The following is a 57,671-nucleotide window of genomic DNA, read 5'->3' as shown; positions in this document are numbered from 1 at the left end:
CTGCCGGAACCACCAGTGCGCGAGCCCGATGCCGGGCAGGGTGCCGAGCATCCCGGCGAGCGGCGCGACGACCAGCGCCTCGGCGGAGACCGCGCGGCGGATCTGCCGCGGGGTGGCGCCGACGGCGCGCAGGAGCGCGAACTCCCGGGCCCGCTGCGAGACGGACAGCGCCACGGTCCCGGCCGCGGTGAAGACCGCGACGATGGCGGCGACGCCGCCGAAGGGGCCGCCGATGCCGAAGAGCGTGTCCTTGCCGTAGGCCAGGCCCGGGTCCTCGACGGCACCGCGGTCGTCGCCGACGTGCACCTGCGCGTCCGACCCGGCGAGGGCCTTCTTCACGGAGCCGGCGAGGGAGCCGGCGTCGGTGCCGTCCTCGGCCAGTACGGCGACGGCGTCCGCCTTGCCGGGGTGCCCGGCGAGCACGGGTGCCTGGCTGTCGGCGAACCAGGCGAGGGAGCCCGGCTCCCGGGCGGTGTCCCCGGCGCCGGCTTCGGCGAGCCCGGCGACGCGGAAGTCCTGCTTCCCGGCGGCGGTCTCCAGCGCGACGGTGTCGCCGACGCCGGCGTGCGCGGCGCGGGCCGCGGCGGCGTCGAGCACCACTTCGCCGGTACGGGGCGCGCCGCCGGCCGTCAGTTCCGTACCGGTGAAGGCGTGCGAGCCCCAGCCGTGCGCGGTGAGCGGGCCGTCCCCGGTCCGTACCGGGAAGGTGAAGTCCGCGACCGCCTCCGCGACGCCCGGCGCCCCGGCGGCCTTCGCCGCCAGTCCGGCGTCGAGGCGTGCGGTGTCCGGCAGCGGGACGGCCTCCTTCTCCAGGTCCTCGCCGCTGCCGGTGACGACGTACTCGTACTGGTCGGCCGCCGCGACGACCGGCGCCTTCTCGTACCGCTCGGCGGGCACCGAGGCGCGCAGGCCGGTTTCGAGCAGGATCCCGCAGGCCGTGACGATCAGCGCCGACATCATCAGCACCACGAAGGTCCCGGCGAACGACGCGGGCTTGAAGCGGACGGCGGCGCGGGCGAGTCCGTTGGGGCGCATCATGCCGGCACCCCCGCCAGGGTCTCGTCCCGCACGGGGCCGGCGGCGGTACGGGCGCCGAGGCCCGCCATCCGCCCGGCGATCTGCGCCGCGGAGCCGCCCGCGAGCCGGTCGGCGAAGGCGCCGTCCGCGAGGAACAGCACCTGGTCCGCCCAGGCGGCGGCGGCCGGGTCGTGGGTGACCATCACGACGGTGGCACCGAGGCTGTCGACGGCGTGCCGCAGCAGGCCGAGTACCTCGGCGGCGGTGGCGCAACATCCGCTCCGAGGCGGCTCCGTGCACGAACCATGCTGCGGATCGCGCCGCTGGCAGTGGCACAGCGGACAGGTGGTCAGGTGGCCTTCGGGCCGGCAGCGGGCCGGCGAACGGTCTCTGCCTCCGCCCGGCCCGCGGAGGCAGACGAGGAATCAGCAAGAATCCCCTGGTAGAAACGATCCTTCGCAGGGAGTGGAGAGTGGGGCGGGTGGGACTCGAACCCACGGCCGACGGATTATGAGTCCGTTGCTCTAACCGGCTGAGCTACCGCCCCGTACGGCGCGTCACGTACAGATGTGCGCGCCGTCTGCCGCAGCATAGCCGCTCATACGATCTGTCGCCCGGAGACCCCGTCGCCGGGGTGGGGCCGGGCCGCTGCGCATGTCCGGAAGGACGCGGGTGGACCGCGTCCGGTTCCGGGGGGCGGCGGTGGGCCGACAGGGTCGTACGGGCAGAAAGGAGCGAAGGCCCCGTTCAGGGCCTTCGCGTACCTGCTCCCCCGACTGGACTCGAACCAGTAACCTGCCGGTTAACAGCCGGCTGCTCTGCCGATTGAGCTACGGAGGACTGCTCCGCACGGAGGCCCTTCCGGCTCCCGGGGGGCGCTCCCGTGCTGCTCGCCATACATTAGCGCATGGCTGGGTCCGCTCCGAAATCGGTATTCACCCCTCCCCTCCTCCGGGTACCCGTACCGGTGACAGCAGGGTGGAACAGCCCAGTCGAGGAAGTCCGAGGGAAGGTGGAGACCATGCGGTACCGGGTGAGCTTCGTTGCGGGGATCGCCGTCGGGTACGTCCTGGGCAGTCGGGCCGGACGCGAGCGCTACGAGCAGTTGCGGAAGGCGGCGCAGCAGTTCAGCGAGTCCCCCGCGGTGCGCAACGCCGCCGAGGCCGCCGCGCTGACCAGCCGGGACGCCGTGACCAAGGCGGCGAGCACGCTCTCCACGAAGTTCGCGGACGTGGTGCCGGAGAACGTCGCCTCGCGCGTGCACTTCCTCGGGAACGGGCACGCGAACGGCAGCCGCGGCCGGCGCGAGGAGTCCGACGACTGGGGTACGACGAACACCTGACCCCGGGCCCGCCCGCCGGGCGCGCACCGGTCCGAGCCGGTGCCGCGCCCGGCGGGCCGGATCCCGTCCGTCCCGCCGGCCGAATCCCCGCCGGTGCCCGAGCGGCCCCCCGGATAGGGCATCATCTGCGGCATGGGGATAGTCGCCGGTCTGGACAGCTCGCCTGAAGGCACCAACATCGTCGTCTGCGACGCCGACACCGGCGCGGTACTCAAGCAGGGCTACGCACCGCACCCGGTGTCCGATTCCGTGGACGAGGCGGCGGCTGCGTACGAGGCCGACCCGCAGACGTGGCTCCTCTCGCTCGGCGAGGCCGCGGACGGCGGCGTGCTGGAGGGCGTGCAGGCCATCGGCGTCGCCGCCCAGCAGCACGCGGTCATCCCGCTGGACGCCGCGGGCGCGCCCGTACGCCACGCGCTCACCGGCAACGACAAGCGGGCCCAGGGCGCCGCCGCCGACCTCGCCGGCGAGCTGGGCGGCCGGGCGGCGTGGGCGGAGGCCGTCGGCGCCGTGCCGGACGCGAAGCTGCCCGTCACCAAGCTTCGCCGGTTCGCCGCCACCGAGCCCGACCACGCCAAGCGCACCGCGCAGCTCATGACCCCGCACGACTGGCTGGTCTGGCAGTTGCTCGGCAAGCCCGCCCGCCGCACCACCGACCGCGGCTCCGCCTCCACCACCGGCTACTGGTCCGCGCACGCCGGCGAGTGGCGCCGCGACCTTGTCGAGCTGGCGCTCGGCCACGAGGCCGGGCTGCCGGAAGTGCTCGGCCCCGCCGAGGCCGCCGGGCGCACCCCCGAGGGGCTGCTGATCTCCGCCGGCACCGGCGAGACCATGGCCGCCGTCTTCGGCCTCGGCCTCGGCACCGGCGACGCGGTCGTCACCCTCGGCGCCTCCGGTGCGGTCTACGCCGTCCACGACGCGGCGCTGCCCGACGCCGACGGCACCCTCACCGCGCTCGCCGACGCCACCGGCATGCACCTGCCGGTCGTCCACACCCTCAACGCCGTCCGCGCCCTGCGCGGCGCCGCCGAGCTGCTGGGTCTGGCGCCGACCGACCTGGAGCGGCTCTCCGAGCTGGCGCTGACCTCCACGCCCGGCGCCCACGGGCTCGTACTCCTGCCGTACCTCGACGGCGAGCGGACCCCGAGCCTGCCGCAGACCGCAGGATCCCTGCACGGCCTGCGCCGCGAGAGCATGCGCCCCGAGCACCTGGCGCGCGCGGCCTTCGAGGGCATGCTGTGCGGCCTCGCGGACGCGCTGGAGGTGCTGCGCGCCAGGGGCGTGGCCGTGCGCCGGGTCTTCCTCCTCGGCGCCGCGGCGGGCCTCCCGGCGGTGCAGGCGCTGGCGCCGGCGATCTTCCAGGCGCAGGTCGTGGTCCCGGCGTCCGCGGACTACGCGGCCCTCGGCGCGGCCCGGCAGGCGGCGTGGGCGCTGGGGGTGGCGGAGGGCCGGCTCGGCGCGGACGCGCCTCCGGTGTGGGAGACGGGGCCGCACGAGACGTTCGAGGCGGCCGAGGACCTGGCCCTGGGCCAGGCGGTACGGCAGCAGTACGCGGCGGTACGGGAGTCGGTGCACCCCGGTGCGCTGGGGCTTGCCGCCGGCACGGCGGGGGCGGCGGCGGCCGGGGACACGGCCGGTGAGGCGCCGGGGGCCGGGCAGCCCGGACCGGAGGAGCAGGGGCAGCGCGAGGGGCAGGAAGTGGCCCAGAGCTGAGCCGGGTTGCCTGCGCCCACGCGGACGTACGGCCAGGACGCGTGCCGTACGGGGCCGGGCGGGCTCCTACGGCGCAGGACGCCCCGGCGGCTCCCCCGCGCGGGCGCGTGCCGGGTCAGGCCGGGTCGCCGCACAGGAATGTCAGGGGCGTCTCGTCCGGGGCGCCCGGGGTGAAGCCGACGGTGGGGCTCGGGGTCCAGGTGCCGGCCTCGTAGCGGACCGTGCGGAGCGCCAGCGCGTGGTCGCCGCCCTCGCGGGCGACGAACACCTCGTTGTACCCGTTGCGCTCGTCCGACTCGCGGCTGCCCAGCGCCGGGGCGCCCGCGATGCGGGTGGTCCAGGGGCGGGCGGTGCCCAGCAGGCGTTCCGCCGCGGTGAAGCCCAGGTGGGTGTGGCCGTGCAGCACCAGGGACGTGGCCGCCTCCGCCATGGTCCACTTCGCCTGGCCCGCGTTGACCACCCCCGAGTACGGGGCGATCTCCACCGCCGGCACCGGCGACAGCGGGTGGTGCAGGGCCGCCAGGCTGACGTAGCCCGGTTCGCGCGTCAGCCGGTCGAGTACGCCCCGGGCGATGACGCCGGGGTCGTGGCGCTCGAATTCCAGCACGATCCGGCGTACGGCGTCCTCGTCCGCCGCGTCCGCCGCCGCCACGTACGTCTCGCGGAACCGCTCCAGCCGCGTGCGGTCCCGGTCGTGCGCCGGCTCGCCGCCGGACTCGGCGGTGCCGAGGAGCGCCACCCGCAGTCCGGCGTCCGGATAGGTGACGTAGACCCGGCGGGCCGCGGTGTCGGGCTCGTGCAGGTCGGGGTGCGGGTAGCCGGCGAAGACCCGGGCGAACCAGCGGTGCCGCGCCTGCGGGTCCTCGTCCAGGCACAGCTCCCAGGACACGTCGTGGTTGCCGCCGGTGAGGAGCACCCGCGGGTCGCCGGGGCGCAGGTCGGCGTGGCCGGCGAGCAGCTCCTCCAGCGCGCGCAGCCAGGCGAGGGCCGTCTCGCCGTCGGCGTCGACGGGGCGGTTGACGAGGTCGCCGGTGGCGATGATCAGGTGCGGCGCCCGGCCCTGGTCGGCGAGCTGGCGCACGTGGTCCAGGTACGCGTCCAGCGGCGAGCCCGCGCCCGCCAGTTCGGCGAGCCGCTGCCCGGCCTGCGAGGTGTCCTTGGCGTCGACGTTGGCGCGCAGTCCGCCGCCGTGGTGGAGGTCGGTGACGTGGTGGATGCGCAGCACGTCGGGCAGGTGGCGGACGAGCACGGGGTCGTCGGCGGGCGGCGTGTGCGCGGCCCGTACGGCGATCTCCACGCCCGCGTCGTGCCACCGCCGCGCCCGCAGCGCCGCGCGGTGCTCGGGGGCGAGGCCGTCGTGGAACCACTGCGGCACGTACTGGTGCCGGCCGCACGCCTCCTCGTACGCGGCCGTCGCCAGCCGCGCCGCGTCGGCGCGCAGCGCGGGGTGCTCCTCGGCGGTCTGCAGGGCGAGTTCGAGCAGGAACGGGGTCTGCAGCCACGCCGGTTCCGCCGCCCGCAGCAGCTCGACGACCGCGGGCGCCCACTCCGGGACGCGGGCGGCCATGCGCGCGCACTCGCCCTCCGCGAGCCGCGGCGGGCGCAGCACGTCCTTGGGGGCGTCGGCGCCGAGGTGCGGGGCGAGCAGCAACTGCTCGGCGGGGGTGGCGAAGACGACGGGCACGGCGCCCGCGTCCCGTACCTGCTCAAGCCCCGCGGCCAGCGCCGCGGGGTCGACGCCGCCCAGGGCGGGGCGGGCGGGCGCACCCGGTGCGGCCGGGGTGTTCCGCGTACGGGCCCGGGCGCCCGTCTCCGCGCCTCGCGCCACCGCCGGTTCGTCGACGAGCACCACGCACCCCGGCGCCACCCGCGGCGCCTGCTTGCCGCCCGTCAGGCACCCGAGCCCGCTGCGCCGCACCGCCTCAGCGGTCGAGCGCAGGTCGACCCGGTGCGACGGCCGCTCCGCCCGGGCCCGTTCGACGGCGTGCGCCAGCCACGTCTTGCCCGCCCGCCGGGGCAGCTCCACCAGCCACGCGGCGGAGTTGGGCAGTTGGCCCTCGACCAGGGGCCGCGCCCAGCCGGGCACGTGGTCGCCGGGGAACCGGACGTCCAGCTCGGGCTCGTAGGCCCGGCTCGGCCGGAAGCGGCTCATGTGGCTTGCTCCTCATCGGTTCTGGGGCCCTCGGCCCGCGGCTCGTCTCCCGGCGGCTCGCGCCGTCCCCCGCCCCGTAACGACTCGTCCCGCAACGACACCTGGCTCAGCGCGATCCAGTCGAAGAACGGCCGGTCCGCCAGCCACACGTCGCCCGGCCGCAGCAGCCCCACGTCGCGCAGCTCCATCCGCTGCGCCGGCGCCGGCTCCGGCGGCGGCGCGCCGGGCGTGTGCAGCAGCGCGGCGCGGCCCGCGGGGCCGATCTCCGCCCAGCGGGACTGGAACTGCTCGCTGCGCCCGATCAACAGCTCCTGCCGGCACAGCTCTTCGAGCGCGGGACCGCTCGTCAGCGGCCGGCGGTCGTCCGCCTGCACGGCCCGTACGACCGCGTCGCCCATCACCTGGAGGTAGAACGGCCAGGTGCCGACCAGCGCGAGGATCCGCGCGCCCGCACGGTCGGGGGCGATGTCGACGCCGAGGTTCGCGGCGGTGCCGGTGAGGAACGCCAGCGCGTGCGGCTCGCCGAGGGGGCCGAGGATGCGCTTGTCGACGTCGTTGCCGAAGCTGGAGCCGGGGGCGGTGAGAGCGGAGCGGACGACGCTCTGCCAGTCCTTCTCGGTGCCGGTGTAGACGAGCCACGCGCCGGCCTGGCCGAGGTCGCGCAGCCAGGAGACGGCCGCGGGGTGGTACTCGGCGAGCCGGCCGACCTCGTCGAGCAGGAACGCCTCCCGGTCGGCGCGCGCCGCGCGGTCGGCGGCCCGGGTGAGCAGCGCCTCCGCCGGGCTGGTGGCGCCGCGTACGGCGGGGTCGAGGAGGGCGGCGAGCTGGTCGGGGCTGTCGACGGGGCTGGCGCGGTGCGGGACGGTGAGCTTGCGGACCTGTCCTGCGCCGTCCGCGACGAGACGCCGCTCCAGCTCGCCGAGCACCCACGTCTTGCCCGCCCGGCGCGGGCCGAGCAGCGCGACGGAGGTGCCGGTGGCGTACCGGTCGCGCAGCCAGTACAGCTCCGCGTCGCGGCCCACCGGGCGGCCCGTACCGCCGCCGACGTGGAACCGGTCGGCGGCCAGGTCCAGCGCGTCGACCCGGAACGGCCGCCGCGTGGACGGCACTCCGGCGTCCCGCTGCCGCGCCGCGGCGCCGATCCTGGCCAGCGCCTCGGCCTGGCCGCGGGCGGTCTCTGCGCCCCCGGGCAGGAGCGCGATCTGCACGACGGTACGGTCCCTGCCCTCGGCGTACAGCGCGCGCCCCGGCGGCATGCGGCCGGGCACGAAGCTGGGGCGGATGCCCGCCTCCAGGTAGTCCGTCTCGTCGGCCTGCCGCAGCACGAGCACGTCCGCCGCCGCCGCCCTGATCCGGCCGTGGAGCACCTGCGGCCCGCCCACGACGACCGGGCAGACCCCCACCCGCGGCCCCTCCCGGCAGAGCCGCAGGAAGTCCCCGACGGGCCTGCCGTAGTCGACGTCTTCCATCGCGTCGACGAAGCCCTCCCAGCCGTCCACGAACACCAGCAGGTACGGCAGCCGCCGGTGCGCCGCCACCGCCTGCCGCTGCGCGGCGGCGTCGGCGAACGCCTCGGTGGCCAGCTCCGACTGCCGGATCCGCACGGTGGTGGTGAGCCGGTCGAGCAGCCGGGTCAGCCGGTCGCGTTCGTTGCGGGACACGACGGCGCCGCAGTGCGGCAGTTCGGTGAGCGCCTGGAGGGCGCCGGTGCCGCAGTCGATGCCGTAGATGTGCACGTCGGCGCTGCTGTGCTGGCGGGCGACGGAGCCGGCGACGGTGCGCAGGAGCTGCGAGCGCCCGCTGCGCGGGCCGCCCGCGGCGAGCAGCGGCAGCTTGTCGGCGAGGTCGAGCACGGCGACGGTACGGAACTGGTCCTCCGGCACGTCCGCGAGGCCGATCGGGACGGGCACGAGGTCGCGGCCGCGCTCGGGCAGGTCCGTCTCGGCCAGCGGCGCGTCGAGCTGGATCACGTCGGCGAGCGGGGGCGGCAGGAAGGCGGGCGGCCGGGGGATGCCGAGGACGGTGGCGGCGACGTCGAGTTGGTAGACCAGGCGGGTGAGGTCCGTCCTGCCGGTGGGCTCGGCCTCCACCCGCAGCGAGCCGCTGTCCTCCGGGTCGCCGAGCGCGTCCCGTACCCGCACCTCCGACCAGTGCTCGGGGTTGGGCGCGAGGCGGAGGCCGACGCGCGCCGTGCGCAGGCGCACGAGGGTCTCCGCCCCGGTGCGTACGTACGCGGCCCCGGGCTCCGACCTGCTGAGCCAGGCGGCGTCCGGCTCGTCGATCACGTCCGTGCTGTCGCTCTCGTCCACGAGGCGCAGCGCGATCCGCAGATTGGTGCTGGCCCGGATGGCGCGGGTCACCACGCCGCCCGGCCGCTGGGTGGCGAGCACGAGGTGCACGCCGAGGGAGCGGCCGCGCGGGGCGATGTCCAGGAGTCCGCTGATGAAGTCGGGGAACTCCCGGGTGAGTGAGGCGATCTCGTCCACGACGAGCACCATCCGCGGCAGCGGCTCCACGGCCCGCACGTCGCCGGCGCGGAACAGGTCGGCGTAGGCGCCGATGTCGCGCACCCCGGTCCGGAACAACAGTTCCTCGCGCCTGCGCAGTTCGGCGTCGAGTCCGGTGAGCGTGCGTTCGACGAGGTACGCGTCGAAGTCGACGATGACGTCGACGGTGTGCGGCAGCCGGGCGCATTCGGCGAACGCGCTGCCCCCCTTGTAGTCCACCAGCACGAAGGACACGGCGTCGGGCGGATGGCTGGCGGCCATGGAGGCGATCCAGGTACGCAGGAACTCCGTCTTGCCGGAGCCGGTGGTGCCCGCGACGAGAGCGTGCGGGCCGTCGCGTACGAGGTCGATGGCGACGGGAACGCCCCGGGACTCGCCGATCGGGGCGGACAGCCCGTGGGAGGGGCGTGCCCAGCGCCGACGCGGTGCCTCGGTGTCGCGCGCCGGCAGGTCGAGCAGGTCGAGCAGCCGGGGGCTGTCCAGCTCCGCGAAGGCGGCCGGGTCGCGCAGCGGTGCAAGAATGCGGGCGATGCGTTCGGTGTCGGCGGGCCGGGCCCGGTGCGCGCGGAAGCCGTCGTGGACGGGGCGGCGCTCCCGCGGCAGCTTGGACGGGTCGTCCAGCTCGACCACCTCGCCGCACTCGGGGGGCAGGAGCCGCGGCTCGGACGCCAGGCAGATCGCGTACACCCCGTACCCGGGCCCGTTCTGGAGCAGTTCCGCGACCCCGGGCAGCGGGCGCAGCCTGCGGGCATCGTCGAGGACGAGCACGGCCGCGGCCGGCCGGGGGCTCCCCTGCGGGGCCGAGCCGCGGCCGAGCAGGTCGGCGATGTGCCGGGCGGACGCGCCGGCGTCGTAGGCGATGCGGGGCCCCGCGGAGGTGTGGGGGAGCAGGCGGAGGAAGTGCCAGACGGAACGGTCGCGGTCGGCGGCCAGAACGCGTACGTCGACGTCGGCGGGGCTGTGCATGGCCAGGATCTGGGCGACGAGCCATGCGCCGGCTTCGCTCGCCGCGTACCGCCCGGCCAGACCCAGGACCCCGGCGGCGGGCAGGTCCGACGCGATCGGCACGTGCAGGATCTGGTGGGGGTTGAGGTGGTAGCCCAACTCGAGGCGAAGGAACTCCGCGCTGCCCGGAGCACGGTGCCACAGCTCGGACGAGTTCGTCAGCAGCCGGTTCGGTTCCACGATCCGCGGGGTGTCGCCCGGCCCGATACCCGCCCGGTGCCAGATGCCCGCCACGAGCCGCCACCAGCCCCGGCGTAAGGGCTCGTCGGGGTACGCGCCGCCGCGGCGGCCGGAGACGAGCAGCGTGCCGCCTTCGCGCGGTTTCGCAAGGCCCCTCTTGAGCAGGGTGCGGTGGATGGCCTCGGGCGTCAGTTGGCTCAGTGCCGGTGCCGCGGGCGGTTCGCCGAGCCAGAGCCGGGTGCCCGGGCGTACGGGGACGTCCGCGAGGGTGGCGTCGGGGGGCAGTAATGCGGCGTCGGCGAGGAACAGCGGCTCCGGGCCCGGGGGCTGGCGGCACCAGTGGCCGAGCGCCTGCGCCACCGCCGACACCCGCGCGCTGTCCGGCGCCCCCAGCACCACGTCCCGCTCCGTACCGCCCGGCAGGACGACCGTCACCATCCGCTCCGTCGTCACCCCCGCCTCACGCCCCCGCGCCGGGCGGCGGTGCCGCGTTGTCCTGCAACTGCTGTGCGGTCGCGCGGAATTCGCTCAGCCACTCCGCCGTCTCCGACTCCACCTGCCGTCGTACGGCCTCCACCAGCGACGTCAGCAGCGCGAGCCGGCGTTCCAGCGCCGCCGGGTCGAGCGGGCCGCCCGCGGCTGGCGCGGTGCCGTCGGCTGCGCGGAGCTGTTCCGCCGCCCAGGCCATCCGGAAGTCGTTCAGCTCCGCGCGCAACGCCTGCGCCGCGGTGATGTCACGCATCCAGCCGGACGACAGCCCGAAGAAGTGGTCGAACCCCTTGCACCCCGCGGCCAGCGCCAGCAGCACGTATCCCCAGCCCTGCGGCGGGCCGCCGGAGATGACGCTCGCCAGCGGGATCAGCGTGCCGGCGACGGCGAGGAGGATCGTCAGCGCGCTGATGGCGCGGGAGCCGCGGCGCTTGAGGCGCTTGTCGTTCAGGTACCACTCGATGGCGTCCTCGGCCTCGTGCTCGGCCCAGGTGCGCAGTTCCCGCAGGATCTCGGCCTGCCCGCCCGCCTGCTCCAGCGCTACGCCGGGGAAGGGGCGGCTCCGCAGGTCGCGGCGTCTCCCCCGGCCGCCCCCGGCATCCGGCCTCCCCGTCTCCCGACCCGGCATCAACTGCCTCCGCCCTCGCCCCAGTCCGGCTCACCGAGGCTATCGGCAACCGGCGGCCCGGGGCGCGGCGGAGGGGAGGAACCCGCCACTCGAAGGGGGTGCACCCGGGGCGTGCGGCACGGGCGTTCCCCCGCTCCGTACGCCCCGGGTGCACCCCCGGTCCGTACCGCTCAGACCCCCTCGGCCGACCACCACACCGTCGTGTCCGCCGGCAGCTCCACCTCGCCGCCGCCCGCGCCGACCGGCTCCCCGCCCGTCGCCTCCGCGCTCGCCAGCAGCAGCCGCCCCGCCGGGACCGTGATCCGCACCGCCGCGCCCGTGGTGTTCGCCGCGCAGACGAACGCCGCGCCTCCCGACTCCCGCCGGAACAGCAGCACTCCGTCCGGTGCCGGCAGCCACTCCACGGCGTCCCCCGCGCCCAGCGCCGCGTGCGCCCGGCGTACCGCCAGCGCCGTGCGGTACAGCTCCAGCGTCGAGCCCGGCGTGCCCGTCTGCGCCTCGACGCTCAGCTCGCCCCACCCGGCCGGCTGCGGCAGCCAACTGCCGCCGTCCCCGAAGCCGTACGAACTCCCCGCCACCGTCCACGGGATCGGCACCCGGCAGCCGTCGCGGAACCCGTCCTGCCCCGCCCCGCGCGCGAACGCCGGGTCCTGGCGCACCTCGTCGGGCAGGTCGGTGACGTCCGGCAGGCCCAGCTCCTCGCCCTGGTAGAGGTACGCGGAGCCGGGCAGCGCGAGCATCAGCAGCGTCGCGGCGCGGGCGCGGCGCAGGCCGTGGACGGGGTCGCCGGCGGAGCGCAACTGGGTGCCCAGGCCCGCCGGGTTGGCGAAGCGGGTGGTGTGCCGGGTGACGTCGTGGTTGGACAGCACCCAGGTCGCGGGCGCGCCGACGGGGCGCATGGCGGCCAGCGAGGCGTCGATGACGGGGCGCAGCTCGGCCGCGTCCCAGTAGGTGCCGAGGTACTGGAAGTTGAACGCCTGGTGCAGCTCGTCGGGGCGGACGTAGTGGGCCGTGCGCTCCACGGTCGGCGTCCACGCCTCGGCCACCGCGATGCGCCGGCCGGGGTACTCCTCCAGGACGCGCCGCCAGCTCCGGTAGATGTCGTGCACGCCGTCCTGGTCGAAGAACGGCATGGCGGCGTTGCCGAGCAGCCCGAGCTGGCCGGATCCGCCGATGTCGGGCAGCCCGGCGGCCTTGACCAGGCCGTGGGCGACGTCGACGCGGAAGCCGTCGACGCCCATGTCGAGCCAGAAGCGCAGGATGGAGCGGAACTCGTCGGCGACCGCCGGGTGCTCCCAGTCGAAGTCCGGCTGCTCGGGGGCGAAGAGGTGCAGGTACCACTCGCCGTCCGGGACGCGGGTCCAGGCGGGTCCGCCGAAGATGGACTCCCAGTCGTTGGGCGGCAGTTCGCCGTTCGCGCCCTTTCCCGGGCGGAAGTGGTAGCGGGCGCGCAGCGGGGATCCGGGGCCCTCGCGCAGGGCGCGGCGGAACCACTCGTGGCGGTCGGAGGAGTGGTTGGGTACGACGTCCACGATGATCCGCAGCCCCAGCTCGTGGGCGTCGCGGATGAGGGCGTCGGCGTCGTGGAGGGTGCCGTAGACGGGGTCGATGGCGCGGTAGTCGGCGACGTCGTAGCCGCCGTCCGCCTGCGGGGAGGCGTAGAACGGGCTGAGCCACACCGCGTCGACGCCGAGCTTCGCGAGGTACGGCAGCCGGGCGCGGATGCCGGGCAGGTCGCCGGTGCCGTCGCCGTCGCCGTCGGCGAAGCTGCGCGGGTAGACCTGGTAGATCACGGCGTCGCGCCACCAGTCGAGGGCGTCGGCGGAGTCGGCGGCCGTACGGGCGGCAAGGTGCTGGGTCATGTCATCCCCGGGTCGTCGGTGGGCGGGCGGCGCGGGGGCCGCGTCCAGTGGCTTGCGGGAGGAGGGGCGGAGCGCCTACGACTTGGCGGCGCCGGCCGTCAGGCCGGTCACCAGGTGGCGCTGGACGAGGTAGAAGAACGCCGCCGCCGGGAGCCCGATGAGCACGCCGGTGGCGGCCATCAGGTTCCACTGCTGGTCGTGTTCGCTGACGAAGGTCGCCAGGCCGATCGGCAGCGTGTACTTGTCGGAGCTGAGCAGGAACACCGACGCGAAGGCGAACTCCGCCCACGCGGTGATGAAGGTGTAGAACGCCGCGACCGCCATGCCCGGCCGGGCGAGCGGCAGCACCAGCCGCCAGAACGTGCCGAAGGGCGTGAGCCCGTCGACCCGGCCCGCCTCGTCGATCTCGTGCGGGATGGTGTCGAAGTAGCCCTTGAGCAGCCAGGCGCAGTACGGCACGGCCTGGGTGAGGTTGACCGCGATCAGCGCCCAGTACGTGTCCAGCAGGTCGAGCCCGGCGAGGATGTTGTACAGCGGCACGATGAGGATCGCGAACGGGAACATCTGCGTGATCAGGAACGTCCACATGAGCTGCCGGTGGCCGGGGAAGCGCATGCGCGAGACGGCGTATGCGGCGCTGGCGGAGACGAAGACGCCGATCACGCACGTGCCGAGGCTGACGATCAGCGAGTTGCCGACCCAGTGCAGGAAGTCGGTGTCGGACAGCACCGTGGTGTAGTTCGACAGGCTGGCCTTCCCGGCTATCTCGCCGGCGTGCAGGAAGTCGGTCTTGTCGGGGCCGAGCGAGATCCACGCGAGCCAGGCGACCGGGAACAGCGCGACGAAGCTCGCCAGGAGCAGCGTGCCGTGCAGCGCGACGGAGGCGGCCGTGCTGCGCTCGCCGCGGCGGCGCGGGCGGGGGGCGGCAGGGCGGCGCGGGCGGGAGGCAGCGGAGCGGGTCGGGCGGGAGGTGGTTGCTTGGCTCATCGGAGGGCCGCCTCCTCGTTGCGGTTCAGCCAGCGGCGGTAGACCGACACCAGCACGACGAGCATGGACAGGATGATCACGCCGTACGCGGCGGAGCCGGCGTAGTCCCGCGGCGTCTGGCCGAAGCCGAGCCGGTACGCCCAGGTGACCAGGATCTCGGTGTCGGGCGCGGTGGAGCCGAACAGCAGGAAGATGACGATGAACTGGTTGAACGTCCAGATGACGCCCAGCATGATCACCGTGCTGCTCACGGCGCGCAGCCCGGGCAGGGTCACGTAGCGGAAGCGCTGCCAGGGCGTGGCGCCGTCCGTCTCGGCCGCCTCGTACAGCTCGTTCGGGATCGACTGCAGCCCGCCGAGCAGCGAGACCATCATGAACGGCACGCCGCACCAGGTGTTGACGACGATCGCCGCCGTCCGCTGCCAGAACGGCTCGCTGAGCCAGGCCGGTTCCGGCATGCCGACGGAGGCGAACACGGAGTTCAGCACGCCTCCGTCGGCGAGGATCATCCGCCAGGAGAAGACGGTGACGAACGTCGGCACCGCCCACGGCAGGATCAGCGCGAGCCGGTAGAGGGTGCGCCCGCGCATCCTGCGGTTGAGCAGCACGGCGAGGCCCAGGCCGATGCCGTAGTGCAGGGCGACGCAGGCGGCGGTCCAGAAGAGCGTCCAGGCGAACTGCTTCCAGAAGGTGTCGGCGGCGCTGCCGGTGAGGATCTCGACGTAGTGGTCGAAGCCGACGAAGGAGAAGCTGTCCGGGATCTTGTTGACCCCGATGGTGCGCCCGACGTTGTCGCTCGTGGCGTCGGTGAGCGACAGGTAGACGCCGCGGCCCAGCGGGTAGGCCACGAGCACGCCGAGGACGGCGGCGACCGGGGCCACCATGGCGTAGGCGTACCAGTGGCGGCTGTACGACTGCTTCAGGCTGCTGATCATTCGGTGCCCTTCAGGACCGCTGCCGCGCTACGAGAAGTCGGGGACCAGCTCGCCGAACTTCTCGGCGGTGGCGTCGAGCCCGTCCTTGACGCCGGTGTCGCCCTTGAGGACGGCGGCGAGGTTCTGCGCGAAGTCGTCGCCGAGCAGCGTGCTGTACTCGGGCAGCGCGGGGCGCGGCTGGGCGGTGTCGGCCAGCACCTGCTGGTAGTCGGCGACGCCGGGGGCGGCCTTGACCTCGTCGGTGTAGGCGGAGGCGCGGGTGGGCAGGGTGCCGTTCTTCACGGCGATCTTCGCCTGGGTGTCGGCGGAGGTCAGCCAGCCGACGAACTCGATCGCGGCTTCCTGGTGGGCCTCGTCGGAGCCGTTGTAGACGGAGAGGTTGTGGCCGCCGGTGGGGGCGCCTGCCTTGCCGGTGGAGCCGGCCGGGACGGGGGCGATGCCGAGGTCGGCCTTGTCCTTGAAGGCGGAACCGGCGTAGACGTTCGTCAGCTCCCACGGACCCTGGATGATCATGGCGACCTTGCCGTTGACGAAGGCGTCCTGCATGTGGGCGTAGGCGTCGGCGGTGACGTCGAGGTCGGCGGTGCCGGGAGCGTCGACGATGTCCTTGGCCTTCTCCACGCCGGTGACGGCCCCGGGCGAGTTGACGGTGATCTTCTGCGCCTCGGCGTCGACCATGTCGGTGCCCTCGCCGAAGAGGAACGGCAGTGTGTAGTACGGGTCCTTGTTGAGCCAGAAGCCGTCGGCGCCGGTCTTGTCCTCGACGTCGGCGGCGACGTCCATGAGCTGGTCCCAGTCGGCGGGCGGCGCGTCGTGGCCGGCCTTCTTCAGCAGGTCCTTGTTCCACATCAGCGCGAGCGTGTCGGTGACGATCGGGGCGCCGTAGGTCGTGCCCTCGTACTGCGCCTGCTTCAGCAGCGACGGCGTGAAGTCGTCCTGCTTCGCCAGCGCCGCGGTGCCGTCGAGCGGGGCGAGGAACTGCGACTTGGCCCAGGAGGCGGTCCAGCCGACCTCGGTGCGGATGACGTCGGGGGCGCCCTTGGTGCCGGCGGCGGTGGTGAACTTGTTCTGCGCCTGGTCGAAGGGGACGTTGACGTACTCGACCTTGATGTCCGGGTGCGCCTTCTCGAACTCCTTGATCAACGCCTTGTACGTCGGCGCCTCGTTGGTGGCGTTGGAGGTGTCCCACCAGGTGATCGTCACCTGCCCGCCGGCGCTCCCGCCGTCGCCGCCGTCCCCGTCGTCACCGCAGGCCGTCGCCACCAGCGCAAGTGAGGCGGCCAGGGCGGTGGCGGCTATGCCACGTCGCATAGTGAACTCTCCTTCAGGCAGGGAACCGCGACCGCACAGCGCGGCGCCGGACGCCGAGGAAGCTAACAGGATTGACATGCGACCGAAAGACCTTGCAAGTAATTTCTGCAAGGAGTTACGGTCTCAGCGAGAACAAGGGAGGCACGACGTGCGCCAGGAACAGTCAGGTCCCGCGACCGCGCGGCTCGCCGACATCGCGGCCCAGGCCGGGGTGAGCGAGGCGACGGTCAGCCGGGTGCTGAACGGCAAGCCGGGCGTGGCGGACACCACCCGGCAGGCCGTGCTGGCCGCGCTCGACGTGCTCGGCTACGAGCGGCCGGTCAAGCTGCGCCGGCGCAGCGCGGGCCTGATCGGGCTGCTCATCCCGGAGCTGGACAACCCGATCTTCCCCGGCTTCGCCCAGGTCATCGGCCAGGCCCTGACCCGGCAGGGCTACACCCCGGTGCTGGCCGCGCAGACGCCCGGCGGCTCGACGGAGGACGAGCTGACCGAGATGCTGGTGGAGCGCGGCGTGGACGGCATCGTCTTCGTCTCCGGGCTGCACGCCGACACCACCGCGGACATGGAGCGCTACACGCGACTGCGCGGCAAGGGCGTGCCGTTCGTGATGATCAACGGCTACTCGGAGAAGTTCCAGGGCACGTTCATCTCCCCCGACGACCGGGACGCGATGCGGCTGTCGGTGACCCACCTGGCCTCCCTGGGCCACCGCCGCATCGGGCTCGCGCTCGGGCCCGGCCGCTTCGTGCCCGTACAGCGGAAGGTCGAGGGGTTCCTCGACTCGATGCGCGACGTGCTGTCCGTACCGGAGGCGGACGCGCGGGCGGACATCGAGCACTCGCTGTACTCCCTGGAGGGCGGGCAGGCCGCGGCGGCGGCGCTGCTGGACCGCGGCTGCACGGCGATCGTGTGCGCGAGCGACATGATGGCGCTGGGCGCGATCCGCGCGGCCCGGCAGCGCGGCCTCGCGGTGCCGCGGCAGGTGTCGGTCGTCGGCTACGACGACTCCCCGCTGATCGCCTTCACCGACCCGCCGCTGACGACGGTCCGCCAGCCGGTGACGGCGATGGGCCAGGCCGCGGTACGGGCCCTGCTGGAGGAGATCGGCGGCACCCCGGCACCGCACGCCGAGTTCGTCTTCCACCCGGAGCTGGTGGTGCGCGGCTCGACGGCCTCGGCGCCCGCGTCGGAGTCGTGACCGCGGGCGCCGGTGCCGGTGCCGGTGCCGGTGGTGTAGTTCCTGGTCCTACGGGTGGAAGGCGACCGCGCCCTTGGCGGGCAGGTCGAGCGCGACCCGGCCGGCCGCGACGGTGACCTTGGTGGCGCAGCCGTCGAGGACGTTGCAGTACGTGCCGTCCGCGACCGCCGTGCCGAACTCCTGACGCACCTGGAACGCGGCCTTCACCCGGTCACCGAAGAAGAAGTCCGGCACCCGGCCGCTGCCGGTAGTACTCGCCGGGCGCGGGAGTGCCACCGGGGAAGACCTCGTGGAAGACGAACGGCCGCGCGCCGTCCGCGGTGTCGTCCAGCCGGCCGGCGATCGCCTCCAGGTCGGCGGCGGGGATGTGCTTGGCGGCGTCCACGCGGAAGCCGGAGACGCCGCGCGCGAGCTGGGAGTTCAGACACCGAATGAGCCATGTGTACCCTCCTGGTCTCGGAGAGCTGACGCGCCACAGCCACATCGGTGTGCGGAATCGAGGATCGCAAGATTTTGCAGAACGATCCGGGATCCGCGTTCCCGGATGACGGCAGAGGGCGCACCAGAGCACGGGCAACCCGTCGGAAAGACGCTTGCAAAGTCTTTCAACACCGCCCCGGCGATGCTCACTTCACCCAGGCTTCCCCCGACCCCGGTCCGGCCGGGCGGGGGTCCTTCGCAGGCCCCACGCGCCCGTCCGGCCGGACCGGTTCCACCCATGCCGAAGCGGGCTCCGGCACTCGACGGCCGGAGCCCGTGGTCGGTGTCGTGTGAACCGTGCGGGTCAGTCCAGGTAGCCGCGGAGCTGGTCGGCGAAGGCGTGGTCGCGCAGCTTGTTGAGGGTCTTGGACTCGATCTGCCGGATCCGCTCGCGGGTGACGCCGAAGATGCGGCCTATCTCCTCCAGCGTCCGCGGCCGGCCGTCGATCAGCCCGTACCGCAACTGCACGACCTTGCGCTCCCGTTCGCCGAGCGTGGACAGCACGGCCTCCAGGTGCTCGCGCAGCAGCAGGAACGCCGCCGACTCCACGGGGGAGGCGGCGTCGCCGTCCTCGATGAGGTCGCCGAGCGCGACGTCCTCCTCCTCGCCGACCGGCGCGTGCAGCGACACGGGCTCCTGCGCCAGCCGCAGCACCTCGCTCACCCGCTCCTCGGGCAGCCCGAGATGGGTGCCGACCTCCTCGGGCGTCGGCTCGTAGCCGCGCTCCTGGAGCATGCGGCGCTGGACGCGCACGACCCGGTTGATCAGCTCGACGACGTGCACCGGGACGCGGATGGTCCGGGCCTGGTCGGCGAGGGCGCGGGACATGGCCTGGCGGATCCACCAGGTCGCGTACGTGGAGAACTTGTAGCCGCGGGCGTAGTCGAACTTCTCCACCGCGCGGATCAGCCCGAGGTTGCCCTCCTGTACCAGGTCGAGCATCGTCAGGCCGCGGCCCACGTACCGCTTGGCGACGGAGACGACGAGCCGCAGGTTCGCCTCGATCAGCCGGCGCTTGGCCATCCGGCCCAGCACGACGAGCTTGTCCAGGTCCAGCGCGAGCGGCGTGATCAGGTCAGGCTCGGCGGCCAGCTTCTCCTCGGCGAAGAGCCCCGCCTCGACGCGGCGCGCGAGCTCCACCTCTTCGGCGGCACTGAGGAGCGGAATCCGGCCGATCTCGCGCAGATACTGCCGGAACAGGTCGGACGTGGGCCCGCCGCGATCGGGCCGCACGGCGGACGCGGGCGGCGGCGGGGCGGGCGCGGCGCCGGGCTCGTCGAGCCCCGCCGGAGCCCCGTTCGGCAGGGTCAGGACGTCGGGCGCGCCCTCACGCCCTGCCCGTACGGAAGTCTTGAGGGTCTGGGTCTGCACGGGGGCGACCTCCAGGGTGGTCACTGCCGGTTCGGGGACGTGGGGCAGCGGAACGGCAGCGGCGAACTCGCCGCCTTCCGTCCCGATCGTGGATAGCGGATCCCTGGCGGCTTGTCGCCCGTTCCGGGCAACCCCGCCACGCTCCGAGGACTCAGGCACCGCCCCCAGTGTGGGGTACGACACACGCCCGGCAGTAGGGTCGTGCGACCACATTTTGTGTCCGGCTCGTGACCGGACGGTTACGCAACGGACGAATGTGCACGCTTGGGGCAGCGCAGCTCCTCGCACAGCGTGACCCTATGGTCACACTGGTGAGGTGACCGCCATGCGTCCGCCGGTCAGACGACGACCGACGGCGACTGACCCGGCGCCTCCCGTCCGCGTCAGAGCGCGGCCGCGCCGCGGGCGCGGAGGGATTCGCGGTACTGCTGGAGTGTCCACAACTCGCGCTGGGCCGACTCGAACCGGTCCGGGGGGCCCTGGGCGCCCAGACGGTGGACCGTGCTGCGGACGTCGTCGATGCGGCGGTCGACCGCGGCCAGGCGGACGCCCGCGAGTTGTTCGCCCGCGTAGATCGCGTCCGGGTCGCGGCGGCTGCGCGGGGGCTCCACCGCCAGCTCCGTGATCAGGGAGCGGACGCCGTCGTCCGGCGCGGCGTCGCGGACCCGGGCCAGGTAGGCGGCGCTGTCGTCGGCGCTGGCGACGCCGCCGGCCGCCTCGATGGCGGCGCGGACCGTCGCGTACGGGGCGGCCGTGAACTCGTCGGCGAGGTAGGCGTCGAAGGCCGGGGCGACCAGCTTGGGGTGCTGGAGCGCCAGCTTCAGCAGCTCGCGCTCGCGGTGCAGCGCCGGGGTCCGCATGTACAGGGCCGGGCCCCCGCCGGTGCCCGTACCGGGGGCAGGGCCGGGCTGTCCCGGGACCGTGCGCCCGGGGCCGCCCGCCTGCGGCGGGCCACCGCCGCGGACCTGCGGCTGACCCTGACCGCCCCGGCCCCGGCCACCCCCGCCCTGTGCCGCGTACCGTGCGAGCTGGCGTACGCGGTCCACCACGAACCGTTCGTCCAGGATCCCCAGCATCCCCGCCAACTGCACCGCGTACTCGTGCCGGATCGCCACGTCCTTGATCCGCGCCACCACCGGCGCCGCCTGCTCCAGCGCCGCGGACCGGCCCTCCGCCGTGTCCAGGTTGTGCTGCGTGACGAACGAGCGGATCGCGAAGCCGAACAGCGGCGAGCGCTCCTCGATGAGCTGCCGCACCGCCTCGTCGCCCTTCGCCAGCCGCAGGTCGCAGGGGTCCATGCCGCCCGGGCTCACCGCGATCGACGTACGGGCCGCGAACTTCTGGTCGTCCTCGAACGCGCGCAGCGCCGCCTTCTGCCCCGCCGCGTCGCCGTCGAAGGTGAACACCACCTCCGAGCGGGAGTTGTCCGTCAGCACCCGGCGCAGGATCTTGACGTGCTCGCCGCCGAACGCCGTGCCGCATGTCGCGATGGCCGTCGTCACCCCGGACAGGTGGCAGGCCATCACGTCGGTGTAGCCCTCGACGACGACCGCCCGGCCCTGCTTGCCGATGTCCCGCTTGGCCAGGTCGATCCCGTACAGCACCTGGGACTTGCGGTAGATCGGGGTCTCCGGCGTGTTCAGGTACTTCGGCCCGTTGTCGTCCTCGCGCAGCCGCCGGGCGCCGAAGCCGACGACCTCGCCCGTGATGTCCCGGATCGGCCACATCAGCCGCCCCCGGAACCGGTCGATGGGCCCCCGGCGGCCGTCCTGGGAGAGGCCGGAGAGCGTCAGCTCCTTGTCGGTGAAGCCCCGGCCGCGCAGGAAGCGGGTGAGGTGGTCCCAGCCCGCCGGCGCGTACCCCACGCCGAAGCGCTCCGCCGCCGCCTGGTCGAAGCCGCGGTCGGCGAGGAACCCGCGGCCGATCTCCGCCTCCGCGGAGCCGAGCTGCTCGGCGTAGTACTGCGCGGCGACCTTGTGCGCCTCCAGCAGCCGGGTGCGCTCGCCCTGCTGGCGGCCGGGGGTGTAGCCGCCCTCCTCGTACCGCAGGGTGATGCCGGCCTGGGCGGCGAGGCGCTCGATGGTCTCGGAGAAGGACAGGTGCTCGACCTTCATCACGAAGTCGACCGTGTCCCCGCCCTCCTGGCAGCCGAAGCAGTGGTACAGGCCCTTGGCCGGACTCACATGAAAGGAAGGGGACTTCTCATCATGAAAGGGGCAGATCCCCTTGAGGTTGCCACCGCCGCCGGGGCGGAGCTGCAGGTACTCGGAGACGACGGCGTCGATCGGAACCGCGTTCCTGACCGTACGCACGTCGTCGTCGTTGATCCTGCCTGCCACGAGTGCAGTCTACGGCCGGGCGCCGACAGCCCGGCGCCCCGCCGCCGCGGGGCTTCGGGAAGCGGCCGCCTCAGGAGGAGGTGCCGTCGTACGCGCTGAGGAAGAAGTCGACGACGGACTCCACGAACCCGCCGTCGAAGGTCCGCTCGGCCACCAGCCGGCGGAACATCAGCGGGCCGGAGAGCTGGTCGACGGCCAGGTCGGTGTCGAGCCCCGCGGGCAGTTCGCCGCGCTCCCTGGCGGTGTCGACGATGGCGCGCAGCCCCTCGGAGGCCGCGGTGTGCAGGGAGGTCTTCAGCTTGCCGTACGCCGGGTCGACGCTGACCCGCTCGATGACGGCCCGCAGCGCGCGCTCCGCGGTGGGATCGTGCAGCCAGCGGCGGACCACGTTCAGCTCGCCCAGCAGGTCGCGCCGCAGCTCGCCGGTGCGGCGGACGTGCGCGATCGTCAGGCCCTCGGTGATGGCGTCGCGGATCATCTCCGCGGGGTCGGGCCAGTGGCGGTACAGAGTGGTGCGGCCGACGCCGCTGCGGGCGGCCACCGACACGTGCGTGACGGCGGCCCAGCCCTGCTCGACGAGCAGGGCGCGCGCGGCGTCGAGGGCGGCGGCCCGGCTGCGTACGGCTCTCGGATCGGGTCCTCGCTCCAGGCCCGAAGATCTCGTGTCGGTTTGAGGCGACAACAGGACTCCATCCCGCGTGTCCCCGAGGGCCGGGGCTGGCTGACGGTCACGTACGGCCTCACTCGGAGGTCTCCGTACACCTTGTCCCGCATTCGGCGGCGTATCGCCGATCGGGATTGCTGAAGGGCCCCGCCGCGGGCCGTCGGACATCAGACGGCGACGGCGTCGAGGGGTGCGAGGGTCGCCGCGAGCCGGCGCTCCGCGGCGCGTGTGAGAGGGATCCCCGACGCCCCGTCGGCCAGGCCCTGTTCGGCCAGCAACCGGCCCGTGCGGGCGGCGACGAGGGCGAAGCGGAAGCCGGCGAACACCTCGTGCCAGGGCAACTGTCCGGCGATCGGCCGGCCCAGCCACTCCTCGTAGCGCTCGATCGTAGCCTGCCTCCCCGGCAGGCCCGCGAGCCGGGGCCGGTCGCCCGCGAGGTGGCGGTCGACGTGGAGGAACCACGCGAGGTCGGCCTCCGGGGGGCCGAGGAAGGCCGTCTCCCAGCCGAGTACGGCCGCGGGGCGGGCGCCGCGGAAGACGATGTTGCCGAGCCGGGCGTCGCCCCAGAGCAGCCGGGGCGGCCCCGCCGGCTGCGGGAGGTTCTCGCGCAGCCAGTCGAGCGCCGCGAGGACGACGCCGGAGCGGTCGGCGGCGAAGTGGTCCAAGTGCCGCTCGTAGAAGTCGAGCTGGCCGCCGAGGCCGCTCGGGGCGCCGGTGGCGTGCTCCAGGAAGGCGACGTTCAGCCGGTCCGCGTCCAGGCCGTGCAGCGTCCGGAGTACGCCGAGGCCCGCCCACCACAGCTCCGCCCGGCCCGCCTCGTCGCGGTCGGCGAGCGCGCCGGCCGAGTGGTACGGGGGCCGCTCCGCGGGCGTCCAGCCGTCGACGCGCTCGGTGACGTAGAACGGCGCCCCGAGCACGGCGGGGTCGGCCTCGTAGCCCAGCACGGCGGGCACCGGCACCGGCGTGGGCGCCAGCGCGCGCAGCACCCGGTACTCGTCGACGAGCCGGGGCTCGGGCAGCACCTGATACCGCGTGGAGGCCACCCGTACGGCGAAGTCCCGGCGCGTACCTGCCCGCTGCCACTCGGCGACGGCCCGCAGGGTCTCGGGACCCAGGCCCCGTCCGCGCGGCGCCTCCACTGCGACCTCGGGGGCCTCGGCCTCCGGCAGCCGGTCGGCGAGCCAGCGCGCGAGGCGGCGGCGGGTGGTCTCGATGTCTCGTTGCGGCGGTTCGGGCACGTGACCTCCTGCGGACGACGGACGTACGCGTCCCCGATGGTCCCTCCCCGGCCTGGTGCCGCGATGGTGAGTGGAGGCAGCCTCCGTCGAGCCACCAGCAAGAGACGATCGAATCCTCACTGCCCCTCTTCACGATCGAAGCCACGGCACGTCCGGCAGAGAAGGGGACGATCCACCATGGCGCACTCCCACCATGTCAGGCACACCTGCACCGTCGCGGCGCCCGCGATCGTCGTGTACGGACTCCTCGCCGACGCGCCGGGCTGGTCCCGGCTGTTCCCCTCCGTCGTGCACGCGGAACCGGACCCGGCGGAGGGCGGCGAGGACGTGCTGCGGCTCTGGACGGCCGCGGACGGCGGGGTCGACGACGTGCGCGTACGCCTCACGCCCGACCCGGACGCGCTGACTCTCGGCTTCCGGTACGACGACCCGCGCTCCCCGGCCGCCGCCCGCAGCGGCACCTGGCGGATCCGCCCGGCGGGCGGCGGCTGCGAGGTGGTGTTCGACCAGGCGTACGCGGCGGCAGGCGACGACCCGGAGCGACTGGCCTGGCTCCGCGCGGCGGCGGAGGCGGCCGCCGAGTCGGGGCTGGAGAGCCTGAAGCAGGGCGCGGAACGCGCCGGCCGCATCGGCGACGTACTGCTCACCTTCGCCGACGAACTGGAGATCGCGGCCGGGCCGGCGGCCGTCCACGACTTCCTCTGGCGCGCCGGCGGCTGGGCGGAGCGGGTACCGCACGTCGCCCGCGCGGCGCTCACCGAGGTCTCGCCGCGGGCGCAGCTCCTGGAGCTGGACACGGTGCTCCCCGACGGGAGCACGCACACCACCGAGTCGGTACGGGTACGCCCCGGCCCCGGGCGCATCGTCTCCAAGCGGCTGCGGCTGCCGGCGCTGCTGGCCGCGCACCTCACCGAGTGGTCGCTGACCGAAACGGCCGGCGGCGTACGGGCCGTGCACCGGCACACCGCCGTGCTGCGGCCGGAGGCGGTGCCGGACTTCCTGGGGGCGGGCGCGACGCTCGCCGAGGCCCGCGCGCACGTCCGCAAGGCGCTGGGGACGACCAGCCGGGAGACGCTGCGCTGCGCGCGGGCGGCCGTGACGGGGGCCAAGGAGGGCCTGTCCGCGGGGCGTTGACGAGGGTCCCCCGCGAAGCGGGCATGCACGGGCGCAGGTACCGGGTCCGCCCGCGGCCCCGGTACCTGCCCCGGGGACTGCCACCCCGGGTGCGTCGCGTGCAGGCAACAACTTGTCCGTGGCCGCCCCCGGAATCGCTCCCTACGCTGACCCGTATGGCGCTCACCCACTCCGAAGCTGCGGCCCCACCTGTGCCGTTCTTCTCCCAGGCACGGAGTTTCACCGAGCTGTGGCCGCAGATCAGCGACCACATCAACGCCGTCTTCGACCGGGGGAAATACTCCCACGGCCGCCAGGTCGGGCAGTTGGAGCGCGCCGTCGCCGAGTACACCGGCGCCCGGCACGCACTCGGCGTGAACAGCGGCACCGACGCCCTCGTCCTGCTGCTCCGGGCCGCCGGCATCGGCCCCGGGGACGAGGTGATCGTGCCCGCGTTCACCTTCTTCGCCACCGCGTCCTCCGTCACGATGGCCGGCGCCCGTCCCGTCTTCGCCGACATCACGGCGGACGGCGACTACGCGCTGGACGCGGAGTCCGCCGAGGCGCTCGTCACCGAGCGCACCCGGGCCGTGATGCCCGTGCACCTCTTCCACCAGCTCGCCGCGATGGACAAGCTCACGGAGCTGGCGCGGCGCCACGACCTCAAGCTGCTGGAGGACAGTGCCGAGGGCATCGGCATGCGCTGGGACGGTGTGCACGCCGGGCTGCTCGGCGCCGGCGGCGTGCTCAGCTTCTTCCCCACCAAGACCCTCGGCGCCCTGGGCGACGCCGGGATGATCCTGACGGATGACGACGACATCGCCCAGCAGGCCGCGATCCTGCGCCACCACGGGCGGATGGGCAAGACGCTGGACCACATCGCCGGCATCTCCAACCTCTCCGGCGTCTCCGGCACCAACAGCAAGATGGACGACGTCCAGGCCGCGGTGCTGCTGGCCAAGCTGACCCGGCTGGACGCCGACATCGCCCGGCGCCGGGAGCTGGCGGCCGCGTACGACGAGCGGCTGCGCGGGCAGGAGGGCATCCACTCCCTGCCCCGGCTGGTGCCCCGTCCGGCGCAGGCGGACCCGGTGTTCTACGTCTACCTCATCGAGGTCGAGAAGCGGGACGAGCTGGTCGAGTTCCTCGCGGCCCGCGGCATCGGCACCGAGACGTACTACCCCCGCCCGCTCCACCTGCAGCCCTGCTACGCCGGGCCCGAGCACCCCGAGGGCTCGCTGCCGGTCGCGGAGCGGACCTGCAAGCGCACGCTGGCCCTGCCCTTCTACCCGGACCTCACCGAGGACCAGGTGGACATCGTCTGCCGGGCCGTCGCCGACTTCTATGCCGGAGGTGCCGACCGGTGACCATCCCGTTCTTCCCCGACGACCTCTTCGAGCAGGACCGGCAGGCGTTCCTCGACCTGCTCTACGAGGTCGGCACGGACGACGAGCAGAAGTTCATCCTCGGCCGGCGCACCGCGGAGCTGGAACGCGCGACCGCCGCCGCGACGGGCGTCGAGCACGCCGTGGCCTGCTCCAGCGGGACCGGCGGGCTCAACCTCGCCGTCCAGGCGGTGGGCGTGGGCCCCGGCGACGAGGTGATCGTCCCGGCGTTCTGCTGCCAGCCGGTGGCCAGTTCGGTGGCGAACCTCGGCGCGACCCCGGTCTTCGCCGACGTCGACCCGCACACCATGGTGATGGACCCGGCGAGCACCGAGGAGCTGATCACCGAGCGCACCCGGGCCCTGATGCCCGCCCACGTCTTCTCGATCATGGCCGACATGCCGGCCATGAACAAGATCGGCCGGGCGCACGGGCTGAAGGTGATCGAGGACGCCGCGGTCGCCCAGGGCGCGGTGCTCGACGGCACCCCGTCCGGCGCCTGGGGCGACCTCGGGGTGTTCTCCTACTTCCAGGTCAAGGCGTTCGGCACGGCCGGCGAGGGCGGCATGGTCGTCACGGACGACGAGGACCTGGCCCGTACGGTACGGATGCTCCGCAACCACGGCCAGGACGGCATCACGCGGTTCCTGCACCACTCCATCGGCCAGAACAGCCGCTTCGACGAGATCCTGGCCGCCTTCCAGTTGCACCGGATCGGCGGCTTCGCGGACCGGCTGGAGCGCCGGGCCCGGATCGCCGACTACTACACGGAGCGCTTCGCCCCGCTCGCCGACCGCGGCCTCGTCGCGCCGCCCGCCGGCCGCAACGGCCGCTGCTACTACGTGTACTCGCTGCTGGTCGAGCGGCGCGAGGACCTGCGCGCCTGGCTCACCGAGAAGCAGATCGGCACCCACATCTACTACCCGGTGCCGCTGCCGCTCCAGCCCGCGTTCGCGAAGTACGCCCCCGAGGGGGCGGACTGGCCGCGGGCCCGGCAGGTCAGCGCGCGCAACCTGGCCATCCCGATCTGGCCCCACCTCACGGACTTCCAGGTGGAGTTCATCGCGGACTCAGTGTGCGAATTCTTCGATTAGGGGGTACGGGCATGGGCGAGAAGGTCGTCGTCATGGGGCAGGGCTACGTGGGCCTGCCGCTGGCCGTCGCCGCCGCGGAGCGCGGGTACGAGGTCGTCGGCTTCGAGGTCGACGAGGACCGGGTCAAGAAGCTCGCGGTGGGCGAGTCGTACGTCGGCGACGTGGACTCGGCGCGGCTGGCGGCGCTGCTGGACAGCGGGGCGTACCGGCCGACGATGGAGCCGGACGACCTCGCGGGCTTCGACCTCGCCGTGATCACCGTGCCCACCCCGATGCGCGACGGCCTGCCCGACCTGTCGTACATCGAGTCCGCCGGCACCACCCTCGCCCGCTGGCTGCGGCCGGGGGCGGCGGTCTCGCTGGAGTCGACCAGCTACCCCGGCACCACGGGCGACGTCCTCGCCCCGCTGCTGGAGCGGCTGTCCGGGCTGGCCGCGGGCACGGACTTCCACCTCGGCTACAGCCCGGAGCGCATCGACCCGGGCAACACCCGGTGGACGTTCACCACCACGCCGAAGGTCGTGGCCGGGGTCGACGAGCGCTCCCGCCGCCGGCTGGCGGACTTCTACGGCTCGATCGTCGACCAGGTCGTGCCCGCCCCCACGATCCGGGTGGCCGAGATGGCGAAGGTGCTGGAGAACACCTTCAGGCACGTCAACATCGCCCTGGTGAACGAGCTGGCCATGCACGCGGAGGCGCTCGGCGTCGACGTGTGGGACGCGCTGGACATCGCCGCCACCAAGCCGTTCGGCTTCATGCGCTTCACCCCGGGCCCCGGGGTCGGCGGCCACTGCCTCCCGGTGGACCCGCTGTATCTGTCGTGGAAGGTCAAGCAGGATCTCAGCAGGCCGTTCCGGATGGTCGCGCTGGCCGACGAGCTGAACACCCAGATGCCCGAGTACGTGGTCCGCCGGGTCACCCGGGGCCTCGGCAGGCGCGGCCAGACGCTCCACGGCGCCCGGGTGCTGATGCTGGGGCTGGCGTACAAGCCCAACACCGGCGACGTACGGGAGTCGCCCGCGGTCCGGCTCGCGGAGCAACTGCTCGCGGAGGGCGCGCAGGTGCGGGTCGCGGACCCGGTGGTCTCGGAGGACCCGGGGGTCGCGGGGCTGGTGCGGGTGGAGCTGTCGGACGAGGAGGTCGAGGCGGCGCACGTGGTGCTGGTCGCCACGGACCACGACGCCTTCGACTACGCGCATCTCGTCGCGACGGCCGGCTATATCTTCGACTGCCGGCACCGGGTGCCGGCCGCGGACCATGTGGAATCCCTCTGAGCCGCGGGGCGAATTTCAGGACATGTATACCGCAGTTCCGAAATACGTCCCGCGGAGTTCATATGGACATGGAAAAGCACCTTCGGCGCGAACGCCGAAGGTGCTTTTCCGGAAGTCGCGGAATCCGGGCTCCGTTATGCGCCCCTGCCGAAAGCGGCGGACGCCAGCGCGTGTTGCTCCACCCGGCCGGGCGGCACGAGGTCTAATTGGCTTACGGGGACGGTTTTCGTCAGATCGGGACCGCGCATGAGATCGTCCAATTCAGGATCGCAGGTCAGCACCGCCTGTTGCAGATTCCGGATCATCGGTGAGGGCTCCAGGCCCAGTTCCTCGCGGAGCGTCGTACGCAGCCGGTGGACGACCTCCAGGGCCTGGCTGCGCCGTCCTGACCGGTACATCGCCAGGATGAGCCGGGCGTGCAGGCTCTCCCGGGTGGGCAGCTTGGTGGTGAGCGAACTCAGCTCGCCGAGCACCTCGCGGTGCCGGCCGAGCCGCAGGTCGGCGTCGATGCGCTGTTCCTGGACGCTCATGCGGTCCTCTTCGAGACCGACCGCGTACGCCCTGACCACCGGCCCGACCTGGACGTCCGCCAGCACCGAACCCTGCCATAACGCCAGTGCCCGGCCCAGCAGTTCGGCCGCCGCGACGTCGTCGGCGTACAGCTTGGACCGGCCGCTGGCGACGAGCGTGGCGAACGTGTTCGTGTCCAGCTCGTCCCCGCGCACCGTGAGCAGATAGCCGCCGTCGCGTGTCTCCAGTATCCGCCGGGCCGCCTCCAGACTGCCCACCCGCGGCACCCGGCGCAGGATGCGCCGCAACTGCAGGATGTAGGACTGGACCGTCGAGAGCGCGGTGTTGGGCGGAGTGTTCTCCCAGAGTTCCTCTATGCATGTACGCGTGGAAACAACCTGGTTGGCGTTGAGCAGGAGCAACGAGAGAAGCTGTCGTTGTTTGGGCGCCGTCGGAGTATAGGAACACCCCTGTTCGTGCATGCGCAGTGGACCGAGTAGGGAAAATTCCATCGCGCTCTCGAACCCTTCCGATAACTCGTGCACGTAAGCGGAGGCTCGATCGATGATCACTCCCCCGTGATATCCCCCTGAGACCTCACGGGAGCGTAACCGAACGCATGGTTCGGCACAAGCAGTTTCACAGGCGGCCGGGTTACCGGGGCCCGCTGACCAGCGGTGGCGGGTCCCGGCAGCAACTCGGCGCCAAGTCGGCCGCAATTGGTTCCCAAGCACCGCGCAAGCGGTACTTCAGCGCGCGGATCTCTCCGGGCGGCCACCGCCGCGCGGCGGCGAATGGAAGGGCACTGCGTGATCACGGCTGCGGGCCGATGAGCACCTTCATGTCCGGCGTCAGGCCGAGTTCCCGGCCGGTGACGGTCGCGTCGACCGCGATGAGGATGTTGTAGTGGTTCGGGAAGTGGCAGGAGTCGAAGCCGAGTACGGAGCCGACCCGCTTGCCGTCGATCACCACCGGGTCGCCGCGGTCGACGACGCCGGCCTCGGAGATCTCCACGAAGCCGAGGAACCCGACCCGGTCGACCCGCGCGCCCGTCGTGGTGTCGTGCTGGTCCGTGGTGACGAGTTCGTGCACCTCGCCGCTGCGGACGCAGCGGCTGCCCCACTCGTCCACGGACATCCCGCGGTCCTCGCGGCGGTGGATGAGGATCTTCACCAGCCGGCCGGAGACCGTCAGCTTGTCGCCGTCCTCCTGCGGGTTCACCGCGCTGCTCCCGTCGTCGTCGGCTCGCCGGCCGTGCTCTCCCTGCGGTAGATCTCCGCCACCAGTTCCAGCGCCGCGAGCCCGCCCTCGGCGCGGTCCTCCCCGGCGCGTACGGCCTGGGCGAAGTCGGTCACGATGCCGCGGTACTCGTGCCACAGCGACTGCTTGAACTCCGGGTAGCCGTCGAGCATGTCGGCGCTGTGCAGCGTGCCGTCGGTGAGCCGGACCGTGACGTCCTTGCGCTCGCCCTCGTACGACCAGTCCAGCTCCACCCGGCCGCGGGCGCCGGAGGAGGCGGCCAGCGACACCTTCGCCTGCCGGTCGGTACCGGCCTCGTCGCGTACCACCTCGGCCGACTCCAGCTCGACCGGGCCGAGGAACTGGCGCACGGTGTCGAAGGCGTTGGGCCCGTTGTCCGCCACACAGCCGCCGCCGCAGCGGTCGGCGTCCAGGTACCAGGCGTCGGCGCCGGCGTGCTCCTCGATCTTCTCCAGGTAGCGCACGACCATCCACTCGATGCCGACCCCCGGCGGGATGGCCTCCAGCAGCGCGAGCGCGTTGCCGTTGTAGCGCCGGTGGAAGGCGGTGAACAGCACGACGTCGCGGTCGCGGGCCGCGCGCACCAGCGCGCGGCCGTCCGACAGCCTGGTGGCCAGCGGCTTCTCCACGCACACCGGCAGCCCGGCGGCGATCAGGTCGCCGCACACCGCCGCGTGCGCGTCGTTGGGCACGTTGACGACGGCCGCGTCCAGGCCGCCGGCCGCGAGCAGGTCCGCGTGGCTCGTGAAGCAGGGGACGCGGTCGCGGTACGGGGCCAGTGCCTCGTCGCGGAGGTCGCACACCGCGGCGAGTTCGACCCCCGGCACCTCCTCCAGCGCGGCGGCGTAGAAGCGGGAGATGACGCCCAGGCCGATCAGCCCGATGCGCAGCGGGCGGGTGGTGTCGTCACCGGTCATTGCGGTCTCCCTCCGGGAGCTTCAGCCCCAGGTCGTCGGCGACGGAGCGCAGTTCGCCGAGGAGCGCGTCCGCCACGGGCACGCCTTCGGCCAGCGCCGCGGCCTTCAGGTCCGCCTCCCGGCAGCCGGGGTAGACGACCTTGTCGGTCCCCGGCAGCGTCGGGCTGCCGGTGAGGGCGGCGAAGAGCCCGGCCGCCTGGCGGGTGAAGTCCTCCTCGGGACGCAGCGTGCCGGGCGCGACGGCCAGGACGAAGAACCCGATGTCGTCGTCGCGGCCGCTCGGGCCGCCGGTGCCGGAGTACGCCTCGGGGTCGGGGCCGAGCCCGGCACCGGGCACCAGCGCGGCCAGCACCTCGACCAGCAGCGCGAGGCCGTAGCCCTTGTAGCCGCCCGTCTCCGGGTGGCCACCGAGGAACAGCGGGAAGCCCTCGCCGCGGTCGAGCGCGTGCGGGTCCGTCACCCAGCGGCCCTCGGTGTCCTGCAACCAGCCCTCGGGTATGGACCGGCCGGCCCGCGCCGCCTCGCGCACCTTGCCGGTGGGGGCGACGGTGGTGCTCATGTCGAGCACGAACGGCGCCTGCCCGGGGCCCGCCGGGGCGGCGGCGGCAAGGGGGTTGGTGCCGAGCATGGCGACCCGGCCGCCCGGCGGGCGGGCGATGCGCTGCCGGCCGCAGTTGGAGGCGATCAGCCCGATCATGCCGTTCTCGACGGCGCGGGCGGCGTGGAAGCCGGCGCAGCCGAGGTGCGTCGCGTCGCGTACGGACACCATGCCGATGCCGTACTGCCCGGCCCGCTCGGCGGCGAGGTCCATGGCCTCCGCGGCGGCCCACAGGCCCAGGCCCTTGCGGGAGTCGAGCAGCACGGTGGCGCCGCGGTCGGCGAGCACCTCGGGCTCGGCGGCGGGCGCGACCCGGCCGGAGGCGAAGAGCGGCAGGTAGAGGCGGGTGAGGTTGGCGAGACCGTGGGAGCGCATGCCCACGAGGTCGCCGTAGACGAGGGCTTCCGCGGCCGTACGCGCCCGGTCCTCGGGCACGCCCTGGGCCTGGAACACCTCGGTGGTGAAGTCGGTGAGCTGGTGGTACGGCAGCAGGGTCATGACGATCCGTTCGTAGCGGAGGCGAAGGCGGCCACCATGGAGGCGATGCCGTCGGCGTAGCGCTCCAGGTCGGAGGCGTCGACGTACTCGTCCGCGGCGTGCGCGCCGTTGGCGTCGAGGTCTCCGGGGCCGTAGACGACCGTGTGCGCGTGCGGCAGGGCGTGGGCCCAGATGGCGTCGCAGGTGCAGGCGGGGGCGTCCGGCGGGGCGTACTCGAGACCGGCCCCGGTCAGCACCTGCTCCGCCCAGGCGTCGCGGCTGTCGAGCGCGGGCAGCCCGCGCTTGAGCCACGCCAGCCGGGTGATCCGGCGGGCGTCCCTTGCGGTGCGGGCAAAGTCCGGCAGCCCGCCGAAGACGGCGGCGAACTCGTCGATGCCCGCGGTCAGTTCGCGCTCCAGCGCCTCCTCCTGCGCCCGGCCGGCCGCGGCGGTGCGGTACGCCAGGTTCAGCAGCAGGGCGCCGGTGCCGTAGACCTTGTTGTGCGCGGCGCCGGTGTGCAGCCCGGCGATGCAGACCCGGCCCTCGGCCACCGCTCCCGGCAGCGTGCGGGCCAGCCGCTGGGCGAGGAAGCCGAGGAGTACGGAGGCGTTGTGGCCGGCCTCGGGGTGGTCGTCGATGGAGTCGGCGCCGGCGACGGCGATCCGGGCGGTGGCCGCCGCGGTGGCGCGGGGCACGAGCAGGCCGCGGGTCGGCTCGCAGAACACGTTGATACGTCCTGTCCAGCCCTGCTCGACCAGCGGCCGGGTACCGAAGACGCCCATGGCGCCGCCCTCTTCGCCTGACACCGCCTGGATGAGCACGCCCACGTCGGTGCCGAGCGCCGGCACCCGGGTGATCGCGGCCCGCAGCCCGGCGAGCAGCGCGACCGCGGGCCCCTTGGCGTCGACGGCGCCGCGGCCGTGGAAGCGGTCGCCGGCCAGGTGCGGCGGCTTGCCGCCGGCGACCGTGTCAAGGTGCACGTTGAACATCAGGGTGCGCGCCCGCGGCAGCGCGCCGCCGAGCCGCAGCACCAGGCTCGGCTGGCTGTCGAGGAACCCGTCGACCCGCCGCGCCATGTCGCGCACCTGCGCGGGCACGTCGGGCCGGTCAAGCCACTCGGGTCCCGGCGCGGCGTGGTACGCCACCTCGAAGCCCAGCTCGGCCGCGGCCCTGGCGTAGCGCATCTGCGCCTCGCGCAGCCGCGGCGGCTCCGCGTCCGGGCCGGTCTCCATCGGCCCGGCGGTCGGTAACCCGACCAGGTCGAGCAGCAGGTCGCGGTCCGCCCGCGACAGCCGTGTCTGCGCCGTGGTCATACGGTCACCTTGCCGATCCGGGCGAGCAGTTCCTCCAGCGCCCGGCCGCAGGCGACGAAGGCCGCGCGGGTCTCGTCGTCGCTCGCGGTCGCGGACTCGTGCGGGCGCACCTTGACGTGCGGCTCGATGGACAGCGCGCCGGTGTAGCCGCGGTCGATCAGGTGCCGCAGGCAGTCCAGGACGCGGCACTCGCCGTGTCCCGGCAGCGTGTAGCGGATCTCGTCGCCCTCGACGACCGCGTCCTTGATCTGGACGTGCTCGATCCAGGGCGTGAGCTGGGGCAGCAGGTCGTAGGCCCGGTAGCCGTACGCGGGCCCGTTGCCGGTGTCGAAGACCAGGCGCAGCGCGGGGCTGTCGACGTACCGCAGGAGCTGGAGCATGCGGTCGGCGCTGGCGCCGGCCCAGCCGGCGCAGTTCTCGTGCAGCAGCACGAGCCCGGCGCGCTCGGCGCGCTCGGCGAGGATCGCCATGCGCCGCAGGACGACGGCGCGCCAGGCGCCGGGACTCAGCCCGTCGTTGGGGTACGACATGACGCGGACGTACCGGGTGCCGAGCGTGGCGCAGCGCCCGGCGAGGATGTCCAGCTCGCGCAGGTCCTCGTCGAAGTCGCCGGTGACGGGGCGGGCCCAGTTGGCGATCCGGGAGTCCACGCAGTGCACGCCGAGCCCGGCGGCGCGCACCGATCCGGCCAGCTCGTCGAAGGCGGCGTCGTCGAGGTCCGCGAGGGCGACGCCGTCGACGGACCGCAGTTCGATCAGCGGCCAGCCCAGTTCGTTCAGGGCGCCGGTCTGGACCGCCGCCGGGGCGCCCGCCTCGTCGCCGATCCCGCAGAGCGGGAGGGTGTCAGCCGGCATCACGTGCCTCCGTCCTGGAGCCGGACATGTGCTTGGCCGCGTCGAGCAGCCGGACGACCTGCATCTGGCGCCGCACCTGCGCATCCAGCACGGCGTCGTCGGGGTCGTCGCCGGCGAGGTGCCGGTAGGTGTCGAGCAGGCAGGCGTCGAGGGCGAGGTCCGGGAACACGGACTCCGCCGGGGGGCCGTCCACGGGGCCCGCGCTCAGGTGCGCGTAGTGGTCCTCGCTGCCGACCGGGTAGTGGCCGACGGCCCGGCCGGACGCGAAGTCCAGCTCGATGCGGCGCTCCCGGAGCGGCGAGGTCAGGTCGCACTCCAGCCGGCTCACCACCCCCGAGTGGTGCCGCAGCGTCAGCTCGGCCCCGCCCATGCCCGGCACCCGCCGGCCGCCGACGTCCACGTCGGTGAGCGCGGCGCCGGTGACGTCGGCGTCGCCGGCCAGCCGCAGCGCGACGCCGACCGCGTGCGGCGGCTCCACGTCGAAGGCCGTCTGGTGCCCGGCGCTGTTGAGGGTGCGGTGGATACGGGGCTTGTGCTGGCGTATCCCGATGTGCCGCAGCGGGCCGAACCGCCCGCTCTCGACGAGGTCCGCGAGCCGGTCGGTGAGCGTGCTGTGCAGCCACGGCGCGACCACGGCCATCCGCAGCCCGTACTTCTCCCGGACCGCCGCCAGTTCGGCCAGCGCCTCGGCGGTCTCCGCGAGCGGCTTCTCCACCAGGACGTTGACGAACCCCAGCTCGCCCAGGGCGGCCAGCACGCCGGCCCGCTCACCGGGCGGGGTGCACACGTGCACCAGGGTCGCCGCCGGGTCGAGCCGCAGCCGGGCCGCGGCCAGCGAGCCGACGGTCTCGATCTCCGGGCCGTCGTCCTGACCGCCGGCCGGCCCCGTGTCGTACCCGAGCGGCGGCGAGGCGGAGAAGAGATCGGGGAAGCGGCGCCGCAGCCGCAGCAGCACCGGCAGATGGAGCTCCCGGCCGGAGCGTCCCAAACCGACGATGAAAGTACGCAACACCGCATTCCTTACGGTCGTCCGTCCGGTACGAAAGCGTGGTACCCCAGCAGGCTACGGCGGGAGGCGGAGCCGGGGCGGTGGCAGATATCTGCCGTCCCGTTCGGCCCGGGGACACGGAATTGCCATGGCCGCCCGGCAATTCCGGCTCCTACGCTCCCAACGCGAAAGCCGGATTATCTCTGGGGGCGCGTGTGTCCAACTCAGAACAGGCCGCCAAGCGTTATGTCTTCGACCCGCTGTGGGACCAGGAGACCGAACGGCTGCTGACCAACGAGGCGATCTGGGATCCCGGAACGAGCGAGCGGCTGGACCGGCTCGGCGTCGCCGCCGGCTGGTCCGTGCTGGAGGTGGGCGCCGGCCACGGCGGCACCGCGGAGCGGCTCGCCGAACTCGTGGGCCCCACCGGCCGGGTCACGGCCGCCGACCTGGAGACGGGCCGGCTGGCGCGGCTGAAGGACAAGGGCATCGAGGTGCTCCAGGCCGACATCACCACCGACGAACTGCCCGCCGGGCAGTTCGACCTGGTGCACTCCCGCATGCTCGTCCAGCACCTGCCCGACCGCCCCGCCGCGGTCCGCAAGATGGTCGCCGCGCTCAAGCCGGGCGGCTGGCTGTTCCTGGAGGACACCGACTCGCTGCCGCTCTTCCGCAGCGTGGTCTCCGAGGACTTCCTCCAGGACATCCGCACGGCCGGCTACGGGCTGATGCGCGAGTCCGGGCACGAGCCCCGCGGCGGCCACTTCGACCTCCAGGCGGCGCTGGAGTGCGGCCTGGAGGACGTGTCCGCGGAGGGCCGGACGGTGATGATGCAGGGCGGCTCGGCGCAGGCGCGGCACTACCAGCTCTGGCTGGAGTTCATGCGCCCGCGGATCACCGGCGCCGGGCTCCTCGACGACGCGCGGATCGACGCCGCGCTGGAGGAGATGGCCGACCCGGCGAACCGCTGGCTGAGCCAGATCCTGATCTCCACGTACGGCCGCCGGCCGCGCTGAGGGGCGGCTACCGTGGCCGTGGCCGAGTGGCCGCGCCCGGAGCCGCCGGGGGCGTGCCGGTGCTGACCGGCCCGTCCCGCTCGCCGCACCCGCCTGACCGGAGCGCCCCTTGACCCCTGACGCGGCACCCGCGGCCAAGCGTCGGCCGGCCCTCACCGTCTCGACGGTGGTGGCCGGCGTCGTCGTGGTGGTGGTCTCGTACACCGGCCCGGTCGCCGTGGTGCTCCAGGCCGCGCGCGCCGGGGACCTCACCGCCGGCCAACTGGAGTCGTGGCTGTGGGCGCTGTCGCTGGGCAGCGGCGTGACGTGCGTGCTGCTGAGCCTGGCGTACCGCGCCCCGGTGCTGACCGCCTGGTCGACGCCGGGTGCGGCCCTGCTGGTCACGGCGCTGGCCACGCACTCCTTCGCCGAGGCGATCGGCGCGTACGTGATCGCCGCGGTGCTCACCGTGCTGCTCGGCCTCAGCCGGCTCTTCGGCGCGCTGATGCGGCTGCTGCCGCCGGAGGTCGCGGCGGCCACGCTCGCCGGCATCCTGCTGGAGTTCGGGCTGCGGCTGTTCCGTACCGCGGACGGCGACCTGGCGCTGGTCGTCCTCATGCTCGGCGCGTATCTCGCCGGGCGCCGCTTCGCCGCCTCCTGGGCGACCGCCTGCGCGCTGCTCACCGGCTGCGCCTGGACCACCGCCACCGGCGGCTTCGGCACCTGGTCGGGCGAGGTGGGCGTGGCCGTGCCGGCGTTCACCGCACCGGAGTTCACCCTGGACGCCGCGGTGGGCATCGCGCTGCCGCTGTTCCTGGTCACCATGGCGTCGCAGAACGCCCCCGGGCTCGCCGTGCTCAACGCCGCGGGCTACCACCCGGACGCGGACCGCCTGGTCACCTCGACCGGCGCCGCCTGGCTGGTGCTGGCGCCGTTCGGGGCGCACGGGCTCAACCTCGCCGCGATCACCGCGGCCATCTGCAGCGGCCCTTCGGCCCATCAGGACCCGGAGCGGCGGTACGGGGCCGGGGTGGCGGCCGGCGTCGGCTACCTCGTCGTCGGGGTCTTCGGCTCGGCGTTCCTCGGCCTCTTCGCGGTCCTCCCGGCCGCGCTGGTGGCGGCCATCGCCGGCATCGCGCTGCTGGGCGCGACCGGCGGCGCGCTGGCCGCGGCGACGCGCGACGCGAGCCGGCTCGACAGCGCGCTCGTCGCGTTCCTCGTCACCGCCTCGGGCCTCGAACTCCTCGGCGTCGGGGCGGCGTTCTGGGGGCTGCTGGCCGGGGTGCTGACGCACCTGGCGCTGCACCGGCGGCCGACGGACTGACCGCGCGCTCTTTCCGCCGGAGGCGGCCGGCGGCGGAATTCGTACGGGAGTGGCCGGGGAGTGGCCGGTGATTTCCGTGTGGCACCGCGCACGTGCCGGCTTCCGGGTGCCGGGCAGCGTACGACCGCGGCCCTTCCGGCGACATGGCAATGGCCCCGGCATTCGGCCCCGCGGGCTAGCAAGAATCAGCCGCTGTCCCGGGCCCGCCCGCGCGTTCAGGATGGCTGGGGCCCGACCAGCGACGCTCCGACCCCGCGCACCGGGGGTGAACTCCCCGGAGAGGGAGATCCTTTGATGAGCGAGAAGTCACTCGTGGTGGGAGTCGTCGGCGCCGGGCCGCGCGGCCTTTCCGTGGTCGAGCGGCTCGCCGCGCACGCCCGGCGGCTCGCCGCAGGGCGCGCGGTGACCGTCCATCTCATCGACCCGCGGCCGCCGGGTGCGGGCCGGGAGTGGCGCACCGGGCAGGACCGCTCGCTGCTGCTGGACACGGTGGCGGGCCGGGTGACGGCGTTCGCCGGCGAGGGCGTGACGCCAGCGGGCGCACCGCAGCGCCGCGGGCCCGGCCTGTACGAGTGGGCGCGGGCGCTGGCCCGTTCCGGAGCCGGCGGCGCGGACGCCGCCGAGGCGCGCCGGCTCGGCCCGGACTCGTACCCGACCCGGGCGCTCGCGGGCAGCTACTTCCGCTGGGTGTTCCGTCAGGTCGCCGTGGCGAGCGCGGAGTCCCTGGCGCTGCGGGTGCACGCGGAGGACGCGGTGGCGCTGGACGACGGTCCCGGCGGCACCCAGGAGATCCTGCTCGCCGGCGGCCGGCGGCTGACCGGCCTCGACGCCGTGGTGCTCGCGCAGGGCCGGGTGCCGGTGCTGCCGACCGCGCAGGAGCGCGGACACGCCGCCTTCGCCGCCGAGTTCGGCCTGGTCTACGTCGCCCCCGCGCACCCCGCGGACGCCGACCTGAGCGCGGTCGCCCCCGGCGAGCCGGTCGTCCTGCGCGGCCTCGGGCTGAACTTCTTCGACTATCTGACGCTGCTGACCACCGGGCGCGGCGGCCGGTTCGACCGCGACCGGGACGGCCGGGTCACCTACCGGCCGTCGGGCCGCGAGCCGCGGATCCTGTGCGGCGCCCGCCGCGCGGTCCCGTACGGGACGGGCGGCGGGCACCGCAACGGCGGCGGGCGGCAGGTGCCGCGGGTGTTCACCGAGGAGCTGACCGCCCGGCTGCGCGCGCAGCGCGACGGACCGCTCGACTTCCGCGAGTCCCTGTGGCCGCTCATCGCGCGGGAGATGGAGTCCGCGTACTACACCGCGCTGCTCCCCGGGCGCGACCGGCCGGAGCGGGCACCGGTGCTCAGCGGCGTCCGCCGGGGCGCCGGGACCCGGGCGGACGCCGCGGGCGGGCCGGTCGAGGCCGCCCTCGACGTGCTGCACGACCTGCGCGACGAGGTCCGTCTCGCGGTCGACCACGCGGGCCTGGGCGGCGAGTCGCGCCGCCGCGACCTCGACGGCTGGTTCGCGCCGCTCGGCACCTACCTCTCCGGCGGCCCGGCGGCGCGGCGGACCGAGGAGCTGATCGCGCTCGTCCGCGCGGGGGTGGCCCGGATCGTGGGCCCCGGGATGCAGGTGGCGGCGGACCGGGAGGCGGGCAAGTTCGCCTGCGAGTCGCCGTCGGTCAGCGGCTCGCGCGAGACCGCCCGGGTGCTCGTCGAGGGCCGGCTGCCCGGCGTCGACCTGCGCCGCACCGCCGACCCGCTGCTGCGCCACCTGCTCGACAGCGGGCAGTGCCGCCCGTACGGGCTGGGCCCCGGCAGGACCGGCTACGTCGCGGGCGGACTCGCCGTCACCGGGCGGCCGTTCCACGTCGTGGACGGCGACGGGGTGCCGCACCCGCAGCGGTTCGCCCTGGGCGTGCCCACGGAGTCCGCGGACGGCGTCACCGCGGCCGCGATCCGTCCCTCGGTCGGCTCGGCGACGCTCACCGACACCGACGCCATCGCCCGTGCCGTCCTGGCCCCGGCGGGACCGCCGCCCCGCGGGCGCGACGACCTCAGGGACCGCCGTGCGGAGGAAGCGCGGCGGGGCTGAGCCGGGTACCGGGCACCACCACCGCACGGGGGTGCCCGGTACCCGGACGGAGACCACCGGCCCCCGCGCCGTCGCGCGGGGGCCGGTGCTCGTCCGAACTCCCCCTGCCCGGCCGGCGGGAAGGGGCGTCGGGCTGTCCTGACGGGTTCGCCGCTTGCGGACGGGGGCGCGGTGCGGGGATTCAGCCCGAGAGCCGGGCAGTGGCGCGGCCCTGCACGATGCGGGCCACATGCACCCGGGACGGGCAGTCGAGCCGTTGCATGACCTGCCGCAGGTGGTTGACCACCGTCCACTCGGACAGCTCCAGGGCGCGGGCGATCTGCCGGTTCGTCATCCCCTCGGCCACCAGCTCTGCCACCTGGAGCTGACGGTGCGTCAGCCGCTCAAGGCCGCCGGCGGGCGCGGCCTCCGCCTCCTCGCGCGCCGCCTCGGCCAGCGCGGCGCGCGCGGCGAGGAGCACCCCCCTGCGGCCGTCGGGGGCCGCGGGCTCCGGCGGCACGTCCTCACCCCGCTGCGGGATCCGGTCGGCGAGCGCACCCAGCCGCCGGTACGCCTCCCCGCCGGCCGGCACCGTCCCGGCGGCCGCGACCAGCACGGCGCGCACGTCCCGTACCGGCGCGGCGTGCGCCAGCAGCAGTTCCACCGCTTCGCCGGCGCCGGCCCTGGCCCGGGCGTGGCCGCGCTGCGCCACGGCCAGCGCGGCCAGCGTCAGCGCCGCCTGCCGCGGCTCGCCCAGCTCCAGCAGCCCGCGCGCCGCCTTCACCAGCGGCTCCTCCGGCTGCCGCCTGCCGATCGCGGCGCGCGCGGCGGCGAGCGTACGCAGCACGCGGGCGGCCGCGACCGTGCCGCCCGGGGCGCGCTTGCCGGCGAGCGCGAACTCCGCCTGCTGGAGGGCGCCCACGGCGTCGCCGCGGCCGAGCAGCAGCTCGGCGCGGAGCGCCGCGGCGCGTGCGGCGGCGTCGAGGGAGCGGCCGAGGCGTTCCACGTACACCTCGGCGCGCGCCCAGTCGCCTTCCGTCAGGGCCCAGCGGGCGGCGGCCTCCGCGGCCTGGGCGCCCTCGGCGCCGGTGAGCGCCGCCAGGGAGCCGTCGAGCAGCGCGCCGGCCGTCCCGAGGAGATCGTGTACGGTCCACGCCTCCTCCAGCGCCAGCAGCAGCCGGGCGGCCGCGGCGTGGTCGCCGGCCTCCTGGTTCAGCCGGGCGATCGCGAACAGGTCGGGCGTGCGCTCGGCCACCAGCTCCAGCCAGTAGGCGCGCTCCTTCGGCAGCCGCAGCCCCTGCCGGGCCTGGAGGGCGAACTCCAGCGTGTGCGCGGCGTGCCGCGCCCGGGTGGCCGCCAGGTCCGCGGGGTCCGCGGCCAGCCGCGTGCGGTAGTGCCGGCGGGTGGCGCGGAACATCCGGAACTCGGGCTCCGCACCCTCGCGTTTGACGCTGTGCAGCAGGCTCTTGCGGACCAGCGCGTCCAGGCCCTGCACGGTCTGCGCCCAGTTGAGGCCCGCGACCTGCTGGGCCACGGCCAGGTCGAAGGCGGCCTCGCAGACCGAGAGGCGGCGCAGCAGTTGCAGCTCGCCTGCGGTGAGCGCCGCGTCGCCCCAGGAGAGCGCGGCGTTCATGGAGCCGTGCCGGGACGGTACGTCCACCAGCCGCCTGCTGTAGAGCTGTTCGCCGTCGCGTATGCGCTGGAGCATCCGGCGCGGGCTGAGGGCGCCGACCGCGCGGGCGGCCTCTTCCACCGCCAGCGGCACGCCCTCCAGGAGGGCGCAGATCTCCGCGATGCCGTCGCGGTCCGCGGCGGAGGTGACGGCCCAGCGGTAGTGCGGCTGGAGCCGGGCGACGAACAGCCGCGCCGCGTCGGACGCCGCGGACGGTGCCGCCGTACCGGCGGCGCCGGTGGCCAGCGGGCCGAGCGGGAAGATCCGCTCGGCGTGGATGTCGAGCGCGACCCGGCTGGTGAACACCACGCACAGCCTGGGGATGCGCCGCAGCAGCACGGCGATGTCCCCGGCGACGGCGCGGGCGGCCAGGTCCCCGTTGTCGAGGACGAGCAGCAGCTCGCGGTCGGCGGCGCGGCCGGCGAGCGCCGTCCAGGCCGCCTCCCGGGCGTCGCCGTCCGGCGGCCGGCTCAGTGCCGCCGCGACCCGCGTCCAGACGCCGTCCGCGTCGGCGGCGGCGGCCAGGTCCACGCTCACCGCGGCGCCGGGGTCCGTGCCGGTGCGGTCCGCGAGCGCGGCGCGTACGAGAGCGCTCTTGCCCACGCCCGCCAGGCCGGTGACCGTCAGCAGCCGGCAGCCGGGGGCCGCCAGCCGGGCCCGGACCTCGGCGATCTCCTGCTCCCTGCCGATCAGGGTGTCGTGGAGCCCCGGAGGCCCGTCGGGAGCGAGGTCGGCGTCCCATTCCCCGGGCGCCGTAGAGCGGGTCAGTTCCACGAGAATGCTCACCAGATTGCCCCCTTGGCAGCGTCGATCAGGTGGTCCCCCGAGAGCACCAACAACGTCGCCTCTTCCCGGTGCATCTCATCTCCCCGAATCGCGTGACCAGCGTGCGCTGCGCACATCCAGAACCGCTGAAGGATCGGTGGAAGAGCAGGCCCGGTCACGCGTATCCGCGCAGGTGCGCCCGCAGGCGGGCGCGGGTGCCCGCGCGGCGGGCGGCCCCCGGCCGCGTACGGCCGCCCGAAGGCGGCGGGGCTGCGGCCGCCGCCGCCGGCTCAGGCGTCCGCCTCCCGGGCGCAGGGCAGTACGGCGGCCACCGCGAAGCCGGCCGCGCAGGGGCGGTGGCCCGCGGTGAGCAACCCGCCCACGCTGCGGGCGCGTTCGCGCATGCCCGCGATGCCGTAGCCCTCGCGCCGCGGGCCCGCCGCCGGGAGCGGCTGCCTGCCGCGGCCGGCCGGTCCTTCGTCGGTGACGGAGACCGACAGCGCCTCCGCGTCCTCGTCGTAGCGCACCTCGACCAGCACCCGCACGCCGGGCCCCGCGTGCTGCACGGCGTTGGTCAGCGACTGCTGCACGATCCGGTACGCGGCCGCCCCCACCGCCTGCGGCACCTCCAGCTCCGCCACGACCTCCAGCCGCACCCGCGCACCCGCCGACTGCGCCGCCTCGGCCAGCCCTTCGAGTCCCGCGAGCCCCGGCAGCGGCCCGGTGGCGTCCTGGCCGCCGTCGCCCGTGCGCAGCACCTGGAGCGTCGTGCGCAGCTCCGCGCGGGCGTGCCGGCAGGTGCCGGCGATCCCGTCCAGCGCCTCGGCGACGGCCTTGCGGTCGAGCCGGTCCGGGTCGGAGACGAGGAGGTGGGCGGCGACGGAGGTCTGCACGCCGATCAGCGTGATGCTGTGCGCCAGCAGGTCGTGCAGGTCGCGGGCGATGCGCAGCCGCTCCTCGACCACGCGTCTGGCCGCGGTCTCCTCCCGGGTGCGTTCGGCCCGTTCGGCCCGCTCGACGATCGCGGAGAGGTAGTTGCGGTGCACCCGCGCGGCCTCGCCGAAGAGGGCGACGGCGATGACCCAGCCGGATACCCGCAGGATGTCCATGGCCCGGCTCATGTCGACCGTCGTCAGCACGCCCGTCAGCCCGCCGAGCAGTCCGCCGACGACCAGCACGGTTCGCAGCCGGGGCCCGGCGAAGGCCAGCGAGTAGACGGCGACGACGGTGGCGGGCACGGGCGCGTGGTGGACGTTCTGCAGCCCGTGGTACGGGAGTTGGAAGGCCATGACCGCCACGAATGTCGCCATCGGCGCCGGCCGCCGCCAGGCCAGTGCGGCGCAGTTCGCCATCAGCAGCACCCAGCCCACCGCGTCCGGCCGGTGGGCACCCACCTCGACGTCCGCCAGCAGCGCGAGCCCCGCCGACATCGCCGCCACGGCCACCGCGAGCGCCATGTCCCTGCGGAGGGGCACCACGAACCGCCCCTGTACCGATATCGGTGACGGCATGCGGTTCTTCCTCACCCGGACGGCCCGGTCGTGTCGTCGCGGGGAGGGCCCGGGCGACGGTGGAAGCCCCGCCGGGCAGCCCCTGGGGGGTGCCGCCCGGCGGGGCGGGGACCGCGGGTTCCGGCCGGGGGGACCGGAGCCCGCAGGCTGGTGGGTTGAGCACCGCGCCGGCCGCCGGACGCCGCCCGGCGCGGACCCGGCCGGGGGGAGCGGGCCCGCACGGGAGGCGGACAAGCCGCCGCTGCCCGGACACCTCCCCCACCCGTTCGGGACGACTGCTGTTCCCATGCTGTACGTATCCAGCGTCCCGGCAGCCCGGGCGGGTGTCCTCGCTCCCGCGACCGAGACCGGCGCTACTGCCCCGGGCGACCCGGGCAGGCCGCTACTCCCGCGGGAGTACCCGCCGGTAGTAGTGCGCCCCGTCCGGTCAGCCGCCGGAGGTGAGCTTCCTGGTCATCACGACGTGCGGGCCCACGCCCGCGATGCCGAACTCGGCGCCGCGCACCTCGAAGCCGTGCTTGAGGTAGAAACCGGCCGCCGAGGTACGGGCGTTGCACCAGACCAGGTGCGCGTCGCGGGCCGCCGACTCGGTGAGGCCCGCGGCGAGGACCGCGACGCCGTAGCCCCGCCCGCGGGCTTCGGGCGCGCTGGCCATGCCGCGGAAGCGGTAGGCGGGGGTGCCGTCGCCGGGGAGGAGTTCGGGGCAGAAGGAGACGCAGGCCGCGAGCGCGCCCTGCTCGTCGTACGCGGCGAGGTGGAAGGCGCCCGGCGCGGTGTCCTCCGCGAACTCCGCCTCGGCGGGCGGGCGTCCGGGCAGCAGCACGGAGTGGCGCAGTGCGAAGATCTCGGCGACGTCGACCCGGGCGGTGCGGATGGCCATGCGCCGAGGATAGGCCGGGCCCGCGGGACTCCCGCCGGGCGGGGGGCGCTGCCCGTACGGCGGGACCCTCCCGCGTCGCGGGCCCGCGACCGTCACGTGGACGGCCCGCGGGCCCGCGGCGGCTCGGTCCTGCCCGCTACGCGATCAGGTCCGCCAGCGGCACCGCGGGGTCGCCCAGGCGCTCCGCGTCGACCTTCGCGCCGGAGCGGATCAGGTTCTGGATGCCCTCGGTGACGTCCCACACGTTCATGTTCATGCCCGCGAGCACCCGGCCCTCCTTGAGCCAGAAGGCCACGAACTCCCGCCGCCCCATGTCCCCGCGGCACACCACCTGGTCGTAGGAGCCGGGCGGCGCGTGCCCCGAGTACTCCAGGCCCATGTCGTACTGGTCGGAGAAGAAGTAGGGCACCCGGTCGTACGTCACGTCCTGCCCGAGCATGGCGCGGGCCGCGGCCGGGCCGCCGTTGAGCGCGTTCGCCCAGTGCTCCACCCGCAGCCGGCCGCCGCCTGCGGCGGGGTGCAGGAACGCGGCGACGTCGCCGGTGGCGTAGACGTCCGGGTCGGAGGTGCGCAGCGAGGCGTCGGTGGCGATGCCGCCGCCCTCCGCGGGCGGCACCACGTCGAGCCCGGCGGCCTCGGCGAGCGCGGTGCGCGGGGCGGCGCCGATGGCGGCCAGCACGTCGTGCGCCGGGTGCTCCTCGCCGTCGTCGGTGAGCGCGGCCAGCACCATGCCGTCCTTGCCCGTGATCGCGGTGAGCCGGGCGCCGAAGTGGAACTTCACGCCGTGCTCGCCGTGCAGGTCGGCGAAGACCTGGCCGATCTCCGGACCGAGCACCCCGTGCAGCGGCGTGGGCGCCGGCTCGACGACCGTGACCTCCGCCCCGTAGGTGCGCGCCGCCGCGGCGACCTCCATGCCGATCCAGCCGGCGCCCGCGATGACGAGCTGGCCGTTGTCCCGGCCGAGGGCGGCGAGGACGCCGCGCAGCAGCTCGGCGTGGGCGAGGCGGCGCAGGTGGTGGACGCCGGCGAGGTCGGTGCCGGGGATGTCGAGGCGGCGCGGCTCGGCGCCGGTGGCCAGGAGGAGCTTGTCGTAGTGCACCCGGGTGCCGTCGCCGAGGGTCACGGTCTTCGCGGCGCGGTCGAGCGCGGTGACGGTCTGCCCGAGGTGCAGCTCGACCTCCGCCTCCGCGTACCAGCCGGACGGCTGGGCGAAGACGCTGTCGCGCTCTTCCTTGCCGAGGAGGTAGCCCTTGGACAGCGGCGGTCGCTCGTACGGGTGGTCGCGCTCGTCGCCGATGAGGATGACCCGGCCGGTGAACCCTTCCGATCGCAGCGTCTCTGCTGCTTTCGCACCGGCCAGTCCTCCACCGACGATGACGAACGTCTGATGTGCGTCGACCACTTCACGCCTCCTAGCTCCCTGGCCCCGACCATCCATTTTGCCGTGTCCTCGGCTGCGTTGCCGACACCGCGAGCCTCCCGCACCGAGGCGTGACGGCGGAAGGGGGAGGCGCGCCAGGGCTGGGCGGACGGGCGGGGTGGCGGACGGGCCGGGCGGGACGCGCGACGGCCCGCGAGCGGCGGCGGTGCAGGGGCGGGTGGTGGGAGAACGGGCTGGTGGGGGCGGTGATGGGCGGGTACGGGGGCGGTTCGGGACCCGGGTACGCGACCGGGGGCGCTCCGGGCCCTCCGCCCGCCCCCGTGCCCGACGACGCGCCGGTGGCCGGATCTCGCCGTTCACCCCGGCGGCGGTCGTGGCGCGGGGGGCGCGCTGCCGTTGCGTACGGGGTGCCTCGGTGCCCGCCGCCGGTCCGTACGGCGTGCGCCGCCGTTCCCGTACGGCCTGCGCCACCCCCTCCGGACGCCTCCCCCGCCTTACCCCGTCAGCCGGGCGTGCAGCCGCCGTGCCGCCGCGTCCGTCAGCGCCGCGATCTGGTCCACCACCGCCCGCAGCCGCCCCGCGTCGTCCGCCGCCTCCTCGTACAGCGCCCGGAACTGCGGGTCGAGCCCCGCCGGCGCCCCCGCCGTCAGCGCCCCGGCCAGTTCCCCCAGCACCACCCGCTGGTCCGCCCGCAGCCGCGCCTGGTCGGGGCGCTGCATCACGAACCGGTCCGCGACCGCCTTGAGCACCGCGCACTCCAGCCGCTCCGCCCGCGGCACGATCAGCTCGGCGGCGTAGCGCGACAGCGGCCCCGAGCCGTACGCGGCGCGCGTGGCACCCTCGGCGGCGAGACAGAAGCGGCCGATGAGCTGGCTGGTGGCGTCCTTGAGGCGGGCCTGCGCGGCGGCGGTGCCGTCGTAGCCGTGCGGCCACCACTCCTGGGCCAGCAGCCGGTCGAGCGCCTCGGCCAGTTCCGCGGCGTCCGTCCCCGGGGCGTACCGCCCGGCGGCGACGGCGAAGACCTCGGCCCGCTCCGGCCCGGCGAGCAGCACCGCGGGGTCGAAGTGGCCGGCGTGCAGGCCGTCCTCGACGTCGTGCACGGAGTACGCCACGTCGTCCGACCAGTCCATGACCTGCGCCTCGAAGCAGGTGCGGCCCGCGGGCCCGCCGGGCGCGCCCGCGCGCAGCCAGTCGAAGACCGGCACGTCGTCGGGGTACACGCCGAACTTCACCGCGTCCGGGCCCGCCGGGTGGCCGCCGCGCTGCCAGGGGTATTTGGTGGCGGCGTCCAGGGCCGCCCGGGTGAGGTTCAGCCCGACGGGCCTGCCGTCGTCGGTGAACCGCTTGGGCTCCAGCCGGGTGAGCAGCCGCAGCGACTGCGCGTTGCCCTCGAAGCCGCCGCAGGGCGCGGCCAGCTCGTCGAGCACCTGCTCGCCGTTGTGGCCGAACGGCGGGTGCCCGAGGTCGTGCGCCAGGCACGCGGTCTCGACGAGGTCGGGGTCGCAGCCGAGCGCGGCGCCCAGCTCGCGGCCGACCTGGGCGCACTCCAGCGAGTGCGTGAGCCGGGTGCGGGGCGTGGCGTCGGCGAAGGTCACGGCCTGGTCGTCGCTCACGCCCGGCGTGACGACCTGGGTCTTGCCCGCGAGCCGGCGCAGCGCGGCGGAGTGCAGCACGCGGGCGCGGTCGCGCTGGAAGGCGGTGCGTCCCGGGCGCTTGTCGGGCTCGGGGGCCCAGCGTTCGAGGTCGGCGTCGGTGTACCCCATGGACGGAACGGTAGCCGGGGCAGTGCGCGGGGGTTCGGGCGGTACGGGCCGGACGCCCGGTTCGTACGGGATGGCGTTTCCGGTACGCACCGGTCCTGCCCCCCCGGTGCGCACCGGAACCGCGCCCCGGTCGCGTACCTTCCGCTACGCCGCCACCTCCGCGATCCGCGTCTCGTACGCCGGCACCGCCACCTCCTCGTCGTCCAGGCACCGCCCCGTCGCCAGGTCGAACCGCTGCTTCAGCAGCGGCGACGCCACGAACGGCCGGCCCCCCTCGGCCGGGGGTGCCGACCCGAGCAGCCCCCGCGACAGCACGTACGCGCCGGTGAACGGGTCGCGGTTGCCGATCGCGTAGGCGGCGCCGGTGCGGCCGAGGAAGAGCGCGATCTGCGTGCCGTCCGGCAGCAGCGCCGCGACGCCGCGGCCGCGGGTGAGCAGGGCGAGATCGCACACCGGGTGCCAGCGCCCCGCGGTGCGGATCTCGACGCGCAGGACGGTCCGCGCGGGCGCGTACGCCGTCGTGGTCATGCGGATGCTCCTTCCAGCGTCCCGCGCACCGGGATGGCGGGGCCTGACAACAGGGTGAGGTCGGGCTTGACCTGGTCGCGCTCGGGGACGAACCGCACGGTGGGGTCCGGCACGCCGGGAGCGTTGACGAACGAGACGAAGCGCGCGAGCCGTTCGGGGTCGGCCAGGGTGGCGGCCCACTCGTCGCGGTAGTGCGCGACGTGCGCGGCCATCTGCTCCTCCAGTTCGGCGCCGATGCCGAGGGAGTCGGCGACGACGACGTCGCGCAGGTGGCCGAGGCCGCCCTCCAGCCGCTCCAGCCAGACCGAGGTGCGCTCCAGCCGGTCGGCGGTGCGGATGTAGAACATCAGGAACCGGTCGACGAGCCGGACGAGTTCGTCGTCGGCGAGGTCCTGGGCGAGGAGGTCGGCGTGCCGGGGGGTGGCGCCGCCGTTGCCGCAGACGTACAGGTTCCAGCCGCTCGCGGTGGCGATGACGCCGAAGTCCTTGCCCTGCGCCTCCGCGCACTCGCGTGAGCAGCCGGAGACGGCGGCCTTCAGCTTGTGCGGCGAGCGCAGTCCGCGGTAGCGCAGCTCCAGGTCGATGGCCATGCGGACGCTGTCCTGCACGCCGTAGCGGCACCAGGTCGACCCCACGCAGGACTTGACCGTGCGCAGCGCCTTTCCGTACGCGTGCCCCGACTCGAACCCGGCGTCGACGAGCCGGGCCCAGATGGCGGGGAGCTGGTCGACGCGGGCGCCGAAGAGGTCGATGCGCTGGCCGCCGGTGATCTTCGTGTAGAGCCCGAAGTCGCGCGCCACCTCGCCGAGCACGATCAGCTTGTCCGGGGTGATCTCGCCGCCGGGCACGCGCGGGACGACGGAGTACGAGCCGTTGCGCTGGAGGTTGGCGAGGAAGTGGTCGTTGGTGTCCTGCAAGGCGCCCTGTTCGCCGTCGAGTACGTAGCCGGCGGCGCCGATCTCGGGCGCGAGCGAGGCGAAGACGGACGCGACGGCGGGCTTGCACACCTCGCAGCCGTCGCCGCTGCGCGCCTCCTCGCGGCCGTGCTCGTCGAGGAGGCGGAGGTACGAGCTGATGCGCTTGACGCGGACGATCTCGTACAGCTCGGTCCTGGTGTGGGCGAAGCAGCGGCACAGGCCCTTGTCGACGGCGACGCCGCGGGCCGCCAGCTCGTCGTTGACCAGCGCGGTGAGGACCTTCTCGCAGGAGCCGCAGCCGGAGCCGGCGCGGGTGCACTTCTGCACCTCGCGCGCGGTGGTGCAGTCGTGTTCTGCGACGGCGCCGCGGATGGCGGCCTTGGTGACGTTGTGGCAGTTGCAGACCACGGCGTCGTCGGGGAGCGCGGCGGGCCCGAGGGCCGCGGGTGCGCCGGCGCCCGGGGGGAGCACCAACTGCTCGGGCGGCACGGGCGGCACGCTGCCCGTGAGCGGGCGGAGCATGCCGTACGCGTCGGTGTCGCCGACGAGGACGCCGCCGAGGAGGGTGCCGTCGCGGGCGACGACGAGCTTCTTGTAGAGGCCGGCGCGGGAGTCGGAGTAGACGACGTCGAGGCAGTCGGCGGCGGTGCCGAGGGCGTCGCCGAAGGAGGCGACGCCGACGCCGAGGAGCTTGAGCTTGGTGGAGGTGTCGGCGCCGGTGAAGGTCCTGGGGGCGGCGGCGGGGGCGTGTGGGGCGGCGGCGATCGCGGCGGCGGCGGTCTCCGCCATCTCGTACCCGGGTGCGACCAGCCCGTAGACCCGGCCGTCCGCGGCCTGCGCGCACTCGCCGATGGCGAAGACCGCGGGGTCGGAGGTACGGCACCGCTCGTCCACGGCGACGCCGCCGCGCTCGCCCACGGTCAGGCCCGCCTCGCGGGCGAGCCGGTCCCGGGGGCGTACGCCCGCGGAGAAGACCACGAGGTCCGCGGCGACGGCCGAGCCGTCCGACAGCTCCATCGCGGTCACCGCGCCCGCGGCGCCGGTGCGGATCTCCTGCCCCGCGACCCCGGTGTGCACGTCGAGCCCCAGGTCGCCGATGGTACGGCGGAGGGCGGCGCCGCCGCCCTCGTCGACCTGGACGGGCATGAGCCGCGGCGCGAACTCCACGATGTGCGTCGCCAGCCCCAGCCCGCGCAGCGCCCCCGCCGCCTCAAGACCGAGCAGTCCGCCGCCGACGACGACGCCGGCGGTCGCCCCCTGCGCGTACGCCTCGATGGCCAGGACGTCCTCGACCGTGCGGTAGACGAAGCAGCCGCGGGCGTCCTTGCCGGGGACGGGCGGGACGAAGGGATACGAGCCGGTGGCCAGCACCAGCACGTCGTACGGGACGGTGCGGCCCGCGGCGGAGGTGACGGTGCGCGCGGCGCGGTCGACGGCGACGGCGGGGTCGCCGACGTGGAGTTCGATGCCGTGCCCGGCCATGAACCCGTCGGGGGTGACGGAGAGTCCTTCGGGGGTGGTGCCGGAGAAGTAGGAGGTGAGGTGCATGCGGTCGTAGGCGGGCCGGGGCTCTTCGCAGAAGACGACGACGCGGTGGGTGTCGGTGACGCGGTGCTCGGCGAGGGCTTCGAGGAAGCGCTGCCCGACCATGCCGTGTCCGACGAGCACGAGGGTGCGGGGTGCCTGCGGCGGCTGCGGAGCCGGCGGCGTGCGGGTGGTCGTCGACATCGTCAGGAGCCTCCGAGGTGATCGGTGAGCAGGTGGTGCAGCGGGGTGCCCGGGGGCAGCGGCGCGTCGCCCTCCCAGGCGCGGGCGAGGGTGCCGACCGCGGCGAGGTCGCCGAGGAGGATGCCGCCGACGAGCCGGTCGGCGCGGACGACGACCTTGCGGTAGACGCGGCGGGTGGCATCGGCGAGGTGCACGACGTCGTCGCCGGGGGCGGGCTCGGTGACGCCGAAGGCGGCGAGGTCGAGGGGCGTGTCGGCGGCGGAGAGGGTGAGGCGGGTGAGGGCGCGGGTGCCGGTGTAGCGGTGTGGTGGGGTGCCGGTGAGGACGCGGGCGAGGACGTCGGCCTGTTCGAGGGCGGGGGCGGCGAGGCCGTAGAGGACCCCGGCGTGCTCGGCGCAGTCGCCGATGGCGTGGACGGCGGGATCGGAGGTACGGAGTTCGTCGTCCACGACGACGCCCGCGCCCACGTCGAGCCCGGCGGCCCTGGCGAGCCCGACGCGGGGCCGAACACCGCAGGCGAGGACGACGAGGCGGGCGTCGAGCACGTACCCGTCCGCGAGTTCGACGCCGGTGACGGATCGAGTGGTCGCGCCTGCGGCGCGGGAGGCGGCTGCACGGGCCGTGTCCACGGGTGCCTCGGAGCCATCGCCGGACCCGGCGCCGCAGGCGCTACGGGCCGCGGGCCCCGCAGGCGCGGCGGAGCCGCCGCCGGGGGCACGACGCGCCGAAGGTCGCGGCGCGCGGCCCGGGTCCGGCACCACCGGGTCCGGTGTCACACCCCGGACCCGGCCCTCCCCGCGCACGCCGTCACTCCCGTCCCCGGGCACCGCCGGCCGTGTGCGCACCCCCCGTACCCGGCACTCCGTGTGCACCTCTACGCCCAGGTCCTCAAGGTGGCCCCGCAGCAGGCGGGCCGCGGGCGGGTCGAGTTGGCGCTCCATCAGGCGCTCCCCCTGCTGCGCCAGCACCACCCGCGCGCCGCGGCGGGCCAGCGCCCGGGCCGCCGAGACGCCGAGCAGCCCGCCGCCGACCACCACCGCCGCCGCGCCCGGGATCGTCGCCGCGGCGAGCGCGAGGCAGTCGTCCATCGTCCGGAAGGCGTGCACCCCCGCTGGCAACGCGACACCGGCACCGCCGACGCCGTCGCCGTCGTCATCGAACAGCCCGCGCAGCGGCGGCAGCACCGGCCAGGCGCCCGTGGCCAGCACCAGCACGTCGTACGGCACCGCCCGCCCGTCGTCGCACTCCACCCGGCGCGCGGCGCGGTCGACGCGCACCGCGCGCACGCCCCGCAGCACGCGGACCGCCGGGGCCGCCGGGAGGTCGGGCAGGCGGATCACGTCCGGCGCGTAGCGCCCGGCGAGGACGTCGGCGAGCAGCACCCTGTTGTACGGGGCATGCGGCTCCTCCCCGACGACCGTCACCCGCGCGCCGGCACCGGCGAGCTGCCGCGCGAGCCGCGTACCGGCCATGCCGCCGCCGACGATCACGACGCGGCGCCCCCCGGCGGGGCGGTCGGCTACGGGCTCGGTCAGGCTCATGCGCCCACCTTGCGGCGGGGCCGTTACCCCGCCGCATCCCCCCGGTTTCCACCGCGCAACGCTGCCCTCAGCACCCCCCGGACGGCACTGTGAGCGCCGGGCGCTCCCCGCCCCGACCTCTGCACGAAGCCGCCCCGGACCCCGGCCCCACCCCGCCTCCAAGGCGGCTCCCCACCCCGGGTTACGCTCGCCCGACGATGCCCGACATACCCCTGTTGACCCTGGTCATGCTGTGTGTCGCCGCCGCCGCGGCAGGCTGGATCGACGCCGTGGTGGGCGGCGGCGGGCTGCTGTTGCTGCCCGCGCTGCTGCTGGGGTATCCGCATCTCCAGCCCGCGTATCTGCTCGGCACGAACAAGGCCGTGGCCATCGTCGGTACCTCCGCCGCGGCGGTGACGTACGCCCGCAAGTCCCCCGTCGACGTACGGCTCGCCGTGCGCATCGGGGCGGCGGCGCTCGCCGGCTCCGCGCTGGGGGCGTTCTTCGCGGCCGGGGTCGGCAGCGACGTGCTGCGGCCGGTGATCATGGTGGTGCTGCTCGCGGTGCTCGCGTTCGTCGCGCTGCGCCCGTCGTTCGGCACGGACGCCCCCGCGACCGGCCCGGTGACGCCGCGCCGGGTCGCCGTCGCGGTGGCGCTCGCGGGGCTGGGCATCGGCTTCTACGACGGGCTGATAGGCCCGGGTACGGGCACGTTCCTGGTGCTCGCGCTGACGGCCGTCCTGCAGATGAACCTGGTCCAGGCGTCCGCCACCGCCAAGATCGTCAACGTCTGCACCAACTTCGGCGCGCTGGTGATGTTCTCGGTCCAGGGCACGGTCCTGTGGTCGCTGGCCGTCGTGCTCGCGGTCTTCAACCTGGGCGGCGGCTGGCTCGGCGCGCACATGGCGCTGAAGAAGGGCAGCGGCTTCGTCCGCGGCGTCCTGGTCGTCACGGTCGCCGGTCTGGTCGCCAAGCTCGCCTACGATCAGTGGGCTTGACTCCTCCCCCTCATAAAGGAGAGAGGGATTCCTGGCTCACGTCGCCCGCCCCCCGGCGAGGGTGCAGGTCTTACACGGTCAGCGCCAGCCGGGTTGAAGACCAGCCCGGACGAGCATCACGCGGGCGGAATTCTTGTCCCGGGGCCGGGACACTCCGCACGCGGTGCACGTATATGTTCGTTCCGAGAGAGGCAGCGCGTGCTTGGTTCTCGCTCCGCAGTCTGCGCAATCCATGGTGGTGTGCGCCGGGTGCACCAAGCGCACGATCCAGCCGTGCTTGCGGCCCATCTCGACCAGCGCGGCCTTGGTGGCGCCGATCGCCGCGTCAGCGGCCTTACGGGCCATGGTCGACTTCGCGAGGAACTTCGGGCGGAAGTCCTCGACGGCCAGGGCGTCATGGTCACGGACGACCTTCTTGGCCCACTTGCGGCCGGTGTCCTGGCGTTGCCGGGCGACCTTCTTGTGGAGCTTGGCGGCATGCCGCTTCGCTTCGCGGTAGCCGTTCGATGCGGCCTGCCCGCGCTTCGGCTTCCTGCGTCTGGCTGATGCCCCAGTCGATACCGATCACATGCCCGGTGACGGGAAGCTGCTCGGTCACGGCGGGGACGACGAAGCTCGCCCACCAGTGCCCCACCGCATCCACCTGCTGCTGCGGAACACAGGCCCCCTCGCGCAACCACGGGGTGCGGGCGCGGGCCCGGGTCAGCATCGCCGCAAGCTGCACCGGCCCGCACGTCGCCTTCCCACCCGTCGCCCGGTTGTGCCGGTGCACCTGCCTGGACTTCGCGACGCATTCATTCCACACCCGGCGAACCCGGCCCCACTCAGCTTCAAGAGCCGTGCGGTCCGTAGACGACACGCGAAGACGGAAGGTGTACCGAGCATGCCCGGCCGCTTCCGTAGCCTCTGCTGTCGTCATGCATCAGAACCTAGCGGGGAGGACTGACAATTGACCCGCTCAATCCCTGCGGTGTCCCCCACCTTCAGCTTTGGTGCACGCCCCATCACCCTGACGGCCACTCGGCTCTCTGCCCCGCACCAGCGGAGGCTCCACTTCCTCCCCCGGCTGAAGCCGGGGGTATCCACGAAGGAGACCTGATGACGGACTTCCTGACAGTGCTCACGACGACGGACGCCCGGGAGAAGGCCGACTCGCTGGCTCGCGGGGCGGTGGAGGCGAGGCTGGCGGCGTGTGCGCAGGTGAGCGCGGCGGTCACGTCGGTCTACCGCTGGCAGGGCGCGATCGAGGAGACCAGGGAGTGGCAGGTACTCCTCAAGACAACGGCCGCGCGCTACCCGGAGCTGGAGACCCATCTGCGCGAGGCGCACGACTACGACGAGCCGGAGATCATCGCCACCCCGGTGACCCACGGCAGCGCCGGGTACCTCGCCTGGGTGGAGCGGGAAGCGACGGCCTGACGCCGCGTAGGGGGTGACCCCCGCTACTCCCCCGCAGGACCCGCCCGCTCCACGCGCACCGCGCACACCTTGAACTCCGGCATCCCCGACACCGGGTCAAGCGCCGGGTTCGTCACCGTGTTCACCCGCCCCGCGCCCGGCCAGTGGAACGGCATGAACACCGTGTCCGGCCTGATCGCCGTGGTGATACGCGCCGGCGCCACGGCCCGGCCGCGTCGGGAGAGAACCGCGACCGGGTCGCCCTCGTCGGCGCCCACGCGGGCGGCCAGCTCCGGGTGCATCTGCACGTACGGGCCCGGGGCGGCCGCCGTCAGCTCGGGGACCCGGCGCGTCTGGGCGCCCGACTGGTACTGGGCCAGCACCCGGCCCGTCGTCAGCCACACCGGGTACTCCGCGTCCGTCTCCTCCGCGGCGGGCCGGTGCTGCACCCCCGCGAACCGCGCCCGCCCGTCCGGCGTCGCGAACCGGTCGAGGAACATCCGCGGCACCGGCTCGCCGCCCTCCGGGCACGGCCAGAACACGCCGCCCTCCGCCTCGATCCGGGCGTACGTGATCCCCGAGTAGTCCGCCTTCCCCCCGGCCGACGCCCGCCGCAGCTCCGCGAAGACCTCCTCCGCCGCCACCGGGAACCCCGCCGCCCGCGCAGGCGCCAGCCGCTCGGCGAGGCCGCGCAGCACGTCGAGGTCGCCGCGTACCCCGGGCGGCGGGTCGGCGGCGCGGCGGCGCAGCAGCACCCGCCCCTCCAGGTTCGTCAGCGTGCCGGTCTCCTCCGCCCACTGCGCCACGGGCAGCACGACGTCCGCGAGCGCCGCCGTCTCCGACAGCACCACGTCCGCGACGGCCAGGAAGTCCAGCGACCGCAGCCGCCGTTCGACGTGCGCGGCGCGCGGCGCGGAGACCACCGGGTTGGAGCCCATGAGCAGCAGCGCCCGCACCCCGTCGGGCCCGGGGGCGCCAAGGGCGTCGAGCAGTTCGTACGCGCTGCGCCCGGGGCCCGGGAGCGTACCGGGGTCGACGCCCCACACGGCGGCGACGTGGGCGCGGGCGGCGGAGTCGCTGAGCAGCCGGTAGCCGGGGAGCTGGTCGGCCTTCTGGCCGTGTTCGCGGCCGCCCTGCCCGTTGCCCTGGCCGGTGAGGCAGCCGTAGCCGGAGAAGGGGCGTCCTGGGCGGCCGGTGGCCAGGCACAGGTCGATCCACGCGCCGACCGTGTCGGTGCCCTTGGCCTGCTGCTCGGGGCCGCGGGCGGTGAGCACCATGGCGGCCCCGGGGTCGCAGAACAGCGCGGCGGCGCGGCGCAGTTGCGGTACGGGCACGCCGGTGATCCGCTCGACCAGCTCCGGCCAGTGGGCCATGGCGGCGGCGCGGGCGGCGGGCCAGCCGGTGGTGCGCTCCGCGATGTAGGCGTCGTCGGTGCGGCCTTCCGCGATCACGAGGTGCAGCAGCCCGAGGGCGAGCGCGAGGTCGGTGCCGGGGCGGGGGGCGAGGTGCAGGTCGGCCTGCTCCGCGGTGCGGGTGCGGCGCGGGTCGACGACGACGAGGGTGCCGCCGTTGGCGCGCAGCTCGGTGAAGTAGCGCAGGGCGGGCGGCATGGTCTCGGCGGGGTTGGCGCCGACGAGGATCACGCAGCCGGTGCGGGGGATGTCGGCGAGGGGGAAGGGCAGGCCGCGGTCGAGCCCGAAGGCGCGGTTGCCCGCGGCGGCGGCGGACGACATGCAGAAGCGGCCGTTGTAGTCGATCTGGGAGGTGCCGAGGACGACGCGGGCGAACTTGCCGAGCGCGTACGCCTTCTCGTTGGTCAGCCCGCCGCCGCCGAAGACCCCCACGGCGTCCGCCCCGTGCCCGTCCCGGGCCGCGGCGAGCCCGGCGGCGACGCGGTCGAGCGCCTCGGTCCAGGAGGCGGCGCGGAGAGGTGCGGCGGGGTCGTCGCGGTCGTCGCGTACCAGCGGCTGCGTCAGCCGGGCGGCGGAGTCGAGGACGGCGGGCGCGGTACGGCCCTTGCCGCACAGGGCACCGCGGTTGACGTCGAACGCCGGGCGCTCCCGCACGTCGAGCCCGCCGTCGGCGGCGGCCGGTGCGAGCGTCATGCCGCACTGGAGGGAGCAGTAGGGGCAGTGGGTGTCGACGGTCATGGGGTGAGGGTGCGGGACGGATGTCACCCCCGGTGGACGGGGGTATTACGGGCGCGGTTCGCCGTCCTCAGCGGCGGGGGCGTACGGGAGTGAGCAGCCGTCAACAAGGCGACGCGGCGCGGAAACGGTGCCGCAACGGCGGTGGGCCAGGCTCGCGGGTATGACGACCGCGGCAGAGCTGATGAGCAGGATCACCGCCGAGCTGAGCACGGGTCTTGCGGCGGCGGGGAGGGGACGCGGGCGCCCCACGCTGGTGGCGGTGGCGCACGGGAGCCGGGATCCGGCGGCGGCGCGTACGGTACGGGCGCTGCTGGCGGCGGTACGGGCGCAGCGCCCGGGGCTGCGGGTGCGGCTGGGGCACGTGGAACTGAACGAACCGCTCCTGCGGGACACGTTGAGCACGCTGACGGGCGAAGCGGTCCTGGTCCCCCTGCTCTTCGCCCGGGGCCACCACGTGACGAGGGACATCCCGGAGACGCTGCGGGCGGCGGCGGAACACGGCCGCGGGACGCACGCGGAAAGCCCCGCCCACCCGGCCGCCCACGGACCCGGCACGCGCACCGCCGGCACCCGCGGGTCCGGCATCCCCGGATCCGGCACCCCCGCCCGCGCCGACCCCACCACTCCTCAGGGACCCACCGCCGGCGGCCGCCCCGGCCCCCGGGCCCCCGCCCTCGCCGCCCGCGTCGCCGCGCCCCTCGGCCCGCACCCCCTCCTCGCCGCCGCGCTCGCCGGCCGGCTGGCGGAAGCCGGGTGGCGCGGCGACGGGGTCGTGCTCGCCGCCGCCGGGTCGCGGGCCGCCCCGGCGGCGGCCGACACCGCCGCCACCGCCGCGCTGCTCGCCGGCCGGCTCGGGGTGCCCGTGCTGCCCGCGTATGCCT

At 74.7% G+C, this 57,671-nt stretch carries 43 protein-coding genes, 2 tRNA genes and 2 pseudogenes (2 of these 47 cut by a window edge); 13 read left to right on the top strand and 34 right to left on the bottom strand.

Annotated features, from left to right (window positions below; genetic code table 11):
• From CXR04_RS25865 to CXR04_RS25850, 4 genes and pseudogenes are all read right to left on the bottom strand, one after another.
• Window positions 1–1,038, bottom strand: partial view of an ABC transporter permease gene (locus tag CXR04_RS25865; protein WP_199850531.1) — the 5' end (the start) only. The gene continues 1,452 nt to the left of window position 1, outside the view; the window shows 1,038 of its 2,490 coding nt (coding positions 1–1,038); the start codon lies at window positions 1,036–1,038; its stop codon lies beyond the left edge, outside the window.
• Window positions 1,035–1,289, bottom strand: a pseudogene (locus CXR04_RS25860) (ABC transporter ATP-binding protein); the annotation flags it as partial. The pseudogene CXR04_RS25860 and the gene CXR04_RS25865, both read right to left, overlap by 4 nt.
• A gap of 201 nt (window positions 1,290–1,490) precedes the next feature.
• A tRNA-Ile gene (locus CXR04_RS25855) sits at window positions 1,491–1,564 on the bottom strand.
• 220 nt (window positions 1,565–1,784) lie between these two features.
• Window positions 1,785–1,857 (bottom strand) — tRNA-Asn (locus CXR04_RS25850).
• A gap of 181 nt (window positions 1,858–2,038) precedes the next feature.
• Between CXR04_RS25850 and CXR04_RS25845 the strand changes: the two genes are divergently transcribed.
• Window positions 2,039–2,359 carry a hypothetical protein gene (locus CXR04_RS25845; RefSeq protein WP_101426609.1) on the top strand — a complete coding sequence of 107 codons (321 nt, stop codon included), beginning with the start codon at window positions 2,039–2,041 and terminating at the stop codon, window positions 2,357–2,359.
• 132 nt (window positions 2,360–2,491) lie between these two features.
• Window positions 2,492–4,072, top strand: a complete 1,581-nt coding sequence (locus tag CXR04_RS25840) for a xylulokinase (protein ID WP_101424652.1) — start codon at window positions 2,492–2,494, stop codon at window positions 4,070–4,072.
• Between the two features lie 115 nt (window positions 4,073–4,187).
• Here the strand turns inward: CXR04_RS25840 and CXR04_RS25835 are convergent, their stop codons facing one another.
• The 7 genes from CXR04_RS25835 to CXR04_RS25805 all read right to left on the bottom strand — a co-directional run bounded on the left by CXR04_RS25835 (window position 4,188) and on the right by CXR04_RS25805 (window position 16,128).
• Window positions 4,188–6,224 carry a metallophosphoesterase family protein gene (locus CXR04_RS25835; protein ID WP_101424651.1) on the bottom strand — a complete coding sequence of 679 codons (2,037 nt, stop codon included), beginning with the start codon at window positions 6,222–6,224 and terminating at the stop codon, window positions 4,188–4,190.
• Complete coding sequence (locus tag CXR04_RS25830) at window positions 6,221–10,369, bottom strand: FtsK/SpoIIIE domain-containing protein (RefSeq protein ID WP_234380498.1); 4,149 nt, start codon at window positions 10,367–10,369, stop codon at window positions 6,221–6,223. Before CXR04_RS25830 ends, CXR04_RS25835 begins: the two co-directional genes overlap by 4 nt.
• Before the next feature lie 7 nt (window positions 10,370–10,376).
• Window positions 10,377–11,033, bottom strand: a complete 657-nt coding sequence (locus tag CXR04_RS25825) for an SLATT domain-containing protein (protein ID WP_101424649.1) — start codon at window positions 11,031–11,033, stop codon at window positions 10,377–10,379.
• Window positions 11,034–11,203: 170 nt separating this feature from the next.
• On the bottom strand, window positions 11,204–12,895 hold the full coding sequence (locus CXR04_RS25820) for a glycoside hydrolase family 13 protein (RefSeq protein ID WP_101424648.1): 1,692 nt from the start codon (window positions 12,893–12,895) through the stop codon (window positions 11,204–11,206).
• Between the two features lie 75 nt (window positions 12,896–12,970).
• Window positions 12,971–13,882, bottom strand: a complete 912-nt coding sequence (locus tag CXR04_RS25815) for a sugar ABC transporter permease (RefSeq protein ID WP_101424647.1) — start codon at window positions 13,880–13,882, stop codon at window positions 12,971–12,973.
• Window positions 13,879–14,817 carry a carbohydrate ABC transporter permease gene (locus CXR04_RS25810; RefSeq protein WP_101424646.1) on the bottom strand — a complete coding sequence of 313 codons (939 nt, stop codon included), beginning with the start codon at window positions 14,815–14,817 and terminating at the stop codon, window positions 13,879–13,881. The genes CXR04_RS25815 and CXR04_RS25810 overlap by 4 nt, the downstream gene beginning before the upstream one ends.
• Before the next feature lie 27 nt (window positions 14,818–14,844).
• A complete protein-coding gene (locus CXR04_RS25805; RefSeq protein ID WP_101424645.1) occupies window positions 14,845–16,128 on the bottom strand; it encodes an extracellular solute-binding protein in 1,284 nt (427 codons plus the stop codon).
• Window positions 16,129–16,276: 148 nt separating this feature from the next.
• Between CXR04_RS25805 and CXR04_RS25800 the strand changes: the two genes are divergently transcribed.
• Complete coding sequence (locus tag CXR04_RS25800) at window positions 16,277–17,326, top strand: LacI family DNA-binding transcriptional regulator (RefSeq protein WP_101424644.1); 1,050 nt, start codon at window positions 16,277–16,279, stop codon at window positions 17,324–17,326.
• A 48-nt stretch (window positions 17,327–17,374) separates the two neighbouring features.
• Here CXR04_RS25800 and CXR04_RS36140 read toward each other — a convergent pair whose 3' ends face one another.
• The 6 genes from CXR04_RS36140 to CXR04_RS25775 all read right to left on the bottom strand — a co-directional run bounded on the left by CXR04_RS36140 (window position 17,375) and on the right by CXR04_RS25775 (window position 23,419).
• A complete protein-coding gene (locus tag CXR04_RS36140; RefSeq protein ID WP_234380497.1) occupies window positions 17,375–17,560 on the bottom strand; it encodes a hypothetical protein in 186 nt (61 codons plus the stop codon).
• Window positions 17,538–17,711, bottom strand: a complete 174-nt coding sequence (locus CXR04_RS36135; RefSeq protein ID WP_234380496.1) for a hypothetical protein — start codon at window positions 17,709–17,711, stop codon at window positions 17,538–17,540. The genes CXR04_RS36140 and CXR04_RS36135 overlap by 23 nt, the downstream gene beginning before the upstream one ends.
• Window positions 17,712–18,110: 399 nt before the next feature.
• Window positions 18,111–19,202 carry an RNA polymerase sigma factor gene (locus CXR04_RS25790; protein WP_101424643.1) on the bottom strand — a complete coding sequence of 364 codons (1,092 nt, stop codon included), beginning with the start codon at window positions 19,200–19,202 and terminating at the stop codon, window positions 18,111–18,113.
• A 359-nt stretch (window positions 19,203–19,561) separates the two neighbouring features.
• Window positions 19,562–21,517, bottom strand: coding sequence for a DNA primase (gene dnaG / locus CXR04_RS25785; RefSeq protein WP_101424642.1), 1,956 nt, complete (start codon window positions 21,515–21,517; stop codon window positions 19,562–19,564).
• Window positions 21,518–21,587: 70 nt separating this feature from the next.
• Entirely contained in the window at window positions 21,588–22,199 is a 612-nt protein-coding gene (locus CXR04_RS25780; RefSeq protein ID WP_234380494.1) for a TetR/AcrR family transcriptional regulator, read from the bottom strand.
• 149 nt (window positions 22,200–22,348) lie between these two features.
• Window positions 22,349–23,419, bottom strand: a complete 1,071-nt coding sequence (locus CXR04_RS25775) for a phosphotransferase family protein (RefSeq protein WP_159072391.1) — start codon at window positions 23,417–23,419, stop codon at window positions 22,349–22,351.
• A 177-nt stretch (window positions 23,420–23,596) separates the two neighbouring features.
• On the opposite strand from CXR04_RS25775, the gene CXR04_RS25770 reads away from it, so the two are divergent.
• From CXR04_RS25770 to CXR04_RS25755, 4 genes are all read left to right on the top strand, one after another.
• Entirely contained in the window at window positions 23,597–24,553 is a 957-nt protein-coding gene (locus CXR04_RS25770) for an SRPBCC family protein (RefSeq protein ID WP_159072390.1), read from the top strand.
• A gap of 155 nt (window positions 24,554–24,708) precedes the next feature.
• A complete protein-coding gene (locus tag CXR04_RS25765) occupies window positions 24,709–25,899 on the top strand; it encodes a DegT/DnrJ/EryC1/StrS family aminotransferase (protein WP_101424639.1) in 1,191 nt (396 codons plus the stop codon).
• Window positions 25,896–27,011, top strand: a complete 1,116-nt coding sequence (locus tag CXR04_RS25760) for a DegT/DnrJ/EryC1/StrS family aminotransferase (protein ID WP_101424638.1) — start codon at window positions 25,896–25,898, stop codon at window positions 27,009–27,011. The genes CXR04_RS25765 and CXR04_RS25760 overlap by 4 nt, the downstream gene beginning before the upstream one ends.
• 11 nt (window positions 27,012–27,022) lie before the next feature.
• Window positions 27,023–28,285 (top strand): nucleotide sugar dehydrogenase, encoded by a 1,263-nt coding sequence (locus CXR04_RS25755; RefSeq protein WP_234380493.1) that lies wholly within the window; start codon window positions 27,023–27,025, stop codon window positions 28,283–28,285.
• Between the two features lie 134 nt (window positions 28,286–28,419).
• Here the strand turns inward: CXR04_RS25755 and CXR04_RS25750 are convergent, their stop codons facing one another.
• The 7 genes from CXR04_RS25750 to CXR04_RS25720 form a co-directional block, all read right to left on the bottom strand.
• Entirely contained in the window at window positions 28,420–29,277 is an 858-nt protein-coding gene (locus CXR04_RS25750; protein ID WP_267898218.1) for an AfsR/SARP family transcriptional regulator, read from the bottom strand.
• A 331-nt stretch (window positions 29,278–29,608) separates the two neighbouring features.
• The gene (locus CXR04_RS25745; protein ID WP_101424637.1) at window positions 29,609–30,016 is read right to left on the bottom strand and encodes a DUF6917 domain-containing protein; all 408 of its coding nucleotides are present in this window, start codon (window positions 30,014–30,016) and stop codon (window positions 29,609–29,611) included.
• On the bottom strand, window positions 30,013–30,972 hold the full coding sequence (locus CXR04_RS25740; RefSeq protein ID WP_101424636.1) for a Gfo/Idh/MocA family protein: 960 nt from the start codon (window positions 30,970–30,972) through the stop codon (window positions 30,013–30,015). Before CXR04_RS25740 ends, CXR04_RS25745 begins: the two co-directional genes overlap by 4 nt.
• Window positions 30,962–32,068 (bottom strand): Ldh family oxidoreductase, encoded by a 1,107-nt coding sequence (locus CXR04_RS25735; RefSeq protein WP_101424635.1) that lies wholly within the window; start codon window positions 32,066–32,068, stop codon window positions 30,962–30,964. Before CXR04_RS25735 ends, CXR04_RS25740 begins: the two co-directional genes overlap by 11 nt.
• Window positions 32,065–33,360 (bottom strand): M20/M25/M40 family metallo-hydrolase, encoded by a 1,296-nt coding sequence (locus tag CXR04_RS25730; protein ID WP_101424634.1) that lies wholly within the window; start codon window positions 33,358–33,360, stop codon window positions 32,065–32,067. The genes CXR04_RS25735 and CXR04_RS25730 overlap by 4 nt, the downstream gene beginning before the upstream one ends.
• Window positions 33,357–34,214 (bottom strand): sugar phosphate isomerase/epimerase family protein, encoded by an 858-nt coding sequence (locus CXR04_RS25725; protein WP_234380491.1) that lies wholly within the window; start codon window positions 34,212–34,214, stop codon window positions 33,357–33,359. The genes CXR04_RS25730 and CXR04_RS25725 overlap by 4 nt, the downstream gene beginning before the upstream one ends.
• A complete protein-coding gene (locus CXR04_RS25720) occupies window positions 34,204–35,202 on the bottom strand; it encodes a Gfo/Idh/MocA family oxidoreductase (RefSeq protein ID WP_159072389.1) in 999 nt (332 codons plus the stop codon). Before CXR04_RS25720 ends, CXR04_RS25725 begins: the two co-directional genes overlap by 11 nt.
• Window positions 35,203–35,417: 215 nt before the next feature.
• Between CXR04_RS25720 and CXR04_RS25715 the strand changes: the two genes are divergently transcribed.
• From CXR04_RS25715 to CXR04_RS25705, 3 genes are all read left to right on the top strand, one after another.
• A complete protein-coding gene (locus CXR04_RS25715; RefSeq protein WP_159072388.1) occupies window positions 35,418–36,218 on the top strand; it encodes a class I SAM-dependent methyltransferase in 801 nt (266 codons plus the stop codon).
• A gap of 109 nt (window positions 36,219–36,327) precedes the next feature.
• Window positions 36,328–37,521, top strand: a complete 1,194-nt coding sequence (locus tag CXR04_RS25710; RefSeq protein WP_101424631.1) for a benzoate/H(+) symporter BenE family transporter — start codon at window positions 36,328–36,330, stop codon at window positions 37,519–37,521.
• A gap of 294 nt (window positions 37,522–37,815) precedes the next feature.
• Entirely contained in the window at window positions 37,816–39,600 is a 1,785-nt protein-coding gene (locus CXR04_RS25705; protein ID WP_101424630.1) for an FAD/NAD(P)-binding protein, read from the top strand.
• A gap of 181 nt (window positions 39,601–39,781) precedes the next feature.
• Here the strand turns inward: CXR04_RS25705 and CXR04_RS25700 are convergent, their stop codons facing one another.
• The 8 genes from CXR04_RS25700 to CXR04_RS25660 all read right to left on the bottom strand — a co-directional run bounded on the left by CXR04_RS25700 (window position 39,782) and on the right by CXR04_RS25660 (window position 52,265).
• Window positions 39,782–42,037, bottom strand: coding sequence for an ATP-binding protein (locus CXR04_RS25700; protein WP_159072387.1), 2,256 nt, complete (start codon window positions 42,035–42,037; stop codon window positions 39,782–39,784).
• A gap of 269 nt (window positions 42,038–42,306) precedes the next feature.
• The gene (locus CXR04_RS25690) at window positions 42,307–43,527 is read right to left on the bottom strand and encodes a sensor histidine kinase (RefSeq protein ID WP_101424628.1); all 1,221 of its coding nucleotides are present in this window, start codon (window positions 43,525–43,527) and stop codon (window positions 42,307–42,309) included.
• Between the two features lie 427 nt (window positions 43,528–43,954).
• Complete coding sequence (locus CXR04_RS25685; RefSeq protein WP_101424627.1) at window positions 43,955–44,407, bottom strand: GNAT family N-acetyltransferase; 453 nt, start codon at window positions 44,405–44,407, stop codon at window positions 43,955–43,957.
• A gap of 136 nt (window positions 44,408–44,543) precedes the next feature.
• The gene (locus tag CXR04_RS25680; RefSeq protein WP_101424626.1) at window positions 44,544–45,809 is read right to left on the bottom strand and encodes an NAD(P)/FAD-dependent oxidoreductase; all 1,266 of its coding nucleotides are present in this window, start codon (window positions 45,807–45,809) and stop codon (window positions 44,544–44,546) included.
• A 473-nt stretch (window positions 45,810–46,282) separates the two neighbouring features.
• Window positions 46,283–47,551, bottom strand: coding sequence for a deoxyguanosinetriphosphate triphosphohydrolase (locus CXR04_RS25675; protein ID WP_101424625.1), 1,269 nt, complete (start codon window positions 47,549–47,551; stop codon window positions 46,283–46,285).
• Between the two features lie 144 nt (window positions 47,552–47,695).
• On the bottom strand, window positions 47,696–48,079 hold the full coding sequence (nirD, locus tag CXR04_RS25670; RefSeq protein ID WP_101424624.1) for a nitrite reductase small subunit NirD: 384 nt from the start codon (window positions 48,077–48,079) through the stop codon (window positions 47,696–47,698).
• A complete protein-coding gene (gene nirB, locus CXR04_RS25665) occupies window positions 48,076–50,724 on the bottom strand; it encodes a nitrite reductase large subunit NirB (RefSeq protein WP_101424623.1) in 2,649 nt (882 codons plus the stop codon). The genes nirD and nirB overlap by 4 nt, the downstream gene beginning before the upstream one ends.
• A 2-nt stretch (window positions 50,725–50,726) precedes the next feature.
• Window positions 50,727–52,265, bottom strand: coding sequence for an NAD(P)/FAD-dependent oxidoreductase (locus CXR04_RS25660; RefSeq protein ID WP_101424622.1), 1,539 nt, complete (start codon window positions 52,263–52,265; stop codon window positions 50,727–50,729).
• 197 nt (window positions 52,266–52,462) lie between these two features.
• Here CXR04_RS25660 and CXR04_RS25655 point away from each other — a divergent pair, with 197 nt between their 5' ends.
• Window positions 52,463–53,242, top strand: a complete 780-nt coding sequence (locus CXR04_RS25655; RefSeq protein WP_101424621.1) for a sulfite exporter TauE/SafE family protein — start codon at window positions 52,463–52,465, stop codon at window positions 53,240–53,242.
• Here CXR04_RS25655 and CXR04_RS25650 read toward each other — a convergent pair.
• Window positions 53,230–54,161, bottom strand: a pseudogene (locus CXR04_RS25650) (RNA-guided endonuclease InsQ/TnpB family protein). The gene CXR04_RS25655 and the pseudogene CXR04_RS25650 overlap by 13 nt on opposite strands.
• A gap of 179 nt (window positions 54,162–54,340) precedes the next feature.
• On the opposite strand from CXR04_RS25650, the gene cutA reads away from it, so the two are divergent.
• Window positions 54,341–54,661 (top strand): divalent-cation tolerance protein CutA, encoded by a 321-nt coding sequence (gene cutA, locus CXR04_RS25645; RefSeq protein ID WP_101424620.1) that lies wholly within the window; start codon window positions 54,341–54,343, stop codon window positions 54,659–54,661.
• Window positions 54,662–54,684: 23 nt separating this feature from the next.
• Here the strand turns inward: cutA and CXR04_RS25640 are convergent, their stop codons facing one another.
• Entirely contained in the window at window positions 54,685–56,790 is a 2,106-nt protein-coding gene (locus tag CXR04_RS25640) for a molybdopterin oxidoreductase family protein (protein ID WP_101424619.1), read from the bottom strand.
• A 160-nt stretch (window positions 56,791–56,950) separates the two neighbouring features.
• Between CXR04_RS25640 and CXR04_RS25635 the strand changes: the two genes are divergently transcribed.
• Window positions 56,951–57,671: the 5' portion of a CbiX/SirB N-terminal domain-containing protein gene (locus tag CXR04_RS25635; protein ID WP_101424618.1), read on the top strand. The gene runs 278 nt beyond the window's last position; the window shows 721 of its 999 coding nt (coding positions 1–721); it begins with the start codon at window positions 56,951–56,953; its stop codon lies off the right edge, out of view.

It is taken from the genome of Streptomyces sp. CMB-StM0423, from assembly GCF_002847285.1.
GTDB lineage: Bacteria > Actinomycetota > Actinomycetes > Streptomycetales > Streptomycetaceae > Streptomyces.
This window is presented reverse-complemented; position numbering and strand designations above follow the sequence as displayed.

Excerpts from the sequence above, each read along its gene's own strand:
- CXR04_RS25845 (WP_101426609.1), top strand. The coding sequence starts at position 2,039 with ATGCGGTACCGGGTGAGCTTCGTTGCGGGGATCGCCGTCGGGTACGTC.
- CXR04_RS25840 (WP_101424652.1), top strand. The coding sequence starts at position 2,492 with ATGGGGATAGTCGCCGGTCTGGACAGCTCGCCTGAAGGCACCAACATC.
- CXR04_RS25835 (WP_101424651.1), bottom strand. The coding sequence starts at position 6,224 with ATGAGCCGCTTCCGGCCGAGCCGGGCCTACGAGCCCGAGCTGGACGTC.
- CXR04_RS25825 (WP_101424649.1), bottom strand. The coding sequence starts at position 11,033 with ATGCCGGGTCGGGAGACGGGGAGGCCGGATGCCGGGGGCGGCCGGGGG.
- CXR04_RS25820 (WP_101424648.1), bottom strand. The coding sequence starts at position 12,895 with ATGACCCAGCACCTTGCCGCCCGTACGGCCGCCGACTCCGCCGACGCC.
- CXR04_RS25815 (WP_101424647.1), bottom strand. The coding sequence starts at position 13,882 with ATGAGCCAAGCAACCACCTCCCGCCCGACCCGCTCCGCTGCCTCCCGC.
- CXR04_RS25810 (WP_101424646.1), bottom strand. The coding sequence starts at position 14,817 with ATGATCAGCAGCCTGAAGCAGTCGTACAGCCGCCACTGGTACGCCTAC.
- CXR04_RS25805 (WP_101424645.1), bottom strand. The coding sequence starts at position 16,128 with ATGCGACGTGGCATAGCCGCCACCGCCCTGGCCGCCTCACTTGCGCTG.
- CXR04_RS25770 (WP_159072390.1), top strand. The coding sequence starts at position 23,597 with ATGGCGCACTCCCACCATGTCAGGCACACCTGCACCGTCGCGGCGCCC.
- CXR04_RS25765 (WP_101424639.1), top strand. The coding sequence starts at position 24,709 with ATGGCGCTCACCCACTCCGAAGCTGCGGCCCCACCTGTGCCGTTCTTC.
- CXR04_RS25755 (WP_234380493.1), top strand. The coding sequence starts at position 27,023 with ATGGGCGAGAAGGTCGTCGTCATGGGGCAGGGCTACGTGGGCCTGCCG.
- CXR04_RS25750 (WP_267898218.1), bottom strand. The coding sequence starts at position 29,277 with ATGCACGAACAGGGGTGTTCCTATACTCCGACGGCGCCCAAACAACGA.
- CXR04_RS25740 (WP_101424636.1), bottom strand. The coding sequence starts at position 30,972 with ATGACCGGTGACGACACCACCCGCCCGCTGCGCATCGGGCTGATCGGC.
- CXR04_RS25735 (WP_101424635.1), bottom strand. The coding sequence starts at position 32,068 with ATGACCCTGCTGCCGTACCACCAGCTCACCGACTTCACCACCGAGGTG.
- CXR04_RS25730 (WP_101424634.1), bottom strand. The coding sequence starts at position 33,360 with ATGACCACGGCGCAGACACGGCTGTCGCGGGCGGACCGCGACCTGCTG.
- CXR04_RS25725 (WP_234380491.1), bottom strand. The coding sequence starts at position 34,214 with ATGCCGGCTGACACCCTCCCGCTCTGCGGGATCGGCGACGAGGCGGGC.
- CXR04_RS25705 (WP_101424630.1), top strand. The coding sequence starts at position 37,816 with ATGAGCGAGAAGTCACTCGTGGTGGGAGTCGTCGGCGCCGGGCCGCGC.
- CXR04_RS25690 (WP_101424628.1), bottom strand. The coding sequence starts at position 43,527 with ATGCCGTCACCGATATCGGTACAGGGGCGGTTCGTGGTGCCCCTCCGC.
- CXR04_RS25685 (WP_101424627.1), bottom strand. The coding sequence starts at position 44,407 with ATGGCCATCCGCACCGCCCGGGTCGACGTCGCCGAGATCTTCGCACTG.
- CXR04_RS25675 (WP_101424625.1), bottom strand. The coding sequence starts at position 47,551 with ATGGGGTACACCGACGCCGACCTCGAACGCTGGGCCCCCGAGCCCGAC.
- nirD (WP_101424624.1), bottom strand. The coding sequence starts at position 48,079 with ATGACCACGACGGCGTACGCGCCCGCGCGGACCGTCCTGCGCGTCGAG.
- nirB (WP_101424623.1), bottom strand. The coding sequence starts at position 50,724 with ATGTCGACGACCACCCGCACGCCGCCGGCTCCGCAGCCGCCGCAGGCA.
- CXR04_RS25660 (WP_101424622.1), bottom strand. The coding sequence starts at position 52,265 with ATGAGCCTGACCGAGCCCGTAGCCGACCGCCCCGCCGGGGGGCGCCGC.
- CXR04_RS25655 (WP_101424621.1), top strand. The coding sequence starts at position 52,463 with ATGCCCGACATACCCCTGTTGACCCTGGTCATGCTGTGTGTCGCCGCC.
- cutA (WP_101424620.1), top strand. The coding sequence starts at position 54,341 with ATGACGGACTTCCTGACAGTGCTCACGACGACGGACGCCCGGGAGAAG.
- CXR04_RS25640 (WP_101424619.1), bottom strand. The coding sequence starts at position 56,790 with ATGACCGTCGACACCCACTGCCCCTACTGCTCCCTCCAGTGCGGCATG.